The 55617-nt window shown below is 55.9% G+C and carries 60 protein-coding genes, 1 tRNA gene, 1 pseudogene and 1 riboswitch (1 of these 63 only partly in view); of the genes and pseudogenes, 20 read left to right on the top strand and 42 right to left on the bottom strand.

The annotated features are described in order from the left end of the window. The 8 genes from ACTQ3R_RS02380 to ACTQ3R_RS02345 all read right to left on the bottom strand — a co-directional run. Window positions 1-493: the 5' portion of a stage II sporulation protein M gene (locus ACTQ3R_RS02380; protein WP_441777799.1), read on the bottom strand. The gene continues 101 nt to the left of window position 1, outside the view; 493 of the gene's 594 nt are visible here — the first part of the coding sequence; its start codon is at window positions 491-493; its stop codon lies off the left edge, out of view. Between the two features lie 311 nt (window positions 494-804). Next, window positions 805-2229 carry a thioether cross-link-forming SCIFF peptide maturase gene (scfB, locus tag ACTQ3R_RS02375; protein ID WP_441778050.1) on the bottom strand — a complete coding sequence of 475 codons (1425 nt, stop codon included), beginning with the start codon at window positions 2227-2229 and terminating at the stop codon, window positions 805-807. Window positions 2230-2373: 144 nt separating this feature from the next. Beyond that, window positions 2374-2514, bottom strand: a complete 141-nt coding sequence (scfA, locus tag ACTQ3R_RS02370) for a six-cysteine ranthipeptide SCIFF (protein WP_441777798.1) — start codon at window positions 2512-2514, stop codon at window positions 2374-2376. A 92-nt stretch (window positions 2515-2606) separates the two neighbouring features. Beyond that, window positions 2607-3029: a TIGR04086 family membrane protein gene (locus ACTQ3R_RS02365; RefSeq protein ID WP_441777797.1), complete on the bottom strand. Its 423-nt coding sequence runs from the start codon at window positions 3027-3029 to the stop codon at window positions 2607-2609. Window positions 3030-3093: 64 nt separating this feature from the next. Then, window positions 3094-3375, bottom strand: a complete 282-nt coding sequence (yajC, locus tag ACTQ3R_RS02360) for a preprotein translocase subunit YajC (RefSeq protein WP_441777796.1) — start codon at window positions 3373-3375, stop codon at window positions 3094-3096. Window positions 3376-3494: 119 nt separating this feature from the next. Continuing rightward, window positions 3495-4634 carry a tRNA guanosine(34) transglycosylase Tgt gene (gene tgt, locus ACTQ3R_RS02355; protein ID WP_441777795.1) on the bottom strand — a complete coding sequence of 380 codons (1140 nt, stop codon included), beginning with the start codon at window positions 4632-4634 and terminating at the stop codon, window positions 3495-3497. A gap of 17 nt (window positions 4635-4651) precedes the next feature. Then, the gene (queA, locus tag ACTQ3R_RS02350; RefSeq protein ID WP_441777794.1) at window positions 4652-5677 is read right to left on the bottom strand and encodes a tRNA preQ1(34) S-adenosylmethionine ribosyltransferase-isomerase QueA; all 1026 of its coding nucleotides are present in this window, start codon (window positions 5675-5677) and stop codon (window positions 4652-4654) included. Window positions 5678-5695: 18 nt separating this feature from the next. Then, window positions 5696-7501: a SpoIID/LytB domain-containing protein gene (locus ACTQ3R_RS02345; RefSeq protein WP_441777793.1), complete on the bottom strand. Its 1806-nt coding sequence runs from the start codon at window positions 7499-7501 to the stop codon at window positions 5696-5698. Between the two features lie 70 nt (window positions 7502-7571). Further along, a riboswitch (Lysine riboswitch) is annotated at window positions 7572-7749 on the top strand. A gap of 174 nt (window positions 7750-7923) precedes the next feature. Between ACTQ3R_RS02345 and asd the strand changes: the two genes are divergently transcribed. The 4 genes and pseudogenes from asd to ACTQ3R_RS02325 form a co-directional block, all read left to right on the top strand. Next, window positions 7924-9015 (top strand): aspartate-semialdehyde dehydrogenase, encoded by a 1092-nt coding sequence (asd, locus tag ACTQ3R_RS02340; RefSeq protein ID WP_441777792.1) that lies wholly within the window; start codon window positions 7924-7926, stop codon window positions 9013-9015. A 31-nt stretch (window positions 9016-9046) separates the two neighbouring features. Then, window positions 9047-9937 carry a 4-hydroxy-tetrahydrodipicolinate synthase gene (dapA, locus tag ACTQ3R_RS02335; protein ID WP_441777791.1) on the top strand — a complete coding sequence of 297 codons (891 nt, stop codon included), beginning with the start codon at window positions 9047-9049 and terminating at the stop codon, window positions 9935-9937. A gap of 10 nt (window positions 9938-9947) precedes the next feature. Then, window positions 9948-10703, top strand: a complete 756-nt coding sequence (gene dapB, locus ACTQ3R_RS02330; RefSeq protein WP_441777790.1) for a 4-hydroxy-tetrahydrodipicolinate reductase — start codon at window positions 9948-9950, stop codon at window positions 10701-10703. A gap of 129 nt (window positions 10704-10832) precedes the next feature. Continuing rightward, window positions 10833-10955, top strand: a pseudogene (locus tag ACTQ3R_RS02325) (helix-turn-helix domain-containing protein); the annotation flags it as partial. A gap of 684 nt (window positions 10956-11639) precedes the next feature. On the opposite strand, the gene ant(9) reads toward ACTQ3R_RS02325, so the two are convergent. From ant(9) to ACTQ3R_RS02305, 4 genes are all read right to left on the bottom strand, one after another. Beyond that, window positions 11640-12416, bottom strand: coding sequence for an aminoglycoside nucleotidyltransferase ANT(9) (ant(9), locus tag ACTQ3R_RS02320; RefSeq protein WP_347376767.1), 777 nt, complete (start codon window positions 12414-12416; stop codon window positions 11640-11642). Between the two features lie 24 nt (window positions 12417-12440). Then, window positions 12441-13211: a nucleoside phosphorylase gene (locus ACTQ3R_RS02315; protein ID WP_002578723.1), complete on the bottom strand. Its 771-nt coding sequence runs from the start codon at window positions 13209-13211 to the stop codon at window positions 12441-12443. A 24-nt stretch (window positions 13212-13235) separates the two neighbouring features. After that, on the bottom strand, window positions 13236-13754 hold the full coding sequence (locus ACTQ3R_RS02310) for a hypothetical protein (protein ID WP_441777789.1): 519 nt from the start codon (window positions 13752-13754) through the stop codon (window positions 13236-13238). Between the two features lie 130 nt (window positions 13755-13884). Beyond that, window positions 13885-14058: a helix-turn-helix domain-containing protein gene (locus ACTQ3R_RS02305; RefSeq protein WP_441129921.1), complete on the bottom strand. Its 174-nt coding sequence runs from the start codon at window positions 14056-14058 to the stop codon at window positions 13885-13887. A gap of 338 nt (window positions 14059-14396) precedes the next feature. Between ACTQ3R_RS02305 and ACTQ3R_RS02300 the strand changes: the two genes are divergently transcribed. The 7 genes from ACTQ3R_RS02300 to ACTQ3R_RS02270 all read left to right on the top strand — a co-directional run bounded on the left by ACTQ3R_RS02300 (window position 14397) and on the right by ACTQ3R_RS02270 (window position 19753). Beyond that, on the top strand, window positions 14397-14810 hold the full coding sequence (locus tag ACTQ3R_RS02300) for a cysteine-rich VLP domain-containing protein (protein WP_070112439.1): 414 nt from the start codon (window positions 14397-14399) through the stop codon (window positions 14808-14810). 111 nt (window positions 14811-14921) lie between these two features. Then, the gene (locus tag ACTQ3R_RS02295) at window positions 14922-15317 is read left to right on the top strand and encodes a replication initiator protein A (protein ID WP_008666017.1); all 396 of its coding nucleotides are present in this window, start codon (window positions 14922-14924) and stop codon (window positions 15315-15317) included. A 183-nt stretch (window positions 15318-15500) separates the two neighbouring features. Next, window positions 15501-16445, top strand: a complete 945-nt coding sequence (gene mobV / locus ACTQ3R_RS02290) for a MobV family relaxase (RefSeq protein WP_025487526.1) — start codon at window positions 15501-15503, stop codon at window positions 16443-16445. Window positions 16446-16517: 72 nt separating this feature from the next. Beyond that, entirely contained in the window at window positions 16518-16712 is a 195-nt protein-coding gene (locus ACTQ3R_RS02285; RefSeq protein ID WP_002334813.1) for a hypothetical protein, read from the top strand. Between the two features lie 145 nt (window positions 16713-16857). Beyond that, on the top strand, window positions 16858-18435 hold the full coding sequence (locus ACTQ3R_RS02280; RefSeq protein WP_441778049.1) for a DUF4368 domain-containing protein: 1578 nt from the start codon (window positions 16858-16860) through the stop codon (window positions 18433-18435). Window positions 18436-18592: 157 nt separating this feature from the next. After that, on the top strand, window positions 18593-18943 hold the full coding sequence (locus ACTQ3R_RS02275; protein ID WP_441777788.1) for a hypothetical protein: 351 nt from the start codon (window positions 18593-18595) through the stop codon (window positions 18941-18943). Window positions 18944-19009: 66 nt separating this feature from the next. Continuing rightward, window positions 19010-19753 carry a tRNA threonylcarbamoyladenosine dehydratase gene (locus ACTQ3R_RS02270; protein WP_441777787.1) on the top strand — a complete coding sequence of 248 codons (744 nt, stop codon included), beginning with the start codon at window positions 19010-19012 and terminating at the stop codon, window positions 19751-19753. A 96-nt stretch (window positions 19754-19849) separates the two neighbouring features. Here the strand turns inward: ACTQ3R_RS02270 and tyrS are convergent, their stop codons facing one another. From tyrS to ACTQ3R_RS02255, 3 genes are all read right to left on the bottom strand, one after another. Next, complete coding sequence (gene tyrS, locus ACTQ3R_RS02265; RefSeq protein WP_441777786.1) at window positions 19850-21073, bottom strand: tyrosine--tRNA ligase; 1224 nt, start codon at window positions 21071-21073, stop codon at window positions 19850-19852. 25 nt (window positions 21074-21098) lie between these two features. Then, window positions 21099-21956: a DMT family transporter gene (locus ACTQ3R_RS02260; protein WP_441777785.1), complete on the bottom strand. Its 858-nt coding sequence runs from the start codon at window positions 21954-21956 to the stop codon at window positions 21099-21101. A 413-nt stretch (window positions 21957-22369) separates the two neighbouring features. Next, entirely contained in the window at window positions 22370-23548 is a 1179-nt protein-coding gene (locus ACTQ3R_RS02255) for an NAD(P)-dependent malic enzyme (RefSeq protein WP_441777784.1), read from the bottom strand. 268 nt (window positions 23549-23816) lie between these two features. Here ACTQ3R_RS02255 and ACTQ3R_RS02250 point away from each other — a divergent pair, with 268 nt between their 5' ends. After that, the gene (locus ACTQ3R_RS02250; protein WP_441777783.1) at window positions 23817-25244 is read left to right on the top strand and encodes a sodium-dependent transporter; all 1428 of its coding nucleotides are present in this window, start codon (window positions 23817-23819) and stop codon (window positions 25242-25244) included. Window positions 25245-25297: 53 nt separating this feature from the next. Here ACTQ3R_RS02250 and recN read toward each other — a convergent pair whose 3' ends face one another. The 15 genes from recN to ACTQ3R_RS02175 all read right to left on the bottom strand — a co-directional run bounded on the left by recN (window position 25298) and on the right by ACTQ3R_RS02175 (window position 39257). Then, entirely contained in the window at window positions 25298-26992 is a 1695-nt protein-coding gene (gene recN, locus ACTQ3R_RS02245; RefSeq protein WP_441777782.1) for a DNA repair protein RecN, read from the bottom strand. A 33-nt stretch (window positions 26993-27025) separates the two neighbouring features. After that, window positions 27026-27478 carry an arginine repressor gene (locus tag ACTQ3R_RS02240; protein ID WP_441777781.1) on the bottom strand — a complete coding sequence of 151 codons (453 nt, stop codon included), beginning with the start codon at window positions 27476-27478 and terminating at the stop codon, window positions 27026-27028. Next, on the bottom strand, window positions 27475-28347 hold the full coding sequence (locus ACTQ3R_RS02235; protein ID WP_441777780.1) for an NAD(+)/NADH kinase: 873 nt from the start codon (window positions 28345-28347) through the stop codon (window positions 27475-27477). The genes ACTQ3R_RS02240 and ACTQ3R_RS02235 overlap by 4 nt, the downstream gene beginning before the upstream one ends. Further along, the gene (locus ACTQ3R_RS02230) at window positions 28344-29153 is read right to left on the bottom strand and encodes a TlyA family RNA methyltransferase (protein WP_441777779.1); all 810 of its coding nucleotides are present in this window, start codon (window positions 29151-29153) and stop codon (window positions 28344-28346) included. Before ACTQ3R_RS02230 ends, ACTQ3R_RS02235 begins: the two co-directional genes overlap by 4 nt. Then, a complete protein-coding gene (gene dxs / locus ACTQ3R_RS02225; RefSeq protein ID WP_441777778.1) occupies window positions 29146-30999 on the bottom strand; it encodes a 1-deoxy-D-xylulose-5-phosphate synthase in 1854 nt (617 codons plus the stop codon). The genes ACTQ3R_RS02230 and dxs overlap by 8 nt, the downstream gene beginning before the upstream one ends. 39 nt (window positions 31000-31038) lie before the next feature. Then, a complete protein-coding gene (locus ACTQ3R_RS02220) occupies window positions 31039-31497 on the bottom strand; it encodes a divergent PAP2 family protein (protein ID WP_441777777.1) in 459 nt (152 codons plus the stop codon). Between the two features lie 55 nt (window positions 31498-31552). Next, on the bottom strand, window positions 31553-32431 hold the full coding sequence (locus tag ACTQ3R_RS02215) for a polyprenyl synthetase family protein (RefSeq protein ID WP_441777776.1): 879 nt from the start codon (window positions 32429-32431) through the stop codon (window positions 31553-31555). Between the two features lies 1 nt (window position 32432). Beyond that, entirely contained in the window at window positions 32433-32666 is a 234-nt protein-coding gene (xseB, locus tag ACTQ3R_RS02210; protein WP_441777775.1) for an exodeoxyribonuclease VII small subunit, read from the bottom strand. A 6-nt stretch (window positions 32667-32672) separates the two neighbouring features. Beyond that, window positions 32673-33890 carry an exodeoxyribonuclease VII large subunit gene (gene xseA / locus ACTQ3R_RS02205; protein ID WP_441777774.1) on the bottom strand — a complete coding sequence of 406 codons (1218 nt, stop codon included), beginning with the start codon at window positions 33888-33890 and terminating at the stop codon, window positions 32673-32675. Next, complete coding sequence (locus tag ACTQ3R_RS02200) at window positions 33887-34828, bottom strand: Kae1-like domain-containing protein (RefSeq protein WP_441777773.1); 942 nt, start codon at window positions 34826-34828, stop codon at window positions 33887-33889. Before ACTQ3R_RS02200 ends, xseA begins: the two co-directional genes overlap by 4 nt. A 2-nt stretch (window positions 34829-34830) precedes the next feature. Next, a complete protein-coding gene (nusB, locus tag ACTQ3R_RS02195; protein WP_441777772.1) occupies window positions 34831-35346 on the bottom strand; it encodes a transcription antitermination factor NusB in 516 nt (171 codons plus the stop codon). A gap of 153 nt (window positions 35347-35499) precedes the next feature. After that, window positions 35500-36399, bottom strand: coding sequence for a cell wall hydrolase (locus ACTQ3R_RS02190; protein ID WP_441777771.1), 900 nt, complete (start codon window positions 36397-36399; stop codon window positions 35500-35502). Between the two features lie 399 nt (window positions 36400-36798). Beyond that, window positions 36799-37686, bottom strand: coding sequence for a B12-binding domain-containing radical SAM protein (locus ACTQ3R_RS02185; RefSeq protein ID WP_441777770.1), 888 nt, complete (start codon window positions 37684-37686; stop codon window positions 36799-36801). Between the two features lie 16 nt (window positions 37687-37702). Next, complete coding sequence (locus tag ACTQ3R_RS02180; RefSeq protein WP_441777769.1) at window positions 37703-37903, bottom strand: DUF951 domain-containing protein; 201 nt, start codon at window positions 37901-37903, stop codon at window positions 37703-37705. A 157-nt stretch (window positions 37904-38060) separates the two neighbouring features. Then, window positions 38061-39257 (bottom strand): acetate/propionate family kinase, encoded by a 1197-nt coding sequence (locus ACTQ3R_RS02175; protein WP_441777768.1) that lies wholly within the window; start codon window positions 39255-39257, stop codon window positions 38061-38063. A 172-nt stretch (window positions 39258-39429) separates the two neighbouring features. On the opposite strand from ACTQ3R_RS02175, the gene ACTQ3R_RS02170 reads away from it, so the two are divergent. Beyond that, window positions 39430-40692: a tRNA(Met) cytidine acetate ligase gene (locus ACTQ3R_RS02170; protein ID WP_441777767.1), complete on the top strand. Its 1263-nt coding sequence runs from the start codon at window positions 39430-39432 to the stop codon at window positions 40690-40692. Continuing rightward, window positions 40682-41776 (top strand): DUF3810 domain-containing protein, encoded by a 1095-nt coding sequence (locus ACTQ3R_RS02165; RefSeq protein ID WP_441777766.1) that lies wholly within the window; start codon window positions 40682-40684, stop codon window positions 41774-41776. The genes ACTQ3R_RS02170 and ACTQ3R_RS02165 overlap by 11 nt, the downstream gene beginning before the upstream one ends. Window positions 41777-41903: 127 nt before the next feature. On the opposite strand, the gene ACTQ3R_RS02160 is transcribed toward ACTQ3R_RS02165, so the two are convergent. Genes ACTQ3R_RS02160 through ACTQ3R_RS02150 form a run of 3 tightly spaced genes read right to left on the bottom strand, consistent with a single transcriptional unit; the run spans window position 41904 to window position 44587 of the window. Then, window positions 41904-42677 carry a sulfite exporter TauE/SafE family protein gene (locus ACTQ3R_RS02160; RefSeq protein WP_441777765.1) on the bottom strand — a complete coding sequence of 258 codons (774 nt, stop codon included), beginning with the start codon at window positions 42675-42677 and terminating at the stop codon, window positions 41904-41906. A 23-nt stretch (window positions 42678-42700) separates the two neighbouring features. Continuing rightward, window positions 42701-43969 carry a replication-associated recombination protein A gene (locus ACTQ3R_RS02155; protein ID WP_441777764.1) on the bottom strand — a complete coding sequence of 423 codons (1269 nt, stop codon included), beginning with the start codon at window positions 43967-43969 and terminating at the stop codon, window positions 42701-42703. Window positions 43970-43993: 24 nt separating this feature from the next. Further along, a complete protein-coding gene (locus ACTQ3R_RS02150; protein WP_441777763.1) occupies window positions 43994-44587 on the bottom strand; it encodes a M48 family metallopeptidase in 594 nt (197 codons plus the stop codon). A gap of 169 nt (window positions 44588-44756) precedes the next feature. On the opposite strand from ACTQ3R_RS02150, the gene ACTQ3R_RS02145 reads away from it, so the two are divergent. The 3 genes from ACTQ3R_RS02145 (at window position 44757) to ACTQ3R_RS02135 (ending at window position 46658) form a co-directional block, all read left to right on the top strand. Continuing rightward, complete coding sequence (locus tag ACTQ3R_RS02145) at window positions 44757-45938, top strand: nucleoside recognition domain-containing protein (RefSeq protein WP_441777762.1); 1182 nt, start codon at window positions 44757-44759, stop codon at window positions 45936-45938. A 34-nt stretch (window positions 45939-45972) separates the two neighbouring features. Continuing rightward, window positions 45973-46185 (top strand): hypothetical protein, encoded by a 213-nt coding sequence (locus tag ACTQ3R_RS02140; protein WP_441777761.1) that lies wholly within the window; start codon window positions 45973-45975, stop codon window positions 46183-46185. A 206-nt stretch (window positions 46186-46391) separates the two neighbouring features. Further along, the gene (locus ACTQ3R_RS02135) at window positions 46392-46658 is read left to right on the top strand and encodes a DUF6514 family protein (RefSeq protein WP_441777760.1); all 267 of its coding nucleotides are present in this window, start codon (window positions 46392-46394) and stop codon (window positions 46656-46658) included. Between the two features lie 100 nt (window positions 46659-46758). Here ACTQ3R_RS02135 and ACTQ3R_RS02130 read toward each other — a convergent pair whose 3' ends face one another. The 6 genes from ACTQ3R_RS02130 to ACTQ3R_RS02105 form a co-directional block, all read right to left on the bottom strand. Continuing rightward, window positions 46759-46887 carry an OadG-related small transporter subunit gene (locus tag ACTQ3R_RS02130; protein WP_441777759.1) on the bottom strand — a complete coding sequence of 43 codons (129 nt, stop codon included), beginning with the start codon at window positions 46885-46887 and terminating at the stop codon, window positions 46759-46761. A gap of 15 nt (window positions 46888-46902) precedes the next feature. Continuing rightward, entirely contained in the window at window positions 46903-48048 is a 1146-nt protein-coding gene (locus ACTQ3R_RS02125) for a sodium ion-translocating decarboxylase subunit beta (protein WP_441777758.1), read from the bottom strand. Window positions 48049-48272: 224 nt separating this feature from the next. Beyond that, the gene (locus tag ACTQ3R_RS02120; RefSeq protein ID WP_441777757.1) at window positions 48273-48938 is read right to left on the bottom strand and encodes a TIGR03936 family radical SAM-associated protein; all 666 of its coding nucleotides are present in this window, start codon (window positions 48936-48938) and stop codon (window positions 48273-48275) included. Continuing rightward, entirely contained in the window at window positions 48931-50775 is a 1845-nt protein-coding gene (locus ACTQ3R_RS02115) for a TIGR03960 family B12-binding radical SAM protein (RefSeq protein ID WP_441777756.1), read from the bottom strand. Before ACTQ3R_RS02115 ends, ACTQ3R_RS02120 begins: the two co-directional genes overlap by 8 nt. A 33-nt stretch (window positions 50776-50808) precedes the next feature. Further along, a complete protein-coding gene (locus ACTQ3R_RS02110) occupies window positions 50809-51315 on the bottom strand; it encodes a hypothetical protein (protein ID WP_441777755.1) in 507 nt (168 codons plus the stop codon). 101 nt (window positions 51316-51416) lie between these two features. Beyond that, on the bottom strand, window positions 51417-52463 hold the full coding sequence (locus ACTQ3R_RS02105; protein WP_441777754.1) for a M23 family metallopeptidase: 1047 nt from the start codon (window positions 52461-52463) through the stop codon (window positions 51417-51419). A 108-nt stretch (window positions 52464-52571) separates the two neighbouring features. On the opposite strand from ACTQ3R_RS02105, the gene ACTQ3R_RS02100 reads away from it, so the two are divergent. Continuing rightward, window positions 52572-52647: transfer RNA gene (locus ACTQ3R_RS02100), tRNA-Pro, on the top strand. Window positions 52648-52694: 47 nt separating this feature from the next. Here ACTQ3R_RS02100 and ACTQ3R_RS02095 read toward each other — a convergent pair. Then, a complete protein-coding gene (locus ACTQ3R_RS02095) occupies window positions 52695-52862 on the bottom strand; it encodes a hypothetical protein (protein ID WP_441777753.1) in 168 nt (55 codons plus the stop codon). Window positions 52863-52889: 27 nt separating this feature from the next. Next, window positions 52890-53114 (bottom strand): helix-turn-helix domain-containing protein, encoded by a 225-nt coding sequence (locus ACTQ3R_RS02090; RefSeq protein ID WP_441777752.1) that lies wholly within the window; start codon window positions 53112-53114, stop codon window positions 52890-52892. 1313 nt (window positions 53115-54427) lie between these two features. On the opposite strand from ACTQ3R_RS02090, the gene ACTQ3R_RS02085 reads away from it, so the two are divergent. Then, entirely contained in the window at window positions 54428-54610 is a 183-nt protein-coding gene (locus tag ACTQ3R_RS02085; protein WP_441777751.1) for a helix-turn-helix domain-containing protein, read from the top strand. A gap of 33 nt (window positions 54611-54643) precedes the next feature. Here the strand turns inward: ACTQ3R_RS02085 and ACTQ3R_RS02080 are convergent, their stop codons facing one another. Beyond that, window positions 54644-54994 (bottom strand): helix-turn-helix domain-containing protein, encoded by a 351-nt coding sequence (locus ACTQ3R_RS02080; protein ID WP_441777750.1) that lies wholly within the window; start codon window positions 54992-54994, stop codon window positions 54644-54646. Window positions 54995-55056: 62 nt separating this feature from the next. On the opposite strand from ACTQ3R_RS02080, the gene ACTQ3R_RS02075 reads away from it, so the two are divergent. Then, complete coding sequence (locus ACTQ3R_RS02075) at window positions 55057-55293, top strand: HNH endonuclease (RefSeq protein ID WP_441777749.1); 237 nt, start codon at window positions 55057-55059, stop codon at window positions 55291-55293. The last annotated feature ends 324 nt before the right edge of the window (window positions 55294-55617 follow it).

The following is a 55617-nucleotide window of genomic DNA, read 5'->3' as shown; positions in this document are numbered from 1 at the left end:
ACCAGAGCTCTCTCCCATACACCGCAGCCATTTTTCCGCCGCCGCTTAGTACCCGGTTGAGCAGTACGCGGGACCGCTGCAGTCCCTGGACACCCACTAAAAACAGGGCCGGGACCCACAGCAAAGCGGGCAAACCGAACAGGGCAAAGGCAGGCAGAAGCCCCGCACCCCCGAACACCCGGCAGAAGCAGCCCACGGAAAAACTCAGGAAGAACCCCTGCACCCCCAGAAGGATGGGCAAACCTACCACACCAAACGCGGTAGCCCCCAAAATCAAGGCGGCAAGCAGGTACTTCACTCGGCCCCAGAGCAAAGGCCACAGCCCTCCGGACACCCCGCCCTCTCCAGCCAGAAGAAGGTAGTCTTCCAAATAGGTCCCCAGTTCCAGAGCTCCCTGGCCGTCCGACAAGGCTGCAAACAGACAACCGGCCACACCGCCCAGGAGGAAACAGACACTGAGCAAGCCCAGCGCACTGCCCTGATCCCACGGCAAGTCCCATTTTCTTCCTACGCGCTTTCCCACAGCCGTCACCTCGGTACAGACTATGAGAAGTGCCCCGGAAATAGACCAGCTCGCTCCAACAGGCAGGAGTTGGAAAGCCGTGTTACTAATATAGCGCCTTCCGCCATTTTTCGCAAGAGTTTTTTACGATTTTCTCTGTTTTTATTCGTTCCCTTAACTTGTTATGTTAATATTTTTATGTTAACCTTGTAAACAAAAGAAGAAGGACCCCTCGGTTTGAGGGGTCCTTCCTGCCAAAATGTTGTGATTTACTTGCGTTTCGAGCCTAAATCTGGTGGAAATCAGCAGGAAGCGCAATCTTCGCATTGATTACAGGATGTATTATTACCTTCTGTATTGGCCTTCTCCCCCATTCCCGCGGCAATGGCGTTGAGGGCAATGGCGCACTCCAGGCGCTTGCGTTCCATTTCGCAGGCCACCTCATTAGACTTCGTTATGTCGCCGTTGACAAGCAGGTTGGAAGCGGAGCAGCCGCCGCTGCAGTAGAAGCGGGCCCAGCACTCCCGGCAGGCGGGACGAGTGTAGATGTTCTGGTTTGCAAAGGTGCCGGAGATGTCCATATTGAAGGAGCCGTCATAGACATTGCCCATGCGGTACTCCTCCTTCCCTACAAACTGGTGGCAGGGATAGATGTCTCCATCGGGGGTGATGGCCACATATTCGCACCCGGCTCCGCAGCCGCGCAGACGCTTGATGACGCAGGGGCCCTGCTTCAGGTCCACGTTGAAGTGGAAGAAGTTTACGTCCTTGCGGCCCATCAGCTCCCGAGCCAGCTTCTCGTACTCCTCCTTCACCTGGGGCAGATCCTCCTCCTTGATGGCAAAGGGATCGTCCAGCGGGCCGCTGGCCGGTTCCACCGACACATGGCGGAAGCCCAAAGAAGCCAGATGCATGACGTCCTCAGAGAAGTCCAGGTTTTCACGGGTAAACGTGCCCCGGACATAGTAGTCCTTGGTGCCCCGGCCGGAGACCAGCTTCTGGAATTTGGGGACAATGATGTCATAGCTCCCCTTGCCGTTCACAGTGGGGCGCATGTGGTCGTTGACGGCGGGGCGGCCGTCCAGGGAGAGGACCACATTGGACATCTCCCGGTTGATGTAGTCGATGTTCTCGTCACTGAGGAGCACACCGTTGGTGGTGATGGTGAAGCGGAAGACCTTGTCGTGCTCCTTTTCCAGGGACCGGGCATAGGCCACGGTTTCCTTCACCGTATCCATGGCCATGAGGGGTTCTCCGCCAAAGAAGTCCACCTCAATGTTCCGGCGCTTGCCCGACTTCTCGATCACCCAGTCGATGGCCCGCTTGGCCGTCTCAGGGTCCATGGTCATCCGGCAGCCGGTGCCGAAGTCGCCGGTGGAGGCAAAGCAGTACCGGCAGCGCAGGTTGCAGTCGTGAGACACGTGGAGGCAAAGGGCCTTGACCACTGCTGCCTTGGGCAGTGCCATAGCGGCCTCCGGGTCCAGATATTCATCGTCTGTGAAGAGAAGCCCGGCCTTCTGAAGCTCCAGCAGCTCCTCCCAGCACTCCGCCAGCTCTTCACGGCTATACTGGGGCAGCTGCGCGGCCACGGACGCGGGCAGCTCCTCCCCCATGGGGCCCTCGATGTGAGAGAGCAGGTCATAGCTCAGCTTGTCCAGCACATGGACCGCGCCGCTGTTCACATCCGCCGCCAGGTACTGGCCCAGGGCGGTAAAGGTATGTACCATCATTGGTTTGTTCTCCTTACAATCAAAACGTTCTCCCCGCCTCCCGGCGGAAGAAAACGGGGCCGCATGGGCGGCCCTGAAAGCAGCTTTCTGCACAGCAAAAAGGCAGGCGCCGTCAAGCGCCTGCCCTTTCAGGCACGTTGCTTACTGATTCTCGCACTTCTGGTTGGCCACAGTGCAGGAAGTCTTGCAGGCGGACTGGCAAGAAGTCTGGCACTCGCCGCAGCCGCCCTTGGCGGCGCTCTGCTTCAGAGTAGCTCCGTTGAGAGTCTGAATGTGCTTCATGTGGTATCTCCTCCTGAAAATAGTGTAGCATACGGCTGACACAGTATCTGCCATAGTAAAATGATTATAGCATAGCCCCAGGCGGATTTCAATCATCTTCTTCGTTTTTTCTTGGGTTTTCTTCCCAGGATGCCGGGAATGGCTCCGCCGCACAGACAGGCGCATAAAATTCCCACGCCGCCATTGGCCACCGACGCCCCTTCGTAGACGATCAGGCCGGCCGTGAGCAGCAGCAGGAACAGCACCGCCCCCACCCCCAGCCCTGCCAGCAGGCTGCGTCCGCCGGACCGGCCTACCGCATATATGCCTCCCACCAAAGTACCCAGCACACATACCGCCAGCACCGTGCCCTCCATGGCACTCACCGGAATCACACCCATTGAGACCAGTACGGAACACACCAGCAGAGACACTATAGTCACAATCCCTGCCAGTACTCCGCCTTTGAGGATTTCGCACATGGCATTCAGCCAAACGCTTCCTCCCTCCTCCTGCCGTTTGTCCCGTTTTTTCATGAAAACACCCTCCCCGCGGTTTTAGTAAAACCTATGCAGGGAGGGCGTCAGACATGCCGGTTATTTACTTGGCGGTGGGTTCGGGAGCAGCGGCGGTCTTATTGGACACGGCCCACTTGGTGATCTCGATACGCACCCGGTCGGCACCCGTCTCAAAGACGATGGTGTTCTCCTTCACGGCGCAGACCGTACCGGTCATACCGCCGATGGTGGTGATCTCATCTCCCACAGCCAGGGAGTTGCGCAGGTTCTCCGCTTCCTTCTTCCGCTTGTTCTCCGGGCGGATCATAAAGAAGTACAGCATGGCGAACATGAGCACAAGCATTAAAATCCAACTGTAATCCATAGTTCGTTCCCTCCAAAGGTTTGCTATCCAACTAAGCGTGTTAGCTTGACGCGTTGCAAAACATTATAACGGATTTTGGTTCTATTGACAAGTCCTTTTGTCAATTTTGCCATTTTTCTTTAATCCTCTGTGTAAGGGCGGTCCAGCATGCCTGAGTAGGTCTGCCGGAACTGCTCAAAGCTCCCCTCGTCCAGGCTGTCCCGGATGCGCTGCATAAGTTCGTTATAGAAATGGAGGTTATGCAGCACCGCCAGGCGCATGGCCAGCATCTCCCCCGCTGTCACCAGGTGGCGGAGATAGGCACGGGAGAAGTGCCGGCAGGCGGGACAGGTGCAGCTCTCATCAATGGGGCGCTTGTCCAGCTTATACTTCTCATTTTTGATGTTGATGGTGCCCTTCCAGGTATAGAGTTTGCCGTGGCGGGCGTTGCGGGCGGGCATGACGCAGTCAAAGAAGTCTACCCCCCTGGCCACCGCCTCGATGATGTTGGAAGGAGTTCCCACGCCCATGAGATACCTGGGTTTTTCCTTTGGCATATGAGGTTCTACCGCGTCGATGATGTCGTACATCACCTGGGTGGGCTCCCCTACCGCAAGGCCGCCGATGGCGTAGCCGTCGCAGGGAAGCTGAGCAATGTCCTTCATATGCTGCACCCGCAGGTCGGGGTAGGTGCCGCCCTGGTTGATGCCAAAGAGCATCTGGCCGGGGTTGACGCAGCCGGGCTGTTCATTGAGGCGCTTGTGCTCCTTGACGCACCGCTCCAGCCAACGGGTGGTGCGGGCGATGGAACGCTCCACATACTCCCGTGGGGAGGGATTTTCAATGCACTCGTCAAAGGCCATGGCAATGTCGCTGCCCAAATTGGACTGGATCTGCATAGATTCCTCAGGGCCCATGAAAATCCGCCGCCCGTCGATGTGAGAGGCAAAGGTGACCCCCTCCTCGGTGATCTTCCGCAGGGAGGACAGGGAAAAGACCTGGAACCCGCCGCTGTCCGTGAGCATGGGGCCTTCCCAGTCCATAAACTTGTGAAGTCCTCCCATCTCCTTCACCACTCCGTCCCCTGGACGCAGGTGCAGGTGATAGGTATTGGACAGCTCGATCTGGCAGCCGATCTCCTTCAAATCGTGGGCGTCCACCGCCCCCTTGATGGCTCCCTGGGTGCCTACATTCATAAATACGGGGGTCTGGGCAGTACCGTGGGGGCAGGTAAAGACGCCCCGGCGGGCCCTCCCCTCTTGCTTGATTACTTCAAACACAAAAAAACTCCTTACTGTTACGAAATAAACATGGCATCTCCAAAGGAGAAGAACCGGTAACGCTCCTTCACCGCCTCTTCATAGGCTGCCAGCACGTGCTCCCGTCCCGCCAGCGCGGAGACCAGCATAATGAGGGTGGACTGGGGCAGATGGAAGTTGGTAATAAGGGCGTCCAGGACCTTGAAGCGGTAGCCGGGATAGATGAAGATGTTGGTCCAGCCGGAGCGCTCGGTCATAGTGCCGTCCTCAGCGGCAAAGGATTCAATGGTGCGGCAGGAGGTGGTGCCTACGCAGATGACCCGCCCGCCGTTTTTCTTGGTCTCGTTGATGGTGTCCGCCGTTTCCTGGGAAATCATACAGAACTCCGAGTGCATCTCATGGTCCTGGATATCCTCCGCCTTCACCGGGCGGAAGGTGCCCAGGCCCACATGGAGGGTCACATAGCACACCTTTACCCCCATCTCCTGGATCTGCTCCAGCAGCTGCGGCGTAAAGTGCAGCCCGGCAGTGGGGGCGGCGGCAGAGCCCACTACTTTGGAATAGACGGTCTGGTAGCGCTCGTTGTCCTGAAGTTCTTCCTTGATATAGGGCGGCAGGGGCATTTTCCCCAAGTGCTCCAGAATCTCCAGGAAAATTCCTTCGTAATGGAACCGGACCAGGCGCTTGCCGTCTTCCAGCTCCTCCTCAATGGTAGCGGTGAGCTCCTTCCCCTCGCCGAAGATCACCTGGGCACCGGGACGCAGCTTCCGCCCCGGACGCACCAGACATTCCCAACACTTGTCTCCCCGGTCCACCAGCAGCAGCACCTCGCAGGCGCCGCCAGTGGGACGGTGGCCGATGAGCCGGGCGGGGAGCACTCGGGAATCATTGAGCACCAGACAGTCCCCTGGACGCAGGAAGCTGGGCAGCTCATAAAAGTGATGGTGCTCCACGGCGCCGGTATGCTTGTCCAATGTGAGCAGCCTGGAGGCGTCCCGCCGCTCCAGAGGGGTCTGGGCGATGAGCTCCTCAGGCAGGTAAAAATCAAAATCTGCGGTTTTCAATACAATACTTCCTTTTCTTTAATACCGGGTTACCTTTACACCGGGGTAATAGAAGGTGACGATTTCTTCAAAGTCAAAGCCCTGCTTGGCCATGGCGTTGGCTCCCCACTGGCTCATGCCGATCTGGTGGCCATTGCCCGCTCCCTCAAAGACATAGCGGGAGCCGGAGACGGTGACGGTGCCGCCTCCCTGGTTGCTACCGCCGGAGGAAGAACCACCGCCGGTGTTCCCTCCCTGGTCCAGGTCCTCCAGCGCGGAAACGGTGCCGGAGCCGCTGATCACATAGGGATTTTCTTTTATGGAAGAAATGGAGCCGCTGCCGGAGATCACATACATGCCGTCCAGGCTGTCCACGGGTTCGCCGTTGACGTTAAGCTCAGAATCGGAGCTGCGGGGCAGGCTGCGGCTGGACAGGCTTTTTCCCGAGGCGTTCACGGTCTCTCCGTTGACAGTAAAGCGGATGGAGCTCACATCGAACACCGAACGGATGGCCTTGCTTCCGCTGGGATAGATGGAGTTGGTCTGGCCATTTGCCCAGTGGATCGTAACGGCGATCACGTTGCCCAGCTTGGAATATTCCAGTTCCAGATAATCCAGAGAGGTGCTGGTGCCGTAACCATAGCTCTGCAGGCGTTTCTCCAGTTCAGAGGCGGTATAGCTCACCGTCCAGCTGGAGTCATAGCTTTCATAGGGGTCCTCCACCCCGCACAGGTAGGGATAGGTGTTGGTGGTGTCGGAGCCCCACACATAGTAGGCATCCTCGCTGGCCCCGCCGAAGCTGGCGGAATAGGGTGTTTCAGCCAGCTTGCCGTTGTAGGTGACCACAAGACCTTCTGTCTCGTCCACCGCCTGCATGCTGGTCTGGCTGGGACTGTAAGAGGCGGAACCGTTGCCCATGCCCCGGTACACCTGGCAGTAGGTGGAATTGCAGATGTCAAAGCCATAGCTGCTGTGGGTACCCATATTCCGAAGGGCATAGGTCCGGGCGCACACTGCCTGGGCCTTCAGTGCCTCCAGGGGCCAGGAGGGGCCCATCTCATAGCAGATGACGCCATTGACATAGTCCTCCAGCGTGAGCACATTGACTACCGTCACGTTGCCCCCGGTGCGGCGGAAATATTCAAAGCCGCCCCGGTAGTGGTAGTTGCTGAACCAGGTGCGGGTCTCCCCCGCTCCATCCGCCCCAGGCTGGACGGCCAGCTTGGGGCCGGAACCCTGGTCATACTGAAAGAGGATCGTATCGGTCCCCGTCTCCACCACGGTCAGGCCATAGGAGCTGGTGCCCACCACTTCTCCGGCCTCACCGTAGCGCAGGGCGTCCTCTTTGGTTTCAAAGGAGCCGGCCCGGACCTGATACTCCCCGTCAATGTAAGCCACAAAGCCGTCCTCATAGTCCTCCGCCGCATCCTGGGCATCTTCAAAGTCCCGGAAGCCCTCGTCGATCAGAATATGGTAGCAGCCCACCAGAATGTCGCTGTTGATGGAGCTCCCATATGTATTCTTACTCAGAGAGGAGGAATAGCCATACCAGAGGTTTTCACTTTTCAGCACAGCGATCTGCGTGGTACGCCGGTCGGTATAGCCCAGTTCCACAAAGTCCAGGTTGCTGTCATAATATCCAAAGCGGTAACCCGCTCCGTAGCCGTCCTCATTTTCCAGATGGGCGGCCTCCAGCTCTCCGGTGGCATTGTGGTAGTAGGAGGATGCCAGACCGACTCGAATCATGATCTCCCCGTCATCGTTGGTGGTCACTGCCCCGGCGGTGGGGACGGCCAGGCAGATCGCCAGGGCCGCCGCGGCCAGTTTCAAGAACTTCTTGTACATATCGGGCTCCATTCTTTTGTTTCTTCTGCGATTGCTCTATTGACACCTGACAGCAAACATGATAGGATAACTGCCAGATAGAGGTTGCGGCCAACATCAGTACGCATGGTTAGGGGGTCGGTCCCCGCTTACCCATGCTGAAAGGGACGGCCGCCGAAGGGCCCCTACGCCGACGCAGTGGGTCCTGGTCGTCTGGTAAACAGCCAGCCGACTGTCATCAGTGGATCTGATGGAGCGCTGTCTGCTTTTGTGAATATTTTGTCGCCGCAACCCGTGGTGGTCTCCTCGACATTATAGTACAAAATCAGCCGCTTGAAAAGCCGCTGATTTATTTTTTTCTCTGTCACGATGTTTTGCCGGAAACGCAACAAATTTCGTTCTGACACATAGACTGTCAGGAACAAGCATGGAGGTAGTTTGCAATGAAACAGTATAAAGTTGGAATCATCGGCGCCACCGGGATGGTGGGACAGCGCTTTGTCACCCTGATGGAGAACCACCCCTGGTTTAAGCTTACCGCCATCGCCGCCTCCCCCCGTTCCGCGGGCAAGCGGTATGAGGAGGCCGTGGCCGGCCGCTGGGCTATGAAGACCCCCATTCCCAACGAGGCCAAGGATCTGGTGGTCCTGGATGCCCAGGCCGACATTGAGAAGATCGCCGGCATGGTGGACTTTGTGTTCTGCGCCGTGGATATGAAGAAGGAAGAGATCCGGGCTCTGGAGGAGGCCTATGCCAAGGCCGAGTGCCCCGTGGTATCCAATAACTCCGCCCACCGCTGGACTGCCGACGTGCCCATGGTAGTGCCTGAGCTCAACGCCCAGCACCTGGAGATCATCCCCGCCCAGCGCAAGCGTCTGGGCACCAAGCGCGGCTTCATTGCCGTCAAGTCCAACTGCTCCATCCAGTCCTATGCTCCCCTGCTCACCCCCATCATGCAGGCGGGCTACCCCATCGAGAAGGTGCTGGTGTGTACCTATCAGGCCATTTCCGGCGCGGGCAAGACCTTTGAGCGCTGGCCTGAGATGGTGGATAACCTGATCCCCTACATCGGCGGCGAGGAAGAGAAGAGCGAGCAGGAGCCCCTGAAGGTCTGGGGCCACATCGAGGGAGGCGAGATCGTCAAGGCCGACGGCCCCGCCATTACTGCCCAGTGCCTGCGGGTGCCTGTGTCTGACGGCCACACCGCCGCCGCTTTCGTCACCTTCGGCGAGAAGAAGCCCACCATCGAGGAGATCAAGGAGATCTGGAAGAACTTCAAGGGCCGCGCCCAGGAGCTGGACCTCCCCTCCGCCCCCAAGCAGTTCATCCACTACTTTGAGGAGCCCGACCGTCCCCAGGCCAAGCTGGACCGGGAGCTGGAGGGCGGCATGGCCATCACCGCCGGCCGTCTGCGTCCCGATACCCAGTATGACTACAAGTTCGTTGGCCTCTCCCACAACACCCTGCGCGGCGCTGCCGGCGGCGCGGTCCTGCTGGCGGAGCTCCTCTGCGCGGAAGGGTATATGGACCGCTGATTTCTGATTTTATAAGAAAGGGTTGCTATCTATGAGAACTCCCGTATTTACCGGCTCCTGCCCCGCTCTGGTCACCCCCTTTGACGAGAACGGAACCATTAACTACGACGCCTTCGGCAAGCTCATCGACGACCAGATCGCAGCGGGTGTGGATGCAGTTTGTGTCTGCGGCACCACCGGCGAGTCTGCCACCATGTCCATCCGGGAGCACATTGCCGCCGTGGAATTCTGCGTCAAGCGGGTCAACCACCGTGTGAAGGTCATTGCCGGCGCAGGCTCCAACGACACCTCCGCTGCTGTCTACCTCTCCCAGCATGCCCAGGATTCCGGGGCTGACGCCCTGCTCCATGTGACGCCTTACTATAATAAGGCCAGCCAGACCGGCCTCATCAAGCACTACGAGTACATCGCCGACCGGGTGAATCTGCCCATCATTCTCTATAATGTGCCCAGCCGCACCGGTGTGTCCTTTACCGCCGATACCTATAAGGTCCTCTCTGAAAACCCCAAGATCAACGGCGTGAAGGAGGCCAGCGGAAACTTCTCCCTCCTGGCCCACACCCGCTACCTCTGCCCCGATGACTTCTACATCTGGTCCGGCAACGATGACCAGGTGGTGCCTATGATGGCTTTGGGCGCCAAGGGCGTCATCTCTGTGGTGTCCAACATCCTCCCCGAAGTCATGGTGAAGATGAGCCACCTGTGCCTGGACAACGACTTTGCCGCCGCCTCCAAGCTGCAGATCGAGTATATGGACCTCATCGACGCCCTGTTCTGCGAGGTCAACCCCATCCCCATCAAGACCGCCATGAATCTCATGGGCATGGAGGCCGGCCCTCTGCGCCTGCCCCTGTGCGACATGTCGGAAAAGAACCTGGCCATCCTCCGGGGTTCCATGGAGCGCATGGGCCTTTTGAAGTAAGGAGCACTCTATGCTGAAGATAATCATTTCCGGCTGCAACGGCCACATGGGCCGGGTGGTGGCCGAGCTGTGCCAGGCCGACCCTCAGGTGGAGGTAGTTGCTGGTTTTGACGTGCTGGGCCCCGCGGACCGGGAGTTTCCCGTCTTCTCCGCCCCGGAGCAATTCCAGGCACAGGCGGATGCAGTCATCGACTTCTCCTCCCCTGCTGCGCTGGACGGCCTTTTAAAGTTTGCCCGTGCACGGAAGATTCCCCTGGTGCTGGCCACCACCGGTTATACCCCGGAGCAGATCGCCCAGATCGGCGCTGCCGCTTTGGAGGTCCCCATCTTCCGCTCGGCCAATATGTCTCTGGGCATCAATGTGCTGCTGGAGCTGGTGAAGAAGGCCGCCTCCATTTTGGGCGACAGCTACGACATTGAGATCGTAGAGCGCCACCACCGGCGCAAGGTGGACGCCCCCTCGGGCACCGCCCTGATGATCGCCGACGCGGCGGCCCAGGCCTGCGGCCACGAGACCGAGTACGTCTATGAGCGCCACTCTACCCGCCACCCCCGTGACAAAAAGGAGATCGGCATCTCCGCCGTCCGGGGCGGCACCATCGTGGGCGAGCATGAGATCATCTTTGCCGGCCACGACGAGGTGATGGAGATCCGCCACACCGCCCTCTCCCGAGAGATCTTCGCCCAGGGGGCCGTGGAGGCCGCGAAATTTATGGCTGCGGTAACAAAGCCCGGCATGTACGATATGAGCATGCTGGTGAAATAATCGTCTGTTGGGCGGCGCATACGTCAAAACGTATGCGCCGCTTTTTCTCTACGAAGCGTCGGTTGGCAAAGGAACAAAAATCTGTTATGCTCGTTCAGAAAACCTGTTTACTGCCTGGAGGAACTTACCATGGACTATGAGAAAATCGGTGCCCTGATCCGCCGCCTGCGTACCCAGCAGGGTCTGACCCAGCGGCAGCTGGCCGACGAGCTGGAAATCAGTGACAAGGCCGTGTCAAAATGGGAGCGCGGGGGTTCACTTAGATAAAGATACCACATCAATAATCCCACGCTGACTTTTGCTCAACCGATACAGCCAGAGGGCTGGATAACAAGAAAAGGCGGTATGCGCCCCGTGGAGGGGTAGCGTACCGCCTTTTCTTGTGGGGGTTTCCAAAGGGGGCAACGCCCCCATTTGGCACACGACTTTGCGAAGCAAAGTGTAGTGTGTTATACGCTCTGTCGGCGTTGCCGCCGGGGAGGGCAAGGGCATTTGAAGCGGCAGGAAAACAGGGCTGTGCTTGCGTGGCGTAGAGCCGTAAGCACAGGTCTGGTTTCAACAGCAGACTGGGCGTATATGAAAGCCCCCGTCCCTCGTCCTACGCTCCGACTTGTGGACAAAGTGTCCCGAAGTTGTGGCTACACTCCCGGAAAAGTAACAGGACAGCGGGCAACCGTCAAGGCTGAAATGAACGGGCTTACACCCGGCCTTGACCGCCACCCGCCGTCCCGCTGAATGGGTGAACAAGGCGACCAATCCCTCAAAGTGCTTGGCCGCTCTCTTTCTGATTTTGGAGTGTTTCTTTTCTCATAATTGAAATGGGCGGGAAGCCATTTTAGGGCTTTCCCGCCTTGATTGCCCATCAGCAAAGCCAGACGGGACGGTCACTTCATATGCGCCGTTCATCTTGACCGTTGATTGGCCCCGCTAACTTTGCTACTCTGTTCTAAGTAATTCCTCAATTTGTTTTTTCATATATTCTACAAGTGCCATCGCTTCCTTTTCTACTGTCTCCCATTCATCAGACAAATTTCCCAAATAAGCTTCCTTTGCCGTTGTTAGCAGGGGGGGAAATCTCTCCGGCAATTTTAAAATTACCCATTTTGCGGCAACATCTTTTGTCGTGATTTCTTCTGTTACTAAAGTAAACCACATTCGTGATAAGGTTAATAACACATTTCTTTCATCACCCTTAAAGCTGGAAATCAAACCAGGTAAAGAAAACCGAATTGCTTTTTTAATTTCGTGAAATGGGATAGCGGGAATAAGCTCTTTGCTTTCCGCCCCCTTCAAAGTTATGCTATTTTTTCTTGCTTGCCATAATAAAATCATTATATCTGGGTCATTGCAGGCTTGCGGATATTCTCCTGCTTCCATCTCTCCCCTTAGCCATTCACCATACATATACTGACATTTTGGCGGAAATTGCAACGGAACAATATCAGATTGATTGATAATAGTTACCTCTAAAGGTCTTTTTTCAATACAGCCTACGGAGCCAGAAATTTTCAATAATTGCTTTGTTAGATCTGCTCTGATTGAATTACTCAATTCTTGTTTAGTAATTATCAGTATATCTATATCACTATCTGGACGCAGCCCATTCATTGTTGCTGAACCATATAAATATATCCCCAATATTTGATCTTGTAATATGGTTTCTGCTATTGAAATAACTTGATTTACTTGTTGTGGAAATTCATTTATATTCATTGTAACTCCTATATGTATTTATTTTTACTCCTCAACAACTGATAAAACAGCGTCTAAGGCTAATTCTAAGGCTATGGATATACTTGTTTTTCCCCATTCTCTTTCTTGGTATTTATGAGGGTCTGCAAGAGTATCGGCTGAAAAAAGCAGCATAGCCCATGTAACTTTTCTAAATTTTGCACACGCCGCCAATGCGGAACATTCCATTTCTACTACTTGACATCCCTCTTCTTTCCGATACTGAACCATTTCTACTGTTTCTCGATAAAAACCGTCTGTTGTCCATGTTTTAACTTCCCAATATGGTATATTCTTTTGGCTTAAAGCAGATTCAATCGCATTTATACCAGCCTTTGAAATCTCTACTTCTCGGGAGGGAGGAAGATAATGGTAAGATGTTCCCTCATCTCTCAATGCAGAAACAGGTATCAAAAATCTATTTTCCGGGATGTCTTCCAATACGCCACAGGAGCCGACGGAAATAATCTTTGTTACACCCCCTGCAATTAAATATTCTAAAACTTGGACGGCAGCAGCACTTCCCACAGGAGCCGGACATAGACATATTTTCTCCTGATTATAAAGACATTCATAAATAGGATATCGTCTTGTTGCACTTTCAAATTCATCTATCTGTATTCCATCATGGGTATGTGCATAATTTTCAACCTCGTCTCCTAAAAAAGCAAACACTGCTTTTGCAGGAAAACATTTTTTCCCATTTCCCGGCTGAAAAACAGCTTTTGATGCGGTATCGTACTCTAAAACAGGGTAGTCATGCTTTACTAATGGCATATTATTATCTCGAATAACAGGCTATTATTCTATTCCTTTCATCATCTTTTTTGCCAACTGCTTGAACAGGTCGGCAGTTTCTTCATCCATCGGCGTAAGCTGTCCGATCTGTCCGGCAACCATCGCCGCTACATCGTCAATGGAAAGCGGGTTTTGCTTCTGTTCCGCCAATGCGTCCCGCATGGCTTGGAACATCGCGGCGGTCACAGCTTCTCCCGGCTGTTCCCCGTTGTCAATGTCTTTCTTAATATCCCGCAGGATAGCAAGGAACACATTTTTGATTTTCTCAATCTCCGCATCATGTTCCCCCATCTTCTGGGCGTTCAAAAGCTGTAAATCCTGCTTTGCTTCCGCCCGGTGTTCCGGGTGTTCTTTCATCAGGTCGGACAGGGAAGCCGTTGCTATCTCGATAAGCTGGTTTCTTGCTGTTATGCCTTTTGCCGCTGTGTCCTGAAAATAAATCCGTATCAAATCTATCAGCTTAGGAAAATTCCTGTGTTCCAACAGGCGGTTGAGGATTTGCACATCAACAGCACCCGTCACGAGCCCCCTCACGGCTCCCTCGGACAAGCCTAATTCAGAAATATCGTAGCTTTTACGGACGCTCACGGTGGATAAGCCCAGTATGTAGTCTGTCGATACCTTAAATTCCTTTGCCACGCCTATGAGAATATCACTGCTGACTATAAAATGTCAAGACCGAATGTACCGTTCTCGTTTCGCCGCTGACAATGCGGCTCAACTGGGAAGCGGAAACCCCTATCTTCTCCGCAAGTTCCTTTTGTGTGATGTGGTTCCCGTTGCATAAATCGGAAATCCGCTGTCCGGGTGTTCCGGGTAAAGCCATAGATACGCACCTCCTCCGCATACTTCCATTATACAGAATGATTGCAAAAATGCAATTTCCAAAGTGTAAACTTCATCAAAATGCAATTCTCGCAAAATTCCGGGGATTGCATTTTTTTCGTGTAGACTTAGGGTAGTTCATCGATGGACAGCACCTTGAAAACAGAATGACCGTCCGAAAAGGAATACCCCGGCTGGGGAAGCACCGCAAGGAACCGGACTTCGAGACAAAATGTCCCGAAGCTGCGGGGAGCGTGCCAACGCCGGAACACGCCGCAGGAATGGGGCAGGAAACCTTTTCGGGGAGAACGGCAACGGAAAGCAAAATGGAGGGAACGCATGAGAGATAACCCCTATAAAGACTTGCCGCCGCTGGAACGCAGGCCGGATGGTTCCCTTTACCGCATGACACCGGCGCAGAGAAAACAGGCGGCCAGCCTGATACGCCGGGAGTGCTGTTGCTGTGAGGACGGCAACTGCATTGCCCTTGACGATGGGGACACCTGCACCTGCCCGCAGACGATTTCTTTCTCGGTCTGCTGTAAGTGGTTCCGCTGGGCAGTCTTGCCGCTGGACGGGACGCTGGAAGCGGAGATTTTCCGTGATAAGGACTTGAAACGCTGTGCGGTCTGCGGTGGCGTGTTCGTCCCCAAATCCAACCGGGCAAAATACTGCCCCGGCTGTGCCGCCAGAGTTCACAGGCGGCAGAAAACAGAAAGTGAACGGAAAAGGAGGTCTGCTGTGGACAGTTAGAAGCGGAAAAAGCCTTGATTTATCAGGATTTGCAAGCCCCAAACCGGGGCAGGTGGTATAAAGTATCGCCCGCCCCGGAAAAAGGGCTTCTAACCGTCCACAAAACGCACTATGACAAACACCATCTATATCCACCAGCCGGAAAAGGCGTTCAGCTTCACCCGGCTCCCGAATTTTCTCTTTGAAGCCCCCACATTCAAGCCCCTGTCCAACGAGGCAAAGGTTCTGTACGCCTTTATCCTGCGCCGGACAGAGTTATCCCGCAAGAATGGGTGGGCGGATGACTGCGGACGGATTTTCCTGTATTACCCTATCTGTGAAGTGGTCACACTGCTCCATTGTGGGCGGCAGAAAGCGGTGAATACCCTGCGGGAACTGCAATACGCCGGACTGGTGGAGATCCAGAAGCAGGGCTGTGGAAAACCCAACCGCATTTTCCCAAAATCCTATGAAGCGGTTCCAAACACCGACTTCAAGAAATCCCGTTCTGGTACGCCGGAGGACTGAAAACCGTACCTTTGAAGTACGGAAATCAATCTTGAGAAGTACGAAAACCAGACGGTATATAGAAATACAAAGATTAAAATGATTGATTTATATCCATTCCATTCCTATCGTATCAGAGATAATTCCGGCGGGATTTTCCCTGTGGAAAACCCCGGATAGGAAAGGAATGGGGAAAGGAGCAGAATGGCACAACACGCAATTTTGCGGTTTGAGAAGCACAAGGGCAACCCGGCAAGGCCGCTGGAAGCCCATCACGAAAGACAGAAAGAACAGTATGCCAGCAATCCCGACATTGACACAAGCCGGAGCAAATACAACTTCCATATCGTCAAGCCGGAGGGACGCTATTACCACTTCATTCAGAGCCGGATTGAGCAGGCCGGGTGCCGAACCCGCAAGGACAGCACACGGTTTGTCGATACGCTGATAACCGCCAGCCCGGAGTTTTTCAAGGGGAAATCCCCAAAGGAGATACAGGCGTTCTTCCAAAGGGCGTCGGACTTCCTCATTGGCCGGGTAGGACGGGAAAATATCGTGTCGGCGGTGGTACACATGGACGAGAAAACGCCCCACCTGCATTTGACCTTTGTTCCGCTGACAAAGGACAACCGCCTGTGCGCTAAAGAGATTATTGGCAACCGGGCAAACCTGACGAAGTGGCAGGACGATTTTCACGCCTATATGGTGGTGAAATATCCCGACTTGGAGCGTGGGGAGAGTGCCAGCAAGACAGGCCGGAAGCATATCCCCACCCGGCTTTTCAAACAGGCGGTTTCCCTCTCCAAACAGGCCAGAGCCATTGAAGCCGCCCTTGACGGCATTAACCCGCTGAACGCCGGAAAGAAAAAAGAGGAAGCCCTCTCCATGCTAAAAAAGTGGTTCCCGCAGATGGAGAACTTCTCCGGGCAGTTGAAAAAGTACAAGGTCACAATCAATGACCTGTTGGCGGAGAATGAGAAGTTGGAAGCAAGGGCAAAGGCCAGCGAAAAAGGAAAGATGAAAGATACGATGGAACGGGCAAAGCTGAAAAGCGAACTGGACAATTTACAGCGGCTGGTTGACCGTATCCCGCCGGATATACTGGCGGAACTGAAACGTCAGCAGCGGCACACGGTAAAGGAAAGGTGATAGATATAAGCAGAAATTTTCGCCGCCTTTGTGCGGCATTGTACCTTGAAAACTGAATATGGAGGACACTGGATGGCAAAAAGCGAAAGCGATATTTTTACACCCCGGACAGGGCAGGTCATACAAGCAGAGAACGGCACGCAGTATTTTGTATGTGGGAACAACCGTATAAAAATCTCCGAACACTTCGCCGCAGGCGGGAAGCCCCTCGGTGATCTGATTGTAGATGTGGTGCGGCATACCGCAGAAAAAGCCGCTTCAACCTGATAGCCCATCATTGATAACACGCCCACGCTTATGATATAATTGCCATAGAGCAAAAGTATTGTAAGCGTGGGTTGTTTCTTTAGAAGGAGGATTTTTAACGGTGAAACAACCTTACAATACTACGATTTACAACACGGCGCTTTATATGAGATTGAGCCGGGACGATGAACTGCAAGGAGAAAGCGGGAGTATTCAGACACAACGCATGATGCTCCGGCAATATGCCGCCGAGCATGGCCTGAATGTCATAGATGAATATATCGACGATGGATGGTCTGGAACGAACTTTGACAGGCCGGATTTTCAGAGAATGATTGATGACATTGAGGACGGGAAAATCAACTGCGTTGTTACGAAGGATTTATCCCGCTTAGGCAGAAACTACATTCTGACCGGCCAATACACGGAAATCTACTTTCCCAGCAAAGGCGTCCGCTATATCGCTGTCAATGACAATGTGGACACCATCAACGGAGAGAATGAGCTTGCCCCATTCCTCAACATTCTGAATGAAATGCACGCCCGCCAGACCAGCAAAAAGGTAAAGGCGGCCATGCGGACACGGTTCGCAAATGGCGCACACTATGGAGCCTATGCTCCGCTTGGCTATGTCAAAGACCCAGATAAGAAAGGCCATCTTCTGATTGACCCGGAAACAAGGTGGATTATCGAAAAGATTTTTGACCTTGCCGTTCATGGCCGGGGAGCCGCCAGCATTACACGGATTTTGGTCGAAGAAAAAGTACCTACTCCCGGCTGGCTGAATTTCCAGAGATACGGCACTTTCGCAAATATCTATGCCGGAGCGCCGGAGGAAAAAGCCTATGCGTGGACGATAGCGCAGGTGAAAAGTATTCTGAAAGAGGAAACCTATATCGGACACAGCGTCCACAATAAGCAGACTAATATTTCATTCAAAAACAAGAAGAAAGTACGCAAGCCAAAAGAGGAATGGTATCGTGTGGAGAACACCCACGAAGCGATTATTTCCGAAGATGTGTTCCGTCAAGTACAGGAGCAGATTTGCAACAGGCGCAGACGGCAGAAGAACGGCACAACACAGATATTTTCCGGGCTGGTAAAATGTGCGGACTGCGGCTGGTCGCTGGCCTATGGTATGAACAGCCAGAACAAAAATCCCTATGCCCACTACCATTGTAGCAAGTACGGGCAAGGATTGCACCAGTGTTCCATGCACTATATCCGTTATGATGTGCTTTACGCCTATGTCCTTTCCCGTCTGCAATACTGGTCTGTGCTGGCACAGCAGGACGGGGACAAACTTCTGAAACGGCTACTTAACGCCAGCGACAAGGAACGCAATACTGCAAGGAAGCGGCAGACAGCCGAACTGAAAAAGGCGGAAAAGCGCAAAGCAGAAGTAGACACCCTGTTTGCAAAAATGTATGAGGACTGGTCTGCCGGACGCATTACAGAATACAATTTCAATATGCTGTCCGAAAAGTATCAGGGCGAACAGCGAGAATTGGACGCAAAAATTGAACGGCTTCACGAAGCGATGGAGGCCGCCGCCCAGACAGCGGTTGACGCTGAAAAGTGGATAGGTCTGATGAAACAGTATGTCAATCCCACAGAATTGACGGCTGAACTTCTGAATACGCTGATTGAAAAAATCCTTATCCATGAAGCGGTCAAAAGTGAGGACGGAAGCCGGGAACAGGAGGTAGAAATCTTCTACCGCTTTATCGGCAAAATCGAATGACACATCTTGAGATACCCAACAATATCTTTAACTAAGGGAAACGGGGCAGGGCTGTCCAGATGTCTCCCTGCTCCCCCGTCTGGCCCAGACATTGGGGGTAGAGCTGGAAGGGCTGCTGGCCGGAGAACTTTTTGAGAATGAACAAACGGGAGGAACTATGAAAAACCTGAACTTTTATCTTTGTCCCACCTGTGGGAATATCCTGACCTCCGCCATGGGCGCGGCAGTCACCTGCTGCGGCAAGAAGCTCAGCCCCCTGGAGGCGGTCAAGGCCCCGGAGGAAGAGCGCCTGTGCGTGGAGCTCATTGAAAACGACTACTTCATCACCTCGTCTCACCCCATGACCAAGGAGCACTACGTCTCCTTTGTGGCCCTTGTGACCGGAGATACCCTGATTTTGAAGCGGCTTTACCCGGAATGGGATCTGCAGACCCGGCTGCCCCGTATCGGTCACGGAAAACTTGTTTGGTACTGCGTGCAGCACGGACTCTTTTACCAGCTGGTGTGATCCCTTTTCTTCTGCGGCTTGCTGTGGTATACTAACCAAAACCACAACCAGGGAGGGATATCTTTCATGTCCGACCAATTTATCCGTACCCGCCTGCTCGTCGGGGACGAGCCCGTAGAGCGCCTGAAAAACGCCAAGGTAGCCGTTTTCGGTGTGGGAGGTGTAGGGGGCTTCTGCGTTGAAGCTCTTGCAAGGGCAGGTGTTGGTACTTTACACCTATATGACGATGACACCGTGTCTGAGAGCAACCTGAACCGCCAAATCGCTGCCCTCCACTCTACCCTCGGACAGCCCAAGGCAGAGGTGATGGCCCGGCGGGTGCTGGACATCAATCCAGCTTGTCAGGTGAAGGCCATCCGGATGTTTTACCTGCCGCAAAATGCAGGCGAGGTGGATCTTTCCCAGTATGACTACGTGGTAGACTGCATTGACACGGTAGCCGCGAAGCTGGAATTGGTATCAAGGTGTATTACTTTACAGGTAAAAATCATCAGTGCCATGGGCTCGGGCAACAAGCTGGACCCCACTGCCTTTCAAATTACCGACCTCTCCAAAACCCAGGGCTGCCCCCTGGCCCGAGTCATGCGCAAGGAGCTTCGGAAACGGGGCATCGAGCATTTGAAGGTAGTTTACTCCACCGAGCTCCCCCGCTCCCCCATCCGCCCCATGGAAACGGAAGCCCCGGTCACCACCGATACCCGCCCCGGCTCCACCGCCCGGCGGGACACCCCCGGCTCCATCTCCTTTGTCCCCGCGGCGGCCGGACTGGTTCTGGCCAGCGCGGTGGTGCGGGAATTGGGGGAATTTTAAGGACGCAACAGATCGTTGCTTGACTGGAAAAAGGCCCTATAACACAAAAAACAGCGCCCCGCCAATCCAGGCGGGGCGCTGTTACGTTTATTTCTCTTACATGGAAACCCGGTGGAAGACCTTCTTGCCCTTGCGGACCATCAGGCCGTCTCCGGAGAGCTGGTCGGCAGTGTAGGTGGTATTGGCATCCGACACCTTTTCCTCATTGACGGTGACACCGCCCTGCTCCACCAGACGGCGGGCCTCCTTCTTGGAGGGGGCCAGCTTACACTTGACCATCAGGTCCAGGATGCCGATGGAACCGTCGGTGAGATCCTCGGCGGCCAGTGTGGTGGAGGGCACATTGCTCATGTCGCCTCCGCCCACGAACAGGGCCTTGGCGGCGTCCTGAGCCTTCTTGGCCTCCTCTTCCCCGTGGACCAGCTTGGTAAGCTCAAAGGCCAGAATCTCCTTGGCAGTATTGAGCTGGCTGCCCTCCCACTTGTCCATCTCGTCGATCTGCTCCAGGGGCAGGAAGGTGAGCATGCGCAGGCATTTCAGCACGTCCTGGTCGCCCACGTTGCGCCAGTACTGGTAGAACTCATAGGGAGAGGTCTTGTTGGGATCCAGCCACACAGCGCCCTTGGCGGTCTTGCCCATCTTCTTGCCCTCGGAGTTCAGCAGCAGCGTGATGGTCATGGCGTGGGCGTCCTTGCCCAGCTTGCGGCGGATGAGCTCAGTGCCGCCCAGCATGTTGGACCACTGGTCGTCGCCGCCGAACTGCATGTTGCAGCCATAGTGCTGGAACAGGTAGTAGAAGTCATAGGACTGCATGATCATGTAGTTGAACTCCAGGAAGCTCAGGCCCTTCTCCATGCGCTGCTCATAGCACTTGGCCCGGAGCATGTTGTTCACGCTGAAGCAGGCACCCACGTCCCGCAGCATATCAATGTAGTTCAGGCCCAGCAGCCAGTCGGCATTGTTTACCATCTGAGCCTTTCCCTCACCGAACTCGATAAAGCGCTCCATCTGCTTTTTGAAGCAGTCGCAGTTGTGCTGAATGGTCTCAGGGGTCATCATGGAGCGCATGTCGGTGCGGCCGGAGGGGTCGCCGATGTAGCCAGTGCCGCCGCCGATGAGGGCAATGGGCCGGTTGCCCGCCATCTGCAGGCGCTTCATCAGGCACAGGGCCATGAAGTGGCCTACGTGGAGGGAATCGGCCGTGGGGTCAAAGCCAATGTAAAACACGGCTTTCCCCTCGTTGATCATCTTGGAGATCTCCTCCTCGTTGGTCACCTGGGCAATGAGCCCTCTGGCTTTCAGTTCTTCGTAGCAAGTCATATTTCGTTACTCCTTTATTGAAATATCAATTTGTATGTGAAAGATTCGCGTTTGGCTGCTTTGCCCGGCAGACGCTGTAGATCACCACGCCTCCGATGACGATGGCGGCTCCCAGGATGGACATGGGGCTCATTTTTTCTCCGTAAAACACCGCCACCAGGATGGGACTCAAAACGGGCTCAATGCCGGAGAGCAGACTGGCTGTGACGGGCGGCGTAGTTTTCAGGCCGATGGTCAGCAGGATATAGGCCACAGCCACCTGAAATACCCCCAGCACCACCAGGCTGACGAGCGCTTTTGAGGAGAAATCCGTTTCCTTCAGCAAAAACGGAAGTCCTGTTACCGCCGAGAGCACATCCCCCCAGAACACCGAAGAGATGGCGTCGGAGTCCGGCAGGTCGTTGAGCAGGAATATCCCGGCGTAGGCCAGGCCGGCCAGCAGGGCCAGTACATTGCCCAGTCCGCCGCCTACCTCCAGGCTGTCCACAAAAAAGCAGACCACTCCGCCAAACACCGCCGCACAGGTAATGACGTCCAGGCGGCTGGGGCGGCGGCGGAACACCAGAAGCGAAATGAGCATCACAAAGATGGGGGCGGTAAACTGAAGTACAATGGTATTGGCCGCCGTGGTCAGCTTGTTGGCAATGGAGAACAGGGCATTGCAGCCAAAGACCGACACCGCCCCCAGTGCCACCCAGCGGTTTAGACGCGGAGGATGCTTCATCCACCATAAATATCCACCGATGACCACCAGCGCGATGGCGGTGCGCCCGCCATTGATGGACATTCCGTTCCACGGGATGACCTTAATGCACAGCCCGCCAATGCTGTAAAGCAGCGCGGCCAGAAACACATACAAGGTTCCCCTGTTTTCTTTGGACAAGCTCTCATCTCCCTGAACCAAAAATGCCCTCTGTCCGAAAAACGGACAGAGGGCATAAAATGCGGTACCACCTCTGGTTCGTCCCAACCTCACAGCAGAGACCTTATGGAGTGCGTGACTCCTGCGCAGTAACGGGCGCGCCCGGCCTGTCCCCTACTCACGCAGCTGTGCGCTTCAGGCGGCTGCTCCAAGGGGTAAGTTCACAAAGCACCCTGTCCCCCTTTCACCGTCCGGGGGCTCTCTGCACAGGGGCATGCCTTGCTAAGGCTCCTTTTCGTCGCAGTACTCAAACTCTAGCACATCTTTCTCCGTTTGTCAACCGCGGACGATTTTATTCCTGGGCTTAGGGAATCAATCGTTATTGGCCAGAAGCAAAGCACAGCTTTGCACAAAGTTCTTTGCTCAGCTTTCTTTCAAAAAAGCTGACGTGCCACGCCGGTACGAACCGCTGCCTCGGCCACCGCCTTGGCCACAGCGGGGACCACCCGTTTGTCAAAGGGCTGGGGGATGATGTTGTCTTCGCTGAGCTCCTCATCGGGAATGATGGCGGCCAGGGCCATGGCGGCGGCCATCTTCATCTCCTCGTTGATGTCACTTGCCCGCACGTCCAGCGCCCCCCGGAAGATACCTGGGAAGGCCAGGACATTATTGATCTGGTTGGGGTAATCACTGCGTCCGGTGGACACCACCTTTGCCCCGCCCGCCTTCGCGTCTTCGGGGAAAATCTCCGGAGTGGGGTTGGCACAGGCAAAAACAATGGCGTCCTTGTTCATGGTCTTTACCATCTCGGTAGTCACCAGGTTGGGGGCAGACACCCCGATGAACACATCGGCCCCCACCAGCATATCGGCCAGAGTTCCCTTGCGCTTTTGGAGATTGGTTCGCTTGGCGATCTCCTGCTGGGCCCAGTTCATCTCGGGGTTGCCGTCGTAGAGGGCGCCGAACTTGTCGCACAGGGTGATGTCCCGGAAGCCAGCCTCCAGAAGGAGCTTTGTGATGGAAATGGCGGCGGAACCGGCCCCGGAGAAGACTACCCGGACTTCCTCCTTCTTCTTCCCCACCACCTTCAGGGCATTGGTAAGCCCCGCCAGGGCGATGATGGCGGTGCCGTGCTGGTCGTCATGGAAGACGGGAATGTCGCACATCTCTTTCAGACGGCGCTCAATTTCAAAGCACCGGGGGGCGGCAATGTCCTCCAGATTGATGCCGCCGAAGGAACCGGAGATGTTATAAACCGTTTGGACAAACTCGTCGATGTCTTTGGTCTTGACGCACAGGGGGAAGGCGTCCACGTCGGCAAAGCGCTTGAAGAGTACGCATTTACCCTCCATCACGGGCATGCCGGCCTCAGGACCGATGTCCCCCAGCCCCAGCACGGCGGTGCCGTCGGTAATGACCGCCACCAGGTTGTGGCGGCGGGTGAGTTCATAGCTCTTATCCGGGTCCTTCTGGATCTCCAGACAGGGCTGGGCCACCCCAGGTGTGTAGGCCAGAGACAGCTCCTCCCGGTTTCCAGCAGGAACGGTGGCCACCACCTCAATTTTTCCCTTCCACTGTCCGTGGAGGCGAAGGCTTTCCTTTGCGTAATCCATAATCATTTCCTCACTTATCTGCAGGCAAAGATTCATCTTTGCCCCAAGCTGTTGTCAAGCCTATTATAATAGTTCCATTGTAAAAGGCAATGGCCGGGAGGATCTTTTTCCGAAACACTCCATCTTTCGAAGAAAAAATCGCATTTTCTACAAAATACACCCTGTTTTAGTTGACCAAACTATGATTATCTGCTAAAATGGCAGGCAGCCTCTTCTTTTTTGGATGGGGCGGCAACCGGAATTGCAGGTGTACAAAGAGGAGGATACTATGGAACATCATCACAGAGGACACTGGGGCAGCAACCTTGGCTTTCTAATGGCTACGGTGGGCGCTGCTGTAGGCCTCGGCAATATTTGGGCTTTTCCCTATAAAATGGGCATGAACGGAGGCTTTGCTTTCCTGCTGGTCTATCTCATTATGGCCATTGTGATCGGCTTTCCCATCATGCTCACAGAGCTGTCCATCGGCCGAAAGGTAGGGAAAAGCGTGCTGGTCAGCTACCAGACGGTAGGCGGCGGCTTTGGTGCCTTCATCGGGTTTCTGGCCATGTTGTCCCCCTTCCTGATTTTGAGCTTTTACACGGTGCTGGGCGCTTACTGCGTGCAGTATGTGTGCCTTAATTTTGCTGAGCTTGTGGGTCTTTTCCAGCTCTCCGGCGTGTCCGGGGCCGAGTCTTTTTCTGACATGCTCACCAATCAGCCCATGGCCATTCTATTTACCTTCCTGTTCATTGCCGCCTGCTTTTTGATCATCCGGGGCGGCATCAAGGATGGCATTGAAAAGTTCAACAAGGTGGGCATGCCCGCCCTGGCCATTATGCTCCTCATCGTTATTGTTCGGGCGGTCACTCTTCCCGGTGCCGCTGAGGGACTGAAATTCATGTTCTCTCCCAACTTCACGGCCTTCCAAACGCCCAAGGGATTTTTGTCCGTTCTTTCCGCCGCCGGCGGCCAGGTGTTTTTCTCCCTGTCCCTGGCCATGGGTATTACGGTGACCTACGGCTCTTACCTGCGCAAGGAAGAGAGCCTGGTAAAAAATTCACTTATCATCATTATCTCTGACACCTGCGTGGCTATCATGGCCGGCCTGGCTGTGCTGCCTGCCGCTTTTGCCCTGGGCGGGAAAAACGCTGAGCTGTCCGGTCCCAAGCTGCTGTTCATTACGCTGCAGGACGTCTTTAACTCCATGGGTGCCCTGGGTCCCCTGTTCGGAATCCTTTTCTATATGTTCGTCACCCTGGCAGCCATCACATCCGCTATCGCCCTCATCGAGGTGCTGGTGACCTTCACACTGGATCACCGGGCGGCACAGGGGAAAAAGTCCAACCGCAGCATGGTGGTGCTGGTCATCTGTCTGATCGTGATGGCGGAAGCCACTCTGGTAGCCGCCGATGGTCTGGGCTCCAACGGCCTGTGGATCCCCTTCCATGAGACCGGTATGAATCTTGGGTCCTCCTGGCTGGACTTTATGGACTTCATTTCCGAAGGAATCGCCATGCCTTTGGGGTCCCTGCTGATGATCATCCTGGTGTGGAAGATCCGCCCCCAGACCATTCGCAGCGAGGTCATGGCCGCAGGACACCCCTTCTCCAATGGCCTGTATACCTTCTACAAGGTGTGCATCTATCTGGTGGCTCCTCTGGGGATGCTCATGGTTCTCTTTGGGCAGCTTCAGAGCTTCTTCACCATCAAATAAGAAAGCCCGCAGAAATATGATCGGCCGGTATCCAGTTGGATACCGGCCGTTTTTTAGTTGGATTTGGAATTGCGGTACTCCTGGGCCTGCTGGAGCAGATCCTCCGCACTCTTGATCAAAGCGGGGGTCAGCGAAGCTCCGCCGATCAGACGGGCCAGCTCCTCCACCCTACCCTGTTTGTCCAGCCGCTCTACCCGCGTGTAAGTGCGTCCGTCCCGCTCCCCCTTCTCCACGGAGAAGTGGGTATCGGCCATGGCAGCAATTTGGGGAAGGTGGGTGACACACAGCACCTGCTTGCCGCCGGCCACGTCGGCCATCTTTTCGGCCACCTTCTGGGCTGCCCGGCCGGATACCCCGGTATCCACCTCATCAAAGATGAGGCTGCCAATCCCATCGTCCTGGGCCAGCACATTCTTCAGTGCCAGCATGATCCGGGCCAGCTCACCGCCGGAGGCCACCTTCTGAATGGGCTTGAGCGCCTCACCCAGATTGGCGGACATAAGAAATTGTACCTGGTCCATTCCAGTCTCGTCCATGCCGTCCTGGGCGGAGAGGGCCTGAAATTCCGTCTCAAAGCGCACCTTTGGCATATCCAGCTGCCGCAGCTCTTCCTGAATACGCACCTGAAGCTCCAAAGCCGCCGCTTTCCGGGCCTGAGACAGCTTTGCCCCCAGTGTCCGCGCCGTTTCCAGTGCCTTCTGGAGCTCTTCCTCCAGGTGCTGGATGGTGTCGTCCGCGTCCTGAATTTGACTCAGCTCCTCCCGGCACTGGTCCAGATAGGAAAGCATGTCCTCTACCGTGGGGCCGTATTTCTTTTTCAGGCGGTAGATCACATCCAGCCGGCTTTCCAGTCGGTCCAGCTCCTCAGGAGAGAAGTCGAACGCATCACCAAAATCCCGAAGGGTCTCCGCCGCGTCATCCGCGGCATAGCGCAGCGAGGTGAGCTTCTCCCCCAGCTCCGCCAGTTGGGCTCCCAGCTTGGCCACGGACCGCACGGCGCCCTCTGCTTCCGAGATCAGGTCACAGGCCCCGCGGCTGTCTTCGCCGCCCAGCAGGGCAAACTGAGCCTCCTGAATGGCCTCCATCAGCTTGCCGGCACTGCGGAGCATGGTCTTTCGTGCATCCAGCTCCTCATCCTCACCGGGCTTCAGCTCCGCGCGCTCCAGCTCACGGATCTGGTATTCCAGAGTATCCACCCTTCGGGAGCGCTCGGCCTCGTCCATTTCCAGGGCAGCAATCTGCCGCCGGAGGGCGGCCACCGCCCCAAAGGCCAGCTGATACTCGTCCAGCAAAGCTCCGGTCTTTCCAAACCGGTCCAGATACCCCAGGTGGGTCTCCGGGTCCAGCAGCTGCTGGCCGTCGTGCTGGCCGTGGATGTTCAACAGCTGCTTTCCCAGCTGCCGCAGCTGGGCAACAGTGATGGGCCGTCCATTGATCCGGCACACATTCCGCCCATCCCCGTGCAGCTCACGCTGCAGCATAAGCTCATCCTCTGGGACTGAAAAGCCATTCTCCTCCAGCCACTTCAAAGGCAGAGATCCGGTAAAGCAGGCCGAGACCATGGCACTTTTGGCTCCGGTGCGGATCAGCTCCCGGCTGGTACGCTCCCCCAGCACCGCGCCAATCGCATCGATAACAATGGATTTGCCTGCACCGGTCTCACCGGTAAGGACATTGAACCCCGGATCAAAGGTGATATCTGCCGACTGGATAATGGCGATATTTTCAATATGGAGCAGCGAAAGCATCGCGTCTTGCCTCCTCGTTCCCAGACGCTGGGTTTATTTCAGCAGCTTATGGATTTCCGCACCAAACTGCTGGGCGGCGGCGTTGTCCCGCATGATCAGGATCCCCGTATCATCTCCTGCCAGGCTTCCCACCATTCCCTCGATCTCCATCCCATCCAGAGCAGAACAGGCGGCAGAGGCCAAACCGGGCATGGTACGAACGACAACCAGGTTCTGGGCCACATCAGCAGAGACCACGCCCTCTTTAAAAATCGTGCGCAGCCGGGTATCCACTGCCGCGGAGGGCTTACGCTCCGAAAGCGTATAGCGGTAGCCGCCGTTTTTGGACAGCTCCTTTACCATGCGCAGTTCCTTAATGTCCCGAGAAATGGTGGCCTGGGTGGTGGAGAAGCCCCGTGCACGCAGCTCTTCCAGAAGCTGATCCTGGGTCTCCACATCCATAGACTGTATAATCTTGATGATCTCACCCTGACGTGCGTTTTTCACGGAACCATCCCTCCTAATTTTTGATTGATGATCTCATAAAAGCTTCGGTCCGCCAGCCGAGCCAGCCGGGTGCAGTGCTCCGAACGGCTGATCTCCACCCGATCGCCGCTGTTCAGCCGGACCGCCTTCCCTCCATCCACTGACAAGTATAAATACTTGCGGGTCGATTTTGGGATCTGGGCAGTAATGACCCGTCCGGAATCCAGCACAAGGGCCCGCGCAGCCAGCTGATGGGCACAGACGGGTGTGAGGATGATGCAGTGGGAAGTGGGCTCTACAATGGGTCCTCCCGCCGACATGGAGTAAGCGGTGGAACCGGTAGGAGTGGAAACAATGACCCCGTCTCCCATAATGGTAGATACCTTCATGTGGTCGGCCAGCACTTCTACCTCGGCCACCCGTGCCATGGATCCCTTGGAGATGACCGCATCGTTGAGCGCCAGATCCCGGCTTATCTCCCGGTTTCCCCGCATGACCCGCACATCCAGCATCATCCGTTCTTCAATGGTAAACATCCCTTTGGCCAGGGGAGTCAGCATGGACAGCTCGCCCCGTTCCAGCTCAGCCATAAAACCCACGCTTCCCATATTGACCCCCAGGATCGGCACCTGGTAGACAACTGCATCCCGTGCGGCATGGAGGATGGTTCCATCCCCGCCAAAGCAGATCAGCAGGTCGGCACAAGGCAGCTCCTGCTCCATTACAGATAGGGTGACCTGCCTGGGCAAGTCCAGACGGTCCCCCTTTTTGGGCTGAAAGGGCAGACAAAGCACCGTATCCGCTCCCGCATGCTCCAGCACTCGTTTGGCCTCCAGAGCGGCCCGGAGCCCACGGTCTCGGTAGGGGTTGGAGCTGAGTACAATCTTCATATCTCCTCCTCCTTCCAGACACTGTGCGATGCATCGACCAAGGCCTTCAGATCTCCCTCATAGACAGGTCCGTCCCCCGCCTTGAGATAACCTAAGTACTCGATGTTGCCTTCGGGGCCCTTAATAGGTGAAAAGGTAATATCCTTTACAGTAAATCCAGCGCTTGCTGCATGACCGAGGAAGTGCTCCAGCACCTCCAGATGGACCTGTGGGTCACGGACAACGCCGTGCTTGCCCACCTTCTCCTTTCCCGCCTCAAACTGAGGCTTCACCAGACACACTGCCTCGCCGCCCTCTTTCATAAGAGGGCGTAAGGCGGGCAAAATCAGGTTGAGGGAGATAAAGGAGACATCCACAGAAAAGAAGTCAAGCTCCTCTGGAATCTGTTCCCGTGTGAGGTAGCGTGCATTGGTACGCTCCATGCACACCACCTGGGGGTGGGTACGCAGGCGCCAATCCAGTTGGTTATACCCAACATCCACCGCATAGACCTTGCTGGCCCCGTTCTGGAGCATACAGTCGGTAAAACCGCCAGTGGATGCGCCAATATCGGCGCACACCGCTCCCATAAGAGTAATGGGCCACAGGGACATGGCCTTTTCCAGTTTTAACCCGCCGCGGCTTACATAGGGCAGGGCTTTTCCACGGACCTCTAACTGGTCCTCCGCCTTTACCGGGGCTCCCGCTTTGGTCTGCTTCTGGCCGTTTACATAGACCAGCCCCGCCATAATGACGGCTTGGGCCTTCTGGCGGCTTTCCGCCAGTCCGCGCTCCGTCAACGCCACATCCAGCCGCACCTTAGCCATGGCCCAGCACCTCCCATGCTTTCTTTGCAATTCCCTCTCCATCCAGGGACAGATCTTTCTTCAAAAGCTCCGTCTTTCCGTGAGGAACGAAACCTTCCCCGCAGTTGACCAGTGCCACCTTGGCAGCAACCTGCTCCTGCTCCAACAGGGCGGCCAGGCGCTGACCCACACAGCCGTTGGCCGCGGTCTCCTCCGCCACAAGCAGAACTCCGGTTTTTGCAACAGAGCGGATAATCTCTGTTCCATCAAGTGGTGTAAGCTGATTTAGCTTTACAATTTCGGCCTGAATTCCCTTCTGCTCCAGCCGTTGGGCAGCCTCCAGAACTTGGTTGATCTCTACCCCATAGCTTACTAACGTAATGTCTTTCCCCGCGCGCAGCACAGTGGATGGTTCTTCTCCGGCACAACCGGTATAGCTCCCCTCTCCCCCACGGGGATAGCGCACCGCAACAGGGCCATCCAGACGCAGCACGGCCCGTTCCAGCATATCCTCCAGCTCAGCAAAGCTGGCTGGGGCCAGGACCGTCATATGGGGAACACTGTCCAGATAAGCGACATCAAAAACGCCGTGGTGGGTCTCGCCGTCCTCTCCAACCAGACCGGCCCGGTCTACTCCCAGCACCACATGGAGGCTGCTGAGGGCCACGTCATGGAGCAGCATGTCGTAGCTGCGCTGAAGGAAGGTAGAATAGACTGCAAAGACTGGTACGGCCCCCTCCTTCGCCATGCCGGCGGCCATAGAAACCGCGCAGCCCTCGGCAATGCCCACGTCAAAAAAACGCTCCGGAAAACGCTGGGCAAAGGTCTCCAGCCCCGTCCCGCTCACCATGGCGGCCGTGATGGCGCATACCCGACCATCTCCCTCCGCCAGGCGGGAAAGAGTCTTACCAAATACGGAGGAGAAATTTTCGCCCCCCGTCTTTCTGGGCTTGCCCGTGATGGGATCAAAGGGAGAAACCCCGTGAAAGGCATCTGGGTTTTCTTCCGCGGGTAGAAAGCCTTTTCCCTTTACAGTCTTTACATGGAGCAGGGCGGGCTCGTTCAGATCCCTGGCATAGCGGAGAATGTCCGTCAGCTCTGCTAGATTGTGCCCGTCCACCGGCCCCAGGTAACGAAAGCCCATGTTCTCAAACATACTGCAGGGCAGCAAGCTCTGCTTGAGGGCCTGCTTAATTTTATGGATGACCTTATAAGCGGCCCGTCCTGGCGCGGTAGCCGCCATAAAGTTCTGATAATGCTTTTTAAAGGCCCGATACTGGGGACGAAGGCGCTGCCGGGCCAGGTGGTCGGCCACGCCGCCCACATTGGGGGTGATGGACATCCCGTTGTCGTTGAGGATCACCAGCAGCTGCTGGCCACATTCACCAGCATTGGACAGCCCCTCATAGGCCAGACCGCCCGTGAGGGCCCCATCCCCGATGAGGGCAATGACCTTATAGTCCTCTCCCAGGAAGCTCCGGGCCCGTGCCATCCCCAGGGCCACCGCCACCGAGTTGGAAGCGTGCCCAGCAATAAACGCGTCGTGAACACTTTCCGCCGGCTTTGGAAAACCGGCCAGGCCGCCATATTGGCGCATGGTGGACATCTGCTCCCAACGTCCGGTGAGCATTTTATGGGGATAGCACTGATGCCCCACGTCAAAGACCAGCCGGTCTCGGGTAGTGTCAAAGACCCGGTGGATAGCCACCGTCAGCTCCACCGCCCCCAGGTTTGAGGCCAGATGTCCTCCCGTCTGGGATACCTGCTCTACCAGATCCCGGCGCAGTTTGGCACAAAGCTGCCCGGCCTCCCGGTCACTGATCCCCTCCAGCAGAGGCCCTGTTTGCTTTTCGTCTCTCTTTGTCAAGGTATAACCCCTCACATCTCAATTCAGCTTACGCGGGCATTACAAAATAACCGGCCCCGCCAGGCCGATGACGCTGCCCAGCACAGCTCCCGCGATCACCTGGGGCAGCGTATGCCCCAGGCTCTCATTGAGCCGCTTACATTCCTTCAATTCCGTCGGAATCTGGTCCATGTGCTCGATCATATAGTTGAGCACCTTTGCCTGCTCCCCGGCGCAGCGGCGCACATTACAAGCGTCATACATGACGACCAGCGCGATGGCTGCCGACAGGGAAAACATCGGGTCCCGCCAGCCGCACACCTGACCAATGGACATGGTGGCGGCACAGATAAAGGCAGAATGGGAACTGGGCATGTCGCCGCTGCCCACCATCCGCTTCAGGTCCAAATTCCGGTTCACGATAAAGTGCAAGATGGTTTTTATGACCTGAGCTACAAACCAGGCAAAGATTGCCAGGTCCAACGTGAGATTTCCCACCAGAAAACCGGTATGATCCATCCTTACCCCGCTTTCTCTCCCGAAGGGAGGCCGCTATGGTACGTCCTGTCAATGGTCAATGGGTACGCTTGGCCAGGGATTGGGCCAGCCAAATCAGAAAGTCTGCCTTCTCAAAGCCGGCCAGGGCATCCACCGCACGCTGGGTCAGCTCTTCCACCAGCGCCCGGCTTCCCTCCAGCCCGAGCGCGGTAACAAAGGTGGTCTTCTCGTTGACCCGGTCAGAGCCCACACTTTTCCCCAGCTCCTCATCCGTGCTGGTCACATCCAGAATATCATCCTGAACCTGGAAGGCACGGCCCAGAGCCTGGGCATAATCCCGCACCTTCTGCCGCTGCTGGGCACTGCCGCCCGCGGCAATACAGCCCAGCTCCGCCGCCGCGGAAATGAGTGCTCCCGTCTTAAGACTCTGGAGCTGCTCCAGCTCTCCGCGGGTCATGGAGCGGCCTTCCCCGGCCATATCCAGCGCCTGGCCGCCCACCATGCCTTCGGGGCCGGCATTCCGGGCCAGACAGGCCACCGCCTCTACAATCCGCTGGGCGGGCAGATTCCCTTTGGCAAGCTGCTCAAAGGCGGAAGTGAGCAAGCCATCTCCCGCTAAAATGGCAGTGGCCTCTCCATAGACCACATGATTGGTGGGCCGCCCACGCCGCAGCTGGTCATCATCCATGGCCGGCAGATCATCGTGGATCAGAGAGTAGGTATGGATCATCTCCAGTGCACAGGCAAAGGGAAGGGCGTCCTGGGGATCACCTCCGCACATCCGGCACACCTCCAGGGTAAGCACCGGACGAATCCGCTTTCCCCCCGCCAGGAGAGAATACTCCATGGCCTCCTGAAGATCGGCGTAGCGCGGCTCCTCCCGGAACATTCCCGCCAGGGCTTCCTCCACCATGGTCCGGTCACGGGTCATCAACAGTGTAAAGTCTTTTTCCATGTCACTCAGCTCCCTGGAAGGGTTCTTCCATCATCTGGCCATCCTGGCCCTGGGTGAGAAGGGTCACCTTCTGCTCTGCTTCATCCAGCTGGGCGGTACACTCCCGCAGCAGCTTGGCCCCCTCCTCAAAGAGCTTCATAGCCTCTTCCAGGGGGGCATCCCCCCGTTCCAGCAGACCTACGATTTCCTCCAGGCGGGCCATGGAGCCCTCAAAATCCAGCTTCTTTTTCGCCATAGGGCCTCACTCCTCTTTTTTCGATACTCCGTTGACTTGGCAGTCAAACTGCCCATCGGATACTTTCAGAATAAAACGTTCTCCAGGCTGGGCATCCTGCACCGAGGCAATCACACTTCCATGTTCCTTCAGTGCGATGGAATAGCCCCGTCCCAGCACCTTCAGCGGGCTCATGGCATCCAGCGCTGCACTGAGCTTGCCCAGCCGCTCCCGCTGCATGGACAAGCTCCGCTCCAGGCCGTGGATCAGGCGGCGGCTCTGATAGTCCAGCAGCAGGCGCTTGTCCTTGAAATAGGCTCCCGGCTCGGTCATAGCCCGACTGGCGCCCAGGCGATTGAGCGCACGGCGGCTCTGGTCCAGGCGCTGGACCATGCTGCCCTGGAGCCGCTGGCCCAGGACGGCCAGGCTGGCTGCGATTTCCTCCTGGTGTGGTACCGCCAGTTCCGCGGCATTGGAAGGCGTGGACGCACGCAGATCCGCTGCAAAATCGGAGATGGTCACGTCAGGCTCGTGGCCCACAGCGGAAATCACCGGAATCTCCGAGTGGTAAATGGCACGGGCCACGACTTCCTCGTTAAAGGCCCACAGATCTTCCATGGAACCGCCGCCCCGACCGGTAATGATGAGCTGGGCGATGGCATGCTCATTGGCCCACCGGATGGCGGCGGCGATCTCCTCCGCCGCGCCGGCCCCCTGAACCCGGACCGGAAGAATTCGAATCCCGGCCATGGGCCAGCGGGAGCGGAGAATCCGGATCATGTCCCGCACGGCCGCCCCTGCTGGGGAGGTGATGAGGGCGATGGTCTCAGGAAAGGCGGGGATAGGCTTTTTGTGTCCCGGTTCAAAGAGGCCTTCTCTGGAAAGCTTTTCCTTCAACTGCTCAAAGGCCAAATAGAGATCTCCCACACCCTCCGGAGTGAGGCGGCTGCAATAGAGCTGGTACTGTCCGTCCCTGGGAAAAACAGTGACCCGCCCGGCCGCGATCACCTGCATGCCATTTTCCGGCCGAAAACGCAGGGAAGCCGCGTCTCCGCGGAACATAACGCACCGAAGGCTTCCCTCCCGGTCTTTCAGGGAAAAATAGTGGTGCCCCGAGGGGTACATTTTATAATTGGAAAGCTCCCCCCGAACCAGCAGCCCGGACAACAGCCGGTCCTGATCCATGAAACCCTTGATATACTGGCTCACCTGGGAGGGGCTTAGAATGGGGGCGCTGCGGTTCATGCTCCCGCCTCCCCTGCTTGCAGAGCACGCCATGTGAGGATAGCCGTTCCCATGGCGTTGTCTGTGGAATACTGGGGCTGGGCAAAGACAGCCTGACATTGCGCGCTCATGGCTGCTCTCAGCTGCCGGTTAGAGGCCACGCCTCCGGAGCAGAGCACCGGAAGGCCGGGCCAGCGCTGCCGCGCCTGCTGGGTGGCCCGCACCACCACACTGGTGATCGTGTCCAGGGTAAACCGGGCCACATTTCCCGGCTTCTCCCCAGAGGATATCCGCTGCTTGACCTGATTCTCAATGCCAGACAGCGAGAACGTAAGTTCCTGAAGCTTTACACGGTAGTTTTCGCAGACATCCGACTGGTCATACAGCGCATCCAGGGCTTTCCCTGCCGGAAATTGGAGCCCAAGCAACACCCCGGTGCGGTCAATGAGCTGCCCGGCGGAAATGTCACTGGTCCCCCCTACCGCCTCTGCCCGGACGGTGTATCCCTCCGGCTCAACATATAAAAGCTCCGTAGTCCCCCCAGACAGATGCCAGGCCAGGAACGGAGCGTCCAGAAGGTCCATCCGTCCGGCAGACCACGCGGCCGCGGCCAGATGTCCCTGTTGATGGGAATGTTCAAAAAAGGGGATGCCCATGGTGCTGGCCAGCCCTTCTCCCTGAGAAGCACCGGCCAGGAAGCACGGCATATAAGAGCCCTCTACCGCACGGGGGCGGGTGCTGGCTCCCACGGCTTCGATCTGGTGCAGCGCCCCCTTCTGTTCCAGGGCACGAAACAGCTCTGGCAGCTGACGGACATGCTGAAACAGGGCCTCACTTTGCCGAAGGCCCAGTTCTCCAGGGCGCACCGTCAGCAGCCGGCCCACATTGACACCATCCCTGCCATCAAAGACCGCCAGGGAGGTTGTATAATTGCTGGTATCCAGTCCCAAAACGGCCATAGTCAAATCTCCGTCTCCGCCTTGGGCTCTGTCTTTTCCTGAGAAGCCTCCGGCTGCTTGTCCGAGATATTGTCCTGGCACTCCTCCCGCACAAAGGTACCCAGAATGCCGTTCAGGAAGGCAACTACCTCCTGAGGCTCATAATTCTTGGCGATTTCCACCGCTTCGTTGATGGCTGCGGCATTGGGCACATCGGGCATATAGAGTACCTCATACATGGCAGTACGCATAATGGCAGAGGCCATGCGGGGAATGCGGGCAAAGGACCAGCCCTTGGCATAACGGCTGATGCAGTCGTCCAGCTCAGGCCCATGGAAAAACACACCCTGGACCAACTCCCGGATGTACTTCTCCTGCTTTTCGTTGGGGTACTGGGCATACAGAGGCATATCCTCTGCCAGCTCCCGGAAACGCTCGTGAGTCAGCTGGCTGTCCAGCAGCTCCTGGGCACTCTGATTGCCGAAGCTCAGGGAAAAAATCATATGTACCGCGATTTCACGGGCATTGCTTCTTGTCATATTCGGTATCCTCCCACCCTGCTTTTGGGCTGTGTTGTTCTCTTAGTATATCATCCATTATTATATACATGAATATACAAAAAAGAAACCCCTAATTTATAATTTTCCTTTTTCTTCCCCATAAAAAAAGACCGCCGAAGCGGTCTTTTTTTATCAATAATAGAATTTATGTCCGCCCAGTACAGCGGCAAACTCCCGGTTGCGGGAGGCCCAGCTGTTGGAGCTGGAGTCGAAGTACAGCGCACCGTCGGTCTCAGCCACCTCGCCGCCGTCCAACACCAGCTTTGCGGCAATGATGCTGCTCTGGTTAGGGGTACGGTTGGCAAGAGCGCCGGACTTATAGGTGCTGAACTGGTTCTTCTGCGCCAGAACACCCTGAACGGTATTGGGATAAACGGGGCTGGCTACCCGATTCATCACCACATTACCCACGGCCATCTGCCCCTCCAGGGGCTGATTGCCGCTCTCTGCGTAAATAAGCCGAGACAGCCAGAAGAGGTCCTCCTGATCATAATAGCTGTCACCGGACTGGATGCCGCCGCTCCCCCGTGTAATGTGAATGGTGCCGCTGGTACCATCCCAGGAAAGCTTTGCATCAAATGCCTCTACCACAGCTGAGAGGGGAACGGTCACCATGTTGTTTACCAACTGAACTCCCTCAGGAAGGTAGAGATAACGGCCATTGGCCACCAGATAAAGCTGGCCCACTTTGGCACTCAGGGCCAGGCGGCTGGTATAGAGCTTGACGGTGGAACCGTCCCAGCCAATTTCCACGCTGGGCTCCAGGGCCTGGGCCATAGGAGCCAGCGCCACATAGGTAACGCCGTTTTTTTGGAATTTGCCCAGGTTGGTGGGAGCCGCGACACCATCAATGAACAGTGTCTGGTCTCCAGCAGCCACCTGCTGCTGTTCTTCCGCCTCTGCCTCTTCGGTCATCTCAGCCAGAGAGACCTGCTCGGAGATCTCGGCGTTCCCCAGTTTGCCTCCGCCGATGGATTCCATCGACTCATAAGAAACCTGGGATTCAGTATCAAGCGCCTGCTCATCGAGCACGGCGCTCTCCTCCTCTGCCAGCAGGGCAGCGGACTGCTGGGGGGCAGTCGACGCGCCCATCAGGAGGAGTAAGGCAAACGCACACAGCGGTACGAAGAAAAGCTTGCGTACTATTTGTCTTCACTCCTTTGCTTTAAATTTTTTACAAATTGGTGACACGCAAAAGCAACTGTTGTTACTTTTGTTACCACATTGTAACCAATCTGACCGGTCAAAACAAGGGCAAAATTGCCCATAAATAATTGTCGGCGCTTGTGCATTTTATATAATTTATTTAAGAATAGGCAGATTTCTCCTTGTTTTTATGGTTTATCGACATATTATGTGAACTTGCTTTCCCAGCAAAAAGCGTCCGTCTCCCGGTGCTTTTCCCGAAAGGCGGACGCCTGCAGCAAATCATTAAATTCCTCGATTCAGCGTTTTCCGAAGACGGATTTTCCCCTCCAGAGCCTGGTCAATCAGAGAAAGAAACTTCTCCCGGTCTTCCGGCAGGCCTCCTTTTAGAGGCAGGTAATTGGAAGCGTGATTGCTGGTAAAATGCAGCGGGTTCACGTCCAGCAGCTCCACCAGCAGACGGCACTCCTCCAGAATATGGTCGGGCGAACAGACCTCAAATCTCCCGGCCAGCACATCCTCTCCCAGCGGGGTGCCTTTGGCGGGGGCAAAGGTCATAGCGGACAGGTGGCGCGGCTTCATATCGTTGATCATCTGAGCGGTGGAGCGGATGTGCTCCTCCCAGTCGCCGCCCTCTCCTCTGGCTCCGGTCATGCCCAAAATCACGGTGACCCAGAGATCGATGCCTGCCTCCACCAGCCGCTGACCCGCCAGAAGCATCTCCTTGGCCGTAACTCCCTTATGAATAAACTTCAATACCGTATCGCTGCCGCTCTCCACTCCCAGATAGGCACGGGAAAGCCCGGCCTCATGCAGGGCCTTCAGCTCTTCCGGGGTCTTGGCCAGCGTACTCTTTGGGCCTGCATAGAGGGTCACCTTTTCCAGGTGTGGGAAGGTCTCATAGAGCTTATGAAGCACCCGGAGCAGATCCTCCGTTTTCATAATGATGGCGTCTCCGTCCATCAGGAATACTCGCTCAAGGCCGGGGCCATAGTAGTCCCTGGCCATGTCAATATCCTCTAAAATCTCTTCCACGGGCCGAAGGCGGAATTTCTTCTCCTTGTACATCCCGCAGAAGGTGCACTGGTTGTTGGAACAGCCGATGGTACACTGGAGCAGGTAGCTCTTCCACTCCCCCGGCGGCCGGTACAGCAGGTCGCTGTCATAACGCATGTTCATTCATCCTTTCTCAGGGCAGATCGATGTACTGCCCCTCCCGCATAACTTTTCGGATATTCTTCTCCACTTTGCTCCGGGGCAGCATGACCTCGTGGCCGCAGCCCTGGCAGCGGATTTTAAAATCCATCCCAACCCGAAGGACAAGCCATTCCTGACTTCCGCAGGGGTGGGCTTTCTTCATTTTTAATATGTCATTTACATGGATATCCATACCAGTTCCCCCGTTATTGTTCTTGCTCCATTATAATATGGTATTTTTGTAATTGTCAACGGACACGGCAGCAGGAGAAAGAAAGGGCCCCCGGCAGCGGCCGGGAGCCCTTTAGGTCTGGGATCGTCAGAAAAGTGCTTTGAATGAATGGAACCGCTCAGCCCTTCACCAGAGCGGCAGTATCCATGGCGATCATAAGCTCCTCATTGGTGGGGATGACCAGGACCCGGACCTTGGCGTCATCCGCAGATACATCTGCTTCCTTGCCGCGGACCTTGTTCTTCTCAGCGTCCAGCTTCACACCCATGTACTCCAGGCCGGAAACCGCATTGGCACGGGTATCGGGGCCATTCTCGCCCACGCCGGCCGTGAAGATGATGGCGTCCACCCCGCCCATGGCGGCAGCATAGGCACCGATGAGCTTCTTTACGTTGTAATCGAAGGAATCCAGCGCCAGCTGAGCCCGCTGGTTGCCCTTGGGAGCAGCATCCTCCAGGTCACGGAAGTCGGAGGACACACCGGAAATGCCCAGCACGCCGGACTTCTTGTTCAGGATATTGAGCATCTCATCGATGGAATAGCCGTGCTTTTTCATCAGGTACTCCAGGATACCGGCGTCCAGGTCACCGGAACGGGTGCCCATGGGCAGACCAGCCAAAGGCGTGAAGCCCATGGAGGTATCCACGCTCTTGCCGCCATCGATGGCGGTGACGGAGGAACCATTACCCAGGTGGCAGGAGATCAGCTTCAGCTCCTCAACGGGCTTGCCCAGCATGGCAGCGGCCCGGCCGGCCACATACTTGTGGGAGGTGCCATGGAAGCCGTAGCGGCGGACCTTATCCTGGGTATAATACTCATAGGGAAGCGCATAGGTGTAGGCCACGGGGGGCATGGTCTGGTGGAAAGCGGTGTCGAACACAGCCACCATAGGGGTGTTAGGCATAAGAGCCTGACAGGCCTTGATACCAATGATATTAGCGGGGTTATGCAGAGGAGCCAGGGGGTTGCACTCCTCGATAGCAGCCATGACCTCGTCGGTAATGAGCACGCTCTTGGCAAACTTCTCGCCGCCGTGAACCACACGGTGACCCACCGCGTCGATCTCCTTCATGGAGCCGATCACACCGTTCTCAGGGTCTACCAGAGCGTTGAGCACGGCCTGGATAGCCTCGGAGTGGGTGGGCATGGCCACATCGGCCTCCTTGATGACCTGCTTGCCATCGGGCTTATAGGTGAACTTGCCGTCAATGCCGATCCGCTCGCACAGGCCCTTGGCCAGCACCTGCTGAGTCTCGGGGTTGAGCAGCTGGTACTTCAGGGAAGAACTGCCCGCATTGATCACCAGAATGTTCATGGGAATCGTCTCCTTCACAATTCAATTTTAAATTTCGTCGGGTTGCCTTACCGTCCAGAATGTAATAAAATAAAGGCGCGCCCAGTTTATAAAACTATGATACAGCGCTTTAGCTGGAAAGACAACCACTTTTCGAAAAAAAAGGAAGATATTCCATCAGGAGGTCAACCTCATGCAGGTAATTGGCATCGTTGCCGAGTACAATCCCTTTCATTCCGGCCACGCATATCAGATTCAGGAGAGCCGCCGTCTGGTCGGCGCAGACAGTGCGGTGGCCATCGTAATGAGCGGCAATTGGGTCCAGCAGGCGGACTGTGCCATTGCAGACAAGTGGCTGCGCGCTAAAATGGCTCTCATGGGGGGCGCGGACCTGGTGTTGGAACTTCCCACCGTATGGGCCACCGCGTCCGCAGAAGGATTTGCGCGGGGCGCGGTAACTCTGTTGGATGCCTCCGGACTGGTCGATCATCTCTCCTTCGGCAGCGAATGCGGCTCCACAGAGTCTCTGGTTCAAATTGCCCGCTGTCTGAGCTCCCCATCCTGTCAGGAGAACATAAAAAAGCTGGCAGATACGGGCCTTCCCTTCGCCCAGTGCCGCCAGAAGGCGGCAGAGGCTATCTTGGGAGCGGAGGCCGCCTCCCCCCTCGCCCGTCCTAACAACAATCTTGGCATTGAATATATCCGCTCTCTGGATGCCCTTCACTCCTCCATCCGTCCCATGACCATCCAGCGCCGGGGGGCACAGCACAACGGAGTGGTCGTCATCCAAAATGGAGATGGTAATTCCCTGTCTGATCCCGCTGCTATGCCCCAGTTTGTCTCCGCCACCCAACTGCGCATGGAACTCATGGAGGGCCATTGGGACCAGGCGGAACCCTATCTGGTCCCAGCGGGCCGTGCCCTGTTGGAAGGAAACACGGTGGGCCTGCCCGGCCTGGAACGGGTGGAGCGGGCCATTCTGGCCAAACTCCGGACAATGACTGCCGAGGACTGGGCCCGCCTCCCCGACTCCGGTCAGGCAGAGGGGCTCCCCCAGCGTCTGGAACGGGCCGGACGGACCTGTGTCAGCGTTCAGGAGTTCTTTAATCTTGTAAAGGTGAAGCGCTTTACGCATGCTCGCCTGCGCAGACTCATCCTCCGGGCCTACTTGGGCATCATACAGGCAGAGATTCCGGACAAGCCCCCTTATCTTCGGGTATTGGGGATCAACACGCGAGGTCGGGGACTGCTCCGGGACATGAAGGAGCGTGCCGCCCTGCCCATTCTCACAAAACCCGCCCACGCCCGAACCCTCTCTCCCGAAGGGCAGAGACTCTTTGAATTGGAGAGCCGGTGTACCGACCTGTATGACCTGTGCTTCGAGACGGTCCCTTCCCCTGGCCGGGAGTGGCGGACGGGCCCGGTGGTACTGGAGGAGGCCGCTGATGAACGATAACACCTCTCGCCGGTCTTCTTCCCTCTGGCGCTGGGGAGGCGCAGTTTTGCTTCCCCTGGCGCTTATCTGCCTGTTTGAACTGCTTCACTCCAGACAAGAGCTCCTATCTGCCTGGGTATTCGGAGTGATGGCTCCCCTGGAACAGCAATTGGGGCGGCTTACCGCCCTGGTTCCCTTTTCTGTGGGAGAAGTACTGCTCCTTTTGTTCCTGGTCTTTTGCCTGATCTGGCTGGTCCGGGCGGTGGTGCTGCTGGTCCGGGGGCAGGGAGTCCTCTCCTTTCTCCGGCGGCTGTGCGCTCTGGGGGCAGTTTTTCTGTGGATCTGGGCTGGCGTGTGCTGGCTGTGGAACGCTGCCTATTATATCCCCTCCTTTTCCCAGCGTTCCGGGCTGGAGACAGAGCCCTACTCCGTAGAAACGTTAGCTGCGGTCACGGAGCTCTTTGCCCAGAACGCCGCCCGGCTGTCCACCCAGGTGGAGCGGGACGAAGCCGGACATTTTGCACAGGACCGGTCAACGTGCTTTGATCGAGGGGTTTCCATTTATGACAATCTGTCAAGGGAATTCCCTTGCTTGTCCATGAAATCGGTGAAAGCAAAACCTCTCCTATGTTCTAAACTTCAAAGTCTTTTAGGCTTTACCGGGATCTACTCCCCCATCACCGGAGAAGCAAACGTGAATGTGGATGCCCCCCTCTGCCTCCTCCCCGTCACCATCGCCCACGAGATGTCCCATCAGCGTATGGTAGCTTTGGAGGACGAGGCCAACTTTGTGGGCATTGCCGCCTGTGTGACCAGTGACGATTTGGTCTTTCAATACTCCGGCTATCTCATGGGCCTGATCCACCTGTGCAACGCCCTCTACCCCGTGGCTCCGGATCTCTGGTATGGGATCGCAGAGGAGTACTTTACTCCGGAACTGTCCACCGACTGGAACGACAACAACGCTTACTGGGCCCAGCGCTCCTCCCCGGTGGAGGAGAAGGCCGCTGAAGTGTACGACAGCTTTTTGAAGGGGAACGATCAGGAACTGGGCATCCGTTCCTACGGCTCCTGCGTAGATCTTCTGGTCACTTACTTTTCTTGAAAGAAAAGTAAGCAAAAGAACTTTATACGCAGCTTCCTTTTACCTTCATAGATAACGCAGAAAGCCGGCCGTCTATCTAGACGGCCGGCTTATCACATAAAAAGTATTTTTCTAAAATTCGCCGCTCTCAAGCCACCAGGTCATAGACCAGCCGGATGACCAGCAGGGAAAGGACCACAAAGAACATAGGGCGGATGATTTTGGCCCCGCCCTTCAGCGCCAGGCCGGACCCCACGTAATTTCCGGCAATGCCGCAGATAGCGGCCGGGATTCCGATGGCCCACAGCACCTTGCCCGCCAACGCGAAGGTCACCAGAGAGGCCAGGTTGCTGGCGGAGTTGGCCACCTTCGTGTTTCCCGAGGCGGTAAGCAAATCAAATTTACAAAGCCCGGTAAAGGCCAGCATAAGGAAGGTCCCGGCACCGGGGCCAAAGAAACCGTCATAGGCCCCAATGACCAGGCCAATCCCCAGCGCCATGGTCAGCAGTTGTCCCTTGGAAAAGGTATCGGAGTGATTTTCCATGCCAAAGTTCCGCTTGAAAATAAGAAACACCGCCATCACCGGCACCACAGCCAGCAGCAGATAGTAGAGTACCTGCTCCGGCATGATCATATTGAGCTTTGCCCCTACCCAGGCCCCCACCAGGGCTCCGATACCGCCGGCAATGGCGCTGGGCATATGGACCTGTCCCCGCTTTAAAAAGCGGCCGGTGGCCAGAAACGTACCGAAGGCGTTGCCGCACTTGTTAGTGGCGGCGGCATTGTGGGCAGGCAGACCCGCCAGCAGATAGGCCGGCAGGGTGATCAGTCCCCCGCCGCCGGCCACCGAGTCCACCAGCCCCCCTAAAAACACCAGTGGGCAAACAATCGCCCAAATCCGAATCAGTTCTGACCATTCCATGCTTCTCTCTCCTGCATCTGCCCTCAGGGCCTCTTTTTGATCTCATCCCAGTACCGCTTTGCGGCCTGTTCCGTCTTGTTGTCTCCATATTGATAATAGGCTGCTCCTGCCAGATCATAGGGCAGATACTGCTGCTCCACCCAGTGGTGGGGGTAGCTGTGGGGGTACTTATACCCCTGTTCCCGTTCCATGCCCGCAGAATCAGCGTGCACATTCTGCAGCTCCCTGGGAATGTCCCCCACCTTCCCGGCCCGCACATCGGCCATAGCCCGGTCAATGGCCATGCAGGCGCTGTTGGACTTGGGCGCAGTGGCCAGAAGGATCACCGCCTCCGCCAAAGGCAGCCGGGCCTCCGGCAGACCCAACTGGAGGGCATTGTCCACGCAGGCCTTTACAATGGGCACCGCCATGGGATAGGCCATGCCGATGTCTTCACTGGCCGAGCAGAGGATGCGCCGGATGGCGGTGATCATGTCCCCCGCCTCCAGCAGCCGTGCCAAATAGTGAAGGGCCGCGTCCGGGTCAGACCCCCGGAGGGACTTCATCAGGGCGGAAGCAATATCAAAGTGGGCGTCTCCCTCCCGGTCATAGCGCATGGCCGACTTTTGGGCCGCCGTCTGAGCATCGTCCAGGGTGACAAGGATTTTTCCTTGCTCCCGTCTGGCCGCGTTCAGGAGCAGCTCGATGGCATTCATCGCCTTTCGCACATCTCCTCCGCAGGCCGAGGCGATGTGTTCCCGTACGCCGTCCTCACAGACGACCTGGCCTCCCAGGCGCTCGCCCATGATGGCGATCCCCCGGTCAATGGCGGGGAGCACCTCCTGGGCCGTGATCTGCTTAAACTCAAAGACCGTAGCGCGGGACAGCACCGCCCCAAACACCGCAAAGAAGGGGTTCTCTGTGGTGGAGGCGATCAGCGTGATGCGGCCGTCCTCCATAAACTCCAATAGGGACTGCTGCTGCTTTTTATTAAAATACTGAATCTCGTCCAGGTACAAAAGCACCCCCTCCGGGGCCAGCAAGGTGCCGATGTCGGCCATAATATCCTTGATGTCCGAGATGGATGCGGTGGTGGCGTTCAGCCGGTGAAGGGGCCGGTTGGTGCGCTGGGCGATGATATTGGCCACGGTGGTCTTCCCCGTTCCAGACGGCCCATAGAAAATGAGGTTGGGGATGTTTCCCCCTTCTACGATCCGCCGCAGAAGTCCGTCCTTTCCTAAAATATGAGACTGCCCCACCACCTCGTCCAGGCTTTGGGGCCGGATTTCGTCCGCCAGGGGACGGTATGCCATAGTAACACTTCCTTTTTTCACCGTCTATGGGCTCTCCAGGGCTGCCCCATATCCCTTGAGTTCCTTGCGCCGCTCCCGCCAGTCGGGCATGAGGGCGTCCATCGTTTCATAAAAGCCGGGGCCGTGGTCGTGGTGGAGAAAATGGACGAGCTCATGGAGGGCTACATAGTCCCTGAGCTTCTCCGGGCAGCGGCACAGGGCTGTGTTCAGGGTGATATACCCCTGGGCCCAGTGGCAGTTGCCCCACTGGCTCTTCATCGTTCGCAGCTTTAACCGGGGAAGGAACACACCGTATCCCTCCACCAAAGGGTACATTCGCAGCAGGGCCTCCATCAACTGCCGGGCGCACAGCTCACGGGATGGCTGGGGCAACAGGTCGGATTTGACCTCTCGCGCCCTTCTCATGTGGTTCAAGATCCAGCCGCTCTTTTCTCTTAAAAACTCCTCTGCCCGGCTCTGGGGCAGATTCCACGGAATGGACAGTGCTGCCACTCCGCCGGCTCCCACCCGAAGGTTCAGGTTTTTTACCCGCTTGCGGCGCAGCACATAAAAAATAGTCCCCTCCGGGGTGTCCAGCCGCCGGACGGGCTCCGGGAGAGGCTGTTTCGTTTGTGACATACTCACGCCGCTCCTTTCCTTAACTTTATTATTATATCGAAAAGTGTCCGTCCCCGCAATTCTTTTCCCCTAAAATCAAAAATTTTTCCGTTTCCCAGACGGGACAGGCAAACTGCCCGGATCTGCTTCATATCTTCCAAAAGGAGTTCTTCTTTGGAGGTGGTTGGCCGTGGGCCGGATCGTGGGAAAAGCACAGTACCGGGACGCTCTGCTGGGGTTTGGCCTATTGTGGACGGCCCTGGCCCTGGTACTGTGGCCAGGAGAGGCCATGGCCGCCATGAAGGACGGACTGAATCTGTGTGGGAATGTGATCGTGCCCTCTCTGTTCCCCTTTTTTGTGCTGTCCTCTCTGGTGGTCGAGCTGGGAATGTCCCGGTATCTGGGGCGGCTGCTGGAGAATGTGATGGCCCCTCTCTTCCGGGTAAACGGCACCTGCGCTGCCGCCCTGGCTCTGGGCTTTGTGGGAGGCTATCCGGTGGGAGCCCGCACTGCGATCGCACTCTATCAAGATGGTCAATGCTCCCGCACGGAGGCCGAGCGGCTTCTGGCTTTTTGCAACAACAGCGGGCCCGCGTTTATCCTGGGCGTGGTGGGGGCAGGTGTTTTCGGCAGCGGAAGGGCGGGGCTCATGCTCTACCTGGCCCATATTCTGGCGTCCCTGGCGGTGGGACTGATTTTTCGCTTTTACAAGCCCTCCCAGTGCCCCCGCACCTACCGACAGGGCGGGCCCCAGTTCCAGGCGGCCAGCTTTCCCGTGGCCTTTACCCACTCCATCACCGGGGCGATGACTTCCGCCCTTAACATCTGCGCCTTCGTCCTCTTTTTTACCGTCTTTCTCCGGCTTTTGTCTTATGCGGGAGTATTGGGGGCTCTGGCCCATGGCATAGCGGGATTTTTTTCGCCTCTGGGCCTGAATGAACTGTGGGCCAGACGTCTGATCACCGGCCTTTTGGAGGTTTCCTCCGGGGTATCCTCCCTGACAGACGGCACACTCACCGGACGGCTGTCCATGGCCGCCTTTATGCTGGGGTGGGCCGGGGTATCCGTTCACTGTCAGGTCCTGGCCTTTTTGGGGGACAGCGGCCTTTCTATGCGCACCTATGTGGTGGGAAAGCTCCTCCACGGGGTGTTCTCTTCCCTCATCGCCTCCGCACTGTGCACCCTTTTCCCTCTCAGTGATCCTGTATCCTACTACTTGATCCAGCAGACCGAGACCATCGCACACCTGGACTTTCACCAGGCCCTCACCATCTCTGCCGTGGCTGCCTGGGCCGTATGGCTGCTGTTTCTGGCCCTTGCAATCTATGTGGTGAAAAAAAGCAGTGGAAAACCCAGACGGAGTGTAGTATAATAAGCAAAAACACCTGAGACAAGGAGGGATTCCCATGGGCCTGTTCCAAAAGGGGATCGAACCCCGCTGCGCCTACTGTGTTCACGGGCGGGAGCTGGGAGAGGAGCAAATCCTTTGCCCCAAAAAGGGAGTTATGGCCGCCGGCTCCCACTGCCACCGATTTAAATATGATCCCCTGCGGCGTATCCCGCCCCGCCCCACAAAGCTTGCCGGTGCAGGATTAACCGATGAGGATTTTAAGCTATGAAAAACCTCTGTAAAGGATTATCCTTTACAGAGGTTTTTTCTTCCTCTTCTCCCCTTCTGCCGACAATCTTCTCCCCCGCTCGCCAGCCCAGAGGGCGAAGAATGGAGAAGCGGGCAAATTTCTGCGATATGTTTTTCTTCCCTCTCCCAAACAAGCACTATATAATGTGGTCGTAAATCCATTTTACGGAAGGAAGATACCATATCATGGAATTAAAAATTGCAACCCGACGCTGCGAGGATCCGCAGGGAGCCCAAAGGCTCTTTCACTACTACTTAACGGTAGATCAGGTGGAGACCCCCCGCTTTGCCTGCGAGAACTACGGGGTCCGCATTGCGGAGGAGGCGGGAGACGAGGCCTGCTGTCCCGCTCTTACCACCAGCGCAGCCCGCATCGACCAGCTTATGACGCTGCTGGTGGACAACAAAGTTGGTCCGGCCGGACTGGCAGACGTGGTGGAGGACTGGCTTTGAAACGCTCCCAGCACTCCCCCGTCCCAGGTTCAAGGGAATGGGCCATAAAATAAGCCGGACGGCCTATGGAAGCAGGCTGTCCGGCTTTTGTAAAAAGACTTTACTTTTTCTTTTTGCTGTCGAGCTTCTGCAGCAGCAGTACCAGCAGGGCGATCACGCCCAGCACGACAAAGATTCCCAGCATACCCTGACCCATCATTTCCAGGGCCATCATGACGTTTTCACTCATTTCAGTTTCCTCCTATCAGCCCAGGTTGGCAAAGTACTGCAGGACCACGCCACCGGCCACCACAGAGGCGATCTGGCCGGACACATTGGCGGCGATGGCATGCATGAGCAGGTGGTTCTGGGAGTCGGCCTCCTGGCCCAGCTTCTCAATGACACGGGCAGACATGGGGAAGGCGGAAATACCCGCCGCACCCACCATGGGGTTGATCTTATTCTTGGGGGTAATCAGATTCAGGACCTTTACAAACAGCACACCCACCACGGAGTCCAGAACAAAGGCCACCAGGCCCAGGCCCATGATCATCAGGGTCTGCGGCTGGACAAACTGGTCCGCCTTCATGGAGAAGGAGATGGTGATACCCAGCAGCAGGGTAATGAGATTGGCCAGGTCATTCTGGGCGGTGTTGGACAGGGTGGTCAGCACCCCACACTCCCGGATCAGGTTACCGAACATGAGGAAGCCCACCAGAGCCACAGAGGAGGGCGCTACCAGGCCGGCAATGACCGTTACGATAATGGGGAACATGATCCGCATCCGGCGGGTCACTCCCTTGGGCTGGTAGGGCATACGCATGGCCCGGTCCTTCTTGGTGGTCACCAGCTTAATGGCAAAGGGCTGGATGATGGGCACCAGAGCCATATAGGAGTAGGCAGCCACAGCGATGGCACCCACATAGTTGCTCTTCAGAGTCTGGGACACCAGGATGGACGTGGGACCATCCGCGGCGCCGATGATGCCGATGGAGGCGGCGTCCTTAATGTCAAAGCCCAGGCCGGCAGCAATCAGAATGGTCAGGAAGATGCCTGCCTGCGCGGCGGCACCGCACAGGAAGAGCTTGGGGTTGGCCAGCAGAGGGCCAAAGTCGATCATGGCTCCGATGCCGATAAACAGCAGAATGGGCATGGCCTCGCTGGCCTCAATGCCCACCTCAAAGAGCCACTGAATAATGCCGTGGGTCTCCCCCACCCCTGCACTCACCTGGTTGATCACGCCGGACAGAGGCAGGTTCACCAGAATGGCGCCAAAGCCCATGGGCATAAGCAGCGCCGGCTCAAAGCCCTTTTCAATGGCCAGCCAAATGAGGACCGCACCCACTACATACATAACGACCTGCTGCGGTGTGATCGAGAGCAGGCCTTCCCACAAAAATTCAAATCCCATGCTTCTACTTCCCTTCGTTTTTTTCTATCCTTCCCAAAAGAAGTGTGCGCGAAACAAAAAGACCTGCGTTCCGCACGGAACGCAGGTCTTGTCATTTCAGGCATGGCCAGGGAAAACTCCCATGATGTTGGCCGGTGCCGCGCGCCGAGGCGCGCCGACTACTCCCCTTTGCTTGTGTGGGATGCTATCACATTAAAAAGCCTTTGTCAAGGAAAACTTTTCCCTCAACGGAACAGGTTCCCCTCTGCATCCAGCACCTCACGGCGGTGGAAGGTGACAAACTGAGGGGCAAACTGGGGATATTCCCGGCAAAAGGCAGCGCGGATCAGCTCCGGATTGAGTCCCGGATTCTGAGCGGACACCACCATACTCAACGTCATGGTATCGCTCTGGCATTCTACGTTCCATTCCCGGATCAGAGGGATCAAATCTACCTCTGTATACCCCTTTTTTGACTTGTTGGACTTCTTCTCCACCACCAGGCTTTCCCGCCCCAGCAGCTGCGCGATGGCAGGCTCACACTCCTGGGGCCGCCCTTCGGGATATTCGAAGTTCATGATATAATTGACATAAGAAAGTTCCTTCAGCTTCCGCTGGGCGGGATAGCACTGATGAACGGTGATTCCCTCTGGCATAGCGGCGGTCAGCCGGGCAGGGACCGTCTCAGGGTCCGTCCCCTCCAGAAGTCCAAACTCCAAAATCTCACACTCGCTGGAATAGCCCACAGACAGGGGCAGAGCGATGGAGACAAAGGGATGGGGATGAAACCCCTCCGTGTGCTTAATGGGGATCTTCGCCCGCGCAAAGGCCCGCTGGAAGGTGCGCATAAGGTCCAGATGAGAAATATACCGGGCCCGTCCTGTTTTGGAAAAGAGCAGACGATCAGCCATTGCACACACCTCCTGACAGCAGCCGGTTGGCCCCGCAGCCGGAGCAGCGGGTGCGGCAGTCCGGGGTCGTCTGGGACTGATAGCACAGCTCCCGCTCCCGCCACAAAAAGTCGGTGCTCACCATGGGGTCAATGCGGCACCAGGGGAAGACCTCGTCTCTCCCCCGCTCCCGGTGGGCGTAGAAATCCCCATCCAGGCCGCAGGCCTCCAGAGCGTCCATCCAACGCTGAAAATCGAAATACTCCGTCCAGGAATCCATTTTGGCCCCGTGCTCCCAGGCCCACTCCAATACGTCAGCCAGGCGCCGGTCTCCACGGGAGAAGATAGCCTCCAGATAGCTGGTCTCCGGGTCATGCCAGTTGTAAGTGATGGACTTGTCCCGTTTCAGGGCATCCCGGAGAAGGTTCACCCGGCGCTGATACTCTTCCACGGGAATCTGAGCCTCCCACTGGAAGGCCGTGTGGGGCTTTGGCACAAACCAAGAGGTAGACACTGTGATCCGCACCCCTCTGGCCTTGTTGGGGGTACACTCCCGCCAGGCAAAGTAGACCTTTCGAGCCAGGTCAGCGATCCCCAGCACATCTTCGTCGGTCTCCGTGGGCAAGCCAAGCATAAAGTAGAGCTTTACGCCGCTCCAGCCACCCGCAAAGGCGGTACGCACCGACTGAAGCAGGTCCTCCTCCCGAAGATTCTTGTTGATCGCGTCCCGCAGGCGCTGGGTCCCCGCTTCAGGCGCAAAGGTCAGTCCGCCTTTGCGCACCCGCTGAAGCCGCTCCATCAGATTCATGGAGAAGGTATCCGCCCGGAGTGAGGGCAGGGACAGTCCAATATCACGGGGGGCGCAGTAGTCCAGCAGCTCGTCACACAGCTCCAGCAGGCAGGGATAGTCGGTGGAAGACAAGGAGGACAGCGTCATCTCCTGATAACCGGAGTCCTCACAAGCCGCCTTCCCGTACTCTGCCAGCAGCTTTGGATTGCGGTTGCGCACCGGACGGTACACATATCCAGCCTGACAGAACCGGCACCCCCGGATACAGCCCCGGAACAGCTCCAGCATCACCCGGTCATGGACGATCTCCGTGGAGGGAATGATGGTTTTTACGGGGAAGTAGGACCGATCCATGTCCTCAACCACCCGCTTTGTCACCTTCTCCGGGGCTCCGGAGCCCTCCACGATCGCCAGCTCCTCCAGCGTACCGTCCGCGCCATAGACAGGCTCATAGAAGGAGGGGACATAGATGCCGGGGATCTTGGCTGCCTCTTGGAGGAACTCCTCCTTCGTCCAGCACTCCTCTCGGGCCTGCCGGTAGAGCTCAATATACTCCAGGGTAACTTCTTCTCCCTCACCCAGGACAAAGAAGTCGACAAAGGGGGCAAGGGGCTCTGGATTATAGCAGCAGGTCCCACCGGCCACCACCAGGGGGGTAAGCTGAGGCCGCTCCTCGGAGCGCAGGGGAAGCCCGGCCAGATCCAGCATATTGAGCACATTGGTATAGGCCATCTCATAGCCCAGGGAAAACCCAATAATGTCAAAATCAGAAATGGGGTCTCCGCTTTCCAGGCCATAGAGAAGCAGGCCCTCCCGGCGCATCTCCTCCTCCATGTCTCCCCATGGGGCATAGCACCGCTCACACCAGACTCCCTTTTCCCGGTTCATAACCCCATAAAGAATCCGGCAGCCCAAATTGGACATGCCAATCTCATAGGTGTCCGGAAAACACAGGGCATAGCGCAGGTCTACCTCTCCCCGGTCTTTGACCACCGCGTTATATTCTCCGCCGGTATAGCGGGCCGGCTTCTGCACCTTTGGCAGAATTTGTTCCAAGGTACGGTTCATGATCTTCCCTCCAGGTCATCTTACGCGTACCTTTTATTGTACTGGTTTCCTTCTGTGCTGGCAAGCCTTTTTTCTATAATTCCTATGATTTTGTTTGAAAGCCCCACCCAGCAGCCAAAGCGCAACCAATAAAAGGGTAAAATTCTTCCCGTTGGAAGCAATCCACACCCCTGCGCACAGCGTGAGGGCAGCAAAGAACACATCCAGCTTTTCTCCCACCTTCTGTGCACACCATGGCCCTGCCAGCAGCGACAGCAGGCAATTGAGCGCCCGCCCCCCATCCAAACGCCCCACTGGGATCAGATTAAACAGGGCCAGCACCAAATTGAGCCCTGCAAAACCCGCCCCCCAGCGCCACGAACAGAATACCAATGCCAGTATGATATTAACCGCTGGACCCGCCAGTGCGGCAAGCCCTTCCTGCCAATAGTTCAATGGGCGTGCGACGACCATCTCCGCACCGATTGCAGTCAGGCGAATGAGCTTAACATCTCCCCCAACCAGGCGAATGACCAGATAATGCCCTAGTTCATGGAACATACAGGACACTGCCGCCATGGGGAGAATCAGCTGCCGGTCCAGGTAGTTCAGCCAGGCCAGCAGCAGAAAGAAGCCCCCCGTTATTTCCAGCCGCCCAATCCTCATTGGTCGTTTAAAAATTCCACGTAATAGGCAGGATTGACATGCATCTTTTCATACTTCAATTCCAGATGCAGGTGAGGCCCTGTAGCTGTTCCGGTGGAACCTACCAGTGCCACAGTATCTCCAATGGTGACTTGCTGTCCCTTTCGAACCAGAAGCTGGCTGCAATGGGCATAGAAGGACTTCACACCGTTTCCATGGTCAATTTGCAGATACATGCCATAGGAATTATCCTGGCCAATGTACTCCACCGTTCCACTGGCAAAGGCTCTTATAGGGTCCCCCGTTTGACCGCCGATGTCTACGCCTCCATGAAAGTCCCCTTCCTGACCATTGACCGGATGTGTACGGTAACCATAGGGAGAATTCATGTGCCCCAATACCGGCGTCATAGTTTCTATCCCACCAAACGACAGCACATCCATGGTATAGTTATTGGGAAGTGCGGGACCATCGTAGTCGGATAGGCGAAACACCTTGCCCGCGGGCATAATGGCTCCTTTATACTCCGAATCCTCTTCTTTCGATTCTTCTGCTGCAGGCTCTTCCTTTTTGCTTAACGTAATTCCCAATTCAGTCAGAGATGAGTAATGCTCTGTTCTGGTCAGCGTGTCGGGCTGATTGCTGAGGAAAGCAAGTTCCGAGGTCAGCACCGCCGCAGGGTCAGGGGCTTGAAATTCCACAGGCTGGACAGACTGCTCCTGTTCCTCGGCGCCAAAAACCTCAACACAAAATTCTCCGAAGTCTGCTAAAACACTGTTTCCGCCCGCCAAAGACGCTCCAAGCTCCGCTAAGGCATCTTGAAAATCAAAGTCCTGTGAAATCATTTGAAGGACATCATTTCTCAGCTGCAGCAAACGTCCGGGCAATACGCCTTTTCCCACAAATACTGTTATAAATAGTATCACACAAATGAGCAGTTGAATCAGCAGCACCCGCTCCTTGCCTTTTCCTTTTGTCCTGCTGGTCCGGCCGCCCGAACGGCCATTGACGCGGCTGTTCCTTCGGCCATAGCTTGACCCAGTCCGCGTGGACTGATCGTACATAAGCGCCCCTCCCTGCTGTTTTATGCAATATCAGTATATTTCCAGAGAGAATCGGATATTACACTTGACAGAACGAAGGAAAAAAAATATAATAATTAAGCTGGTCATCCGGGTGTAGCGCAGTTGGTAGCGCGCATGGTTCGGGTCCATGAGGCCGTGGGTTCAAATCCCGCCACTCGGACCACCTTAGGAGCCTTGAAACTGTTGGGTTTCAAGGCTCCTTTGCTGTTTTCAGCCTTCATTTTCCCTTTTTGTTTCCCTTTTCGCCTCAGAGATCGTGCGGATGTAAGCATCCATCCGGTCTGCACTGGCCTGCTGCATCTGTGTCGTCACATGGCCGTAGGCATCCAGGGTGATGGAACCCCGCCCTGCGCACCTCTTTTGCCACCTTTTTTCCACATATATCACCTCTTCCTACCTGTGGCCTCATGCAGGCGTTACTTCTGTCATCCCCAGAAACTCAAAAATAGCAGTTCTGGGAATCAAAATGCGATTGACGATCTTGATGCTGCGCAGCCTCCCACTACGCGTCAGTTCATAACACCTTCCAAGGCCGATGCGGAGCTTTTCGGCGGCCTCCGGTACTGTCAAAACCAGCGGAAGCGCCTCACATGTGTCATTTTTTACTCCAAATTCATGCTTTTCGTTCACAATGAAAAACCTTCTTAAAAATAAAAACCCCGGCAAACTGTTCTTACAGTCTGCCGGGATACAAAAAATCCCTTCAGAAAGCTGTAAAAACAAACTTCCGAAGGGAATCGAACCCTCATGCCCAAAGTACCGTTATCTGCCTGGCTTTCTCCTGATATTCTTTCCAAAGCTGGATATGCTCCGCACCTGCCTGTGGCAAGGGATGGAACGCGAAGCAGACAGAGGGGGGTCCCCTTTAATAATAAACAGCCGGTCTTTTCGATCCAGCACGGTAAATGTAAAAGAGCCCTCAACTTCTTCCGCCATATATTTCAGGCTATCGAAGTTGAGGGCTTTTTTCTGCTCAATAAGCTGTACAGCGATATAGCTGTCCGTCTGAATCTTTGTTCTGGAGCCCGGAAGCGCAGGCAGTGCGCAGGAACTGGGCGCTTGTAGATCCGTAGCGTGCCTCCAACATTATAGGCAATGCCGGTCGTACAGCGAACCGTCATGCTTGCAGTAAAGCCGCTTCTCCCCTTCTCTATTGGCAATACTGAGCAATTCCCATGCATTTACGGCCGCTCTCCCCGGTTTCGTCAATCTCCAGCTCCACTCCAAAGAAACGTGGACCATTCCCGAAAAATGTAGGCTCCGGCTTATGATAATAGTCCTGAATTATGTCGCTGCACTCGACCTGATCCATGCAGTCATCACACAGTGGATGTTCTTCCGCATAATCATACGGTGCATATCGGACGTACTCCTGGCGCAGCAGAACACCACAACATGCACAGCTGGTATATACCGGTCATAACACTGCTGGCACAGCTTTCTCCCATTAAATTCGTGCGTCTGATGGAACGAGACTTCCGCCTGACAACGCTCACAGGTAAAGATTGCTTCTTTTTTGTTCTCTTTCATGGGTATTACCCCTCCTGACTATTCCTTTTTCCTGGTAGCCCCAGGGTATATCCATGAGGATAATATCCAATTACATTTTTGTAATTTTTCTGAAACCGAGTAACACTTTAGCAATCTTATCGATTGATTGCTTTTAAGAGCCGGAGAGGTGCCAGCAGAACACTCCGGAGCGTATTGGAGTAAAGAAGACAGCGCGCTGTTGGGTCAGCTCTATTCCGAAGGCGTAGGAATATCAGAGATTGCCCTTAGACTCGGGCGCAGCGAGATGGTGGTGTACCAGCAGCTGATCAAAATGAACCTGTTGTCTGCACAAAGCAAGCCTCGCAATCGAAAAAAGAAAGGCCTTATGCCAGAGTGTTATTGCTCAATCTGCCAAGTAACGAACTGTGCCAATTACGGAAAGGAGTACCCATATGTTGGAACTATATGATGATCTCACGACCACGGAGGAGGCATGCGAAGCGTTGAGAATTGGAAAAAACGCGCTGTATCATCTCTTAAACAGTCATAATCTGAAAGCATACCGGAACGGTCGGGTCTGGAGGATCCCACGGCAGGCGGTGGAGGAATACATCCGAACGCAAGCGAACCTATGAAAAAGCACCCTGGACGATATGTCGTCCAGGGTGTTATTTGACCTCCTGCTCCAGATTGAAAAACAAATCCGAGTTGAAGAACTCCTGAATATCAATCCCCAGCCCATCACACAGTTTCTTGATCGTAGAAACGGTCGTGCTGTTGTTTCGCCGGCTTATGATGTTGTTCACGGTGGACTGGGTCACACCACTTCTGGTACATAATGCATTGATGGAAATATCTTGTTCCTGACAAAGCTCCAAGATTCTTTGCCGGACAGCCTCACCTATAGTAATAGCTCCCACCCTCTTTCTTTCTCGTATGTAAAGAAAGAGTACACGATTTAGGCTTGCCAAATTTACCTCTTTTGAGTTAAAATAACTCAAAAGGGGTTCAACTATCATATCAACAATAAAGAACTCCTAAATACAAAATTCATTTATATGATGTCCAAGGAGTGAGGTAAATGAGTAGGTACAGAGACGAGTATTTCCGCAAAAATCCCAGTAATCATGGCTGGTACACATGTGTTCGCTGTGGTCAAAAATTTAGAAAGGGTGATATAGATATTGATCATATTATCCCTCAGAGCTACGGCGGAAGTGATGGAGAATTGAATCTGCAGTGTATGTGTAAACACTGCAATCGTTCCAAACGCGATGACATCAACGATTCAATTGCAAATTCCGGCCGAACGGCGTAGCCATTCCGAAATGAGCGGAGTGCCCATTCCAACATAAACGGCGTGGTCGTTCCGAAGTGAACGGAGCGCCCATTCCGATGTAAGCGGCGTGCTTTCCTTTATAATGGTGCTGCGGCATATCGCCGCCATCTATAAAGGAAGGAGTACCCTATGCAAAATTACTCAACTATCATCGGCGTAATAGAACTCCGGCAGCAAAACGTCGGATACGCCACTACCCAGAAGCGGTACGGTATTGGCTCCAGTACCGTCACGCTCATCATGAAACGATTTAAGGAGCTCGGCCTTACGCTCGAAGAACTAAGGGCTATGCCGCCGAAAGCC

This window comes from Lawsonibacter sp. LCP25S3_E2, assembly GCF_052117285.1.
Classification (GTDB): Bacteria; Bacillota; Clostridia; order Oscillospirales; family Oscillospiraceae; genus Lawsonibacter.
Note: the sequence above shows the minus strand (reverse complement) of the source record. Positions and strands in the feature narration are given on the sequence as shown.

Coding starts and splice junctions, on each gene's coding strand:
- scfB (WP_441778050.1), bottom strand. CDS start 2,229: ATGGTACATACCTTTACCGCCCTGGGCCAGTACCTGGCGGCGGATGTG.
- scfA (WP_441777798.1), bottom strand. CDS start 2,514: ATGAAGCACATTCAGACTCTCAACGGAGCTACTCTGAAGCAGAGCGCC.
- ACTQ3R_RS02365 (WP_441777797.1), bottom strand. CDS start 3,029: ATGAAAAAACGGGACAAACGGCAGGAGGAGGGAGGAAGCGTTTGGCTG.
- yajC (WP_441777796.1), bottom strand. CDS start 3,375: ATGGATTACAGTTGGATTTTAATGCTTGTGCTCATGTTCGCCATGCTG.
- ACTQ3R_RS02345 (WP_441777793.1), bottom strand. CDS start 7,501: ATGTACAAGAAGTTCTTGAAACTGGCCGCGGCGGCCCTGGCGATCTGC.
- asd (WP_441777792.1), top strand. CDS start 7,924: ATGAAACAGTATAAAGTTGGAATCATCGGCGCCACCGGGATGGTGGGA.
- dapA (WP_441777791.1), top strand. CDS start 9,047: ATGAGAACTCCCGTATTTACCGGCTCCTGCCCCGCTCTGGTCACCCCC.
- dapB (WP_441777790.1), top strand. CDS start 9,948: ATGCTGAAGATAATCATTTCCGGCTGCAACGGCCACATGGGCCGGGTG.
- ACTQ3R_RS02315 (WP_002578723.1), bottom strand. CDS start 13,211: ATGCCATTAGTAAAGCATGACTACCCTGTTTTAGAGTACGATACCGCA.
- ACTQ3R_RS02305 (WP_441129921.1), bottom strand. CDS start 14,058: ATGGCTTTACCCGGAACACCCGGACAGCGGATTTCCGATTTATGCAAC.
- ACTQ3R_RS02300 (WP_070112439.1), top strand. CDS start 14,397: ATGAGAGATAACCCCTATAAAGACTTGCCGCCGCTGGAACGCAGGCCG.
- ACTQ3R_RS02295 (WP_008666017.1), top strand. CDS start 14,922: ATGACAAACACCATCTATATCCACCAGCCGGAAAAGGCGTTCAGCTTC.
- mobV (WP_025487526.1), top strand. CDS start 15,501: ATGGCACAACACGCAATTTTGCGGTTTGAGAAGCACAAGGGCAACCCG.
- ACTQ3R_RS02285 (WP_002334813.1), top strand. CDS start 16,518: ATGGCAAAAAGCGAAAGCGATATTTTTACACCCCGGACAGGGCAGGTC.
- ACTQ3R_RS02280 (WP_441778049.1), top strand. CDS start 16,858: ATGAGATTGAGCCGGGACGATGAACTGCAAGGAGAAAGCGGGAGTATT.
- ACTQ3R_RS02275 (WP_441777788.1), top strand. CDS start 18,593: ATGAAAAACCTGAACTTTTATCTTTGTCCCACCTGTGGGAATATCCTG.
- ACTQ3R_RS02270 (WP_441777787.1), top strand. CDS start 19,010: ATGTCCGACCAATTTATCCGTACCCGCCTGCTCGTCGGGGACGAGCCC.
- tyrS (WP_441777786.1), bottom strand. CDS start 21,073: ATGACTTGCTACGAAGAACTGAAAGCCAGAGGGCTCATTGCCCAGGTG.
- ACTQ3R_RS02255 (WP_441777784.1), bottom strand. CDS start 23,548: ATGGATTACGCAAAGGAAAGCCTTCGCCTCCACGGACAGTGGAAGGGA.
- ACTQ3R_RS02250 (WP_441777783.1), top strand. CDS start 23,817: ATGGAACATCATCACAGAGGACACTGGGGCAGCAACCTTGGCTTTCTA.
- recN (WP_441777782.1), bottom strand. CDS start 26,992: ATGCTTTCGCTGCTCCATATTGAAAATATCGCCATTATCCAGTCGGCA.
- ACTQ3R_RS02235 (WP_441777780.1), bottom strand. CDS start 28,347: ATGAAGATTGTACTCAGCTCCAACCCCTACCGAGACCGTGGGCTCCGG.
- ACTQ3R_RS02230 (WP_441777779.1), bottom strand. CDS start 29,153: ATGGCTAAGGTGCGGCTGGATGTGGCGTTGACGGAGCGCGGACTGGCG.
- ACTQ3R_RS02220 (WP_441777777.1), bottom strand. CDS start 31,497: ATGGATCATACCGGTTTTCTGGTGGGAAATCTCACGTTGGACCTGGCA.
- ACTQ3R_RS02215 (WP_441777776.1), bottom strand. CDS start 32,431: ATGGAAAAAGACTTTACACTGTTGATGACCCGTGACCGGACCATGGTG.
- xseB (WP_441777775.1), bottom strand. CDS start 32,666: ATGGCGAAAAAGAAGCTGGATTTTGAGGGCTCCATGGCCCGCCTGGAG.
- xseA (WP_441777774.1), bottom strand. CDS start 33,890: ATGAACCGCAGCGCCCCCATTCTAAGCCCCTCCCAGGTGAGCCAGTAT.
- ACTQ3R_RS02200 (WP_441777773.1), bottom strand. CDS start 34,828: ATGGCCGTTTTGGGACTGGATACCAGCAATTATACAACCTCCCTGGCG.
- nusB (WP_441777772.1), bottom strand. CDS start 35,346: ATGACAAGAAGCAATGCCCGTGAAATCGCGGTACATATGATTTTTTCC.
- ACTQ3R_RS02185 (WP_441777770.1), bottom strand. CDS start 37,686: ATGCGTTATGACAGCGACCTGCTGTACCGGCCGCCGGGGGAGTGGAAG.
- ACTQ3R_RS02180 (WP_441777769.1), bottom strand. CDS start 37,903: ATGGATATCCATGTAAATGACATATTAAAAATGAAGAAAGCCCACCCC.
- ACTQ3R_RS02175 (WP_441777768.1), bottom strand. CDS start 39,257: ATGAACATTCTGGTGATCAATGCGGGCAGTTCTTCCCTGAAGTACCAG.
- ACTQ3R_RS02170 (WP_441777767.1), top strand. CDS start 39,430: ATGCAGGTAATTGGCATCGTTGCCGAGTACAATCCCTTTCATTCCGGC.
- ACTQ3R_RS02165 (WP_441777766.1), top strand. CDS start 40,682: ATGAACGATAACACCTCTCGCCGGTCTTCTTCCCTCTGGCGCTGGGGA.
- ACTQ3R_RS02160 (WP_441777765.1), bottom strand. CDS start 42,677: ATGGAATGGTCAGAACTGATTCGGATTTGGGCGATTGTTTGCCCACTG.
- ACTQ3R_RS02155 (WP_441777764.1), bottom strand. CDS start 43,969: ATGGCATACCGTCCCCTGGCGGACGAAATCCGGCCCCAAAGCCTGGAC.
- ACTQ3R_RS02150 (WP_441777763.1), bottom strand. CDS start 44,587: ATGTCACAAACGAAACAGCCTCTCCCGGAGCCCGTCCGGCGGCTGGAC.
- ACTQ3R_RS02140 (WP_441777761.1), top strand. CDS start 45,973: ATGGGCCTGTTCCAAAAGGGGATCGAACCCCGCTGCGCCTACTGTGTT.
- ACTQ3R_RS02135 (WP_441777760.1), top strand. CDS start 46,392: ATGGAATTAAAAATTGCAACCCGACGCTGCGAGGATCCGCAGGGAGCC.
- ACTQ3R_RS02130 (WP_441777759.1), bottom strand. CDS start 46,887: ATGAGTGAAAACGTCATGATGGCCCTGGAAATGATGGGTCAGGGTATG.
- ACTQ3R_RS02125 (WP_441777758.1), bottom strand. CDS start 48,048: ATGGGATTTGAATTTTTGTGGGAAGGCCTGCTCTCGATCACACCGCAG.
- ACTQ3R_RS02120 (WP_441777757.1), bottom strand. CDS start 48,938: ATGGCTGATCGTCTGCTCTTTTCCAAAACAGGACGGGCCCGGTATATT.
- ACTQ3R_RS02115 (WP_441777756.1), bottom strand. CDS start 50,775: ATGAACCGTACCTTGGAACAAATTCTGCCAAAGGTGCAGAAGCCGGCC.
- ACTQ3R_RS02110 (WP_441777755.1), bottom strand. CDS start 51,315: ATGTTCCATGAACTAGGGCATTATCTGGTCATTCGCCTGGTTGGGGGA.
- ACTQ3R_RS02105 (WP_441777754.1), bottom strand. CDS start 52,463: ATGTACGATCAGTCCACGCGGACTGGGTCAAGCTATGGCCGAAGGAAC.
- ACTQ3R_RS02085 (WP_441777751.1), top strand. CDS start 54,428: ATGTTGGAACTATATGATGATCTCACGACCACGGAGGAGGCATGCGAA.
- ACTQ3R_RS02080 (WP_441777750.1), bottom strand. CDS start 54,994: ATGATAGTTGAACCCCTTTTGAGTTATTTTAACTCAAAAGAGGTAAAT.
- ACTQ3R_RS02075 (WP_441777749.1), top strand. CDS start 55,057: ATGAGTAGGTACAGAGACGAGTATTTCCGCAAAAATCCCAGTAATCAT.